General features: G+C 71.4%; 43 protein-coding genes and 10 pseudogenes (1 of these 53 only partly in view). 35 read left to right on the top strand and 18 right to left on the bottom strand.

Annotated features, from left to right (window positions below; genetic code table 11):
- Positions 1-203: 203 nt before the first annotated feature.
- The gene (locus KSF81_RS26475; protein ID WP_217381495.1) at positions 204-587 is read right to left on the bottom strand and encodes a cell envelope integrity EipB family protein; all 384 of its coding nucleotides are present in this window, start codon (positions 585-587) and stop codon (positions 204-206) included.
- 231 nt (positions 588-818) lie between these two features.
- Positions 819-2,630, bottom strand: a pseudogene (gene aspS / locus KSF81_RS26470) (aspartate--tRNA ligase).
- 185 nt (positions 2,631-2,815) lie between these two features.
- Here aspS and rnd point away from each other — a divergent pair.
- Positions 2,816-3,961, top strand: a pseudogene (rnd, locus tag KSF81_RS26465) (ribonuclease D).
- Positions 3,962-4,176: 215 nt separating this feature from the next.
- Here rnd and KSF81_RS26460 read toward each other — a convergent pair.
- From KSF81_RS26460 to KSF81_RS26435, 8 genes and pseudogenes are all read right to left on the bottom strand, one after another.
- A pseudogene (locus KSF81_RS26460) lies at positions 4,177-5,714 on the bottom strand (Ppx/GppA family phosphatase).
- Between the two features lie 5 nt (positions 5,715-5,719).
- A pseudogene (locus KSF81_RS26455) lies at positions 5,720-7,992 on the bottom strand (RNA degradosome polyphosphate kinase).
- Complete coding sequence (locus KSF81_RS26450; protein WP_217381494.1) at positions 7,934-8,716, bottom strand: chromosomal replication initiator DnaA; 783 nt, start codon at positions 8,714-8,716, stop codon at positions 7,934-7,936. Before KSF81_RS26450 ends, KSF81_RS26455 begins: the two are co-directional and overlap by 59 nt.
- A complete protein-coding gene (locus KSF81_RS30665; RefSeq protein ID WP_309139756.1) occupies positions 8,713-9,297 on the bottom strand; it encodes an AI-2E family transporter in 585 nt (194 codons plus the stop codon). Before KSF81_RS30665 ends, KSF81_RS26450 begins: the two co-directional genes overlap by 4 nt.
- 169 nt (positions 9,298-9,466) lie before the next feature.
- Positions 9,467-9,892: pseudogene (locus KSF81_RS30660) on the bottom strand (AI-2E family transporter); the annotation flags it as partial.
- Between the two features lie 16 nt (positions 9,893-9,908).
- Positions 9,909-10,454: a CDP-alcohol phosphatidyltransferase family protein gene (locus KSF81_RS30655; protein WP_309139429.1), complete on the bottom strand. Its 546-nt coding sequence runs from the start codon at positions 10,452-10,454 to the stop codon at positions 9,909-9,911.
- Positions 10,455-10,495: 41 nt separating this feature from the next.
- A complete protein-coding gene (locus KSF81_RS30650) occupies positions 10,496-10,726 on the bottom strand; it encodes a hypothetical protein (protein ID WP_254453765.1) in 231 nt (76 codons plus the stop codon).
- Entirely contained in the window at positions 10,719-11,270 is a 552-nt protein-coding gene (locus KSF81_RS26435; RefSeq protein WP_217381492.1) for a hypothetical protein, read from the bottom strand. The genes KSF81_RS30650 and KSF81_RS26435 overlap by 8 nt, the downstream gene beginning before the upstream one ends.
- 199 nt (positions 11,271-11,469) lie before the next feature.
- Here KSF81_RS26435 and purM point away from each other — a divergent pair, with 199 nt between their 5' ends.
- Genes purM through KSF81_RS26420 form a run of 3 tightly spaced genes read left to right on the top strand, consistent with a single transcriptional unit; the run spans position 11,470 to position 13,396 of the window.
- A complete protein-coding gene (gene purM / locus KSF81_RS26430) occupies positions 11,470-12,513 on the top strand; it encodes a phosphoribosylformylglycinamidine cyclo-ligase (protein ID WP_375293360.1) in 1,044 nt (347 codons plus the stop codon).
- A 60-nt stretch (positions 12,514-12,573) separates the two neighbouring features.
- Positions 12,574-13,227 carry a phosphoribosylglycinamide formyltransferase gene (gene purN / locus KSF81_RS26425; protein ID WP_217381491.1) on the top strand — a complete coding sequence of 218 codons (654 nt, stop codon included), beginning with the start codon at positions 12,574-12,576 and terminating at the stop codon, positions 13,225-13,227.
- Between the two features lie 10 nt (positions 13,228-13,237).
- The gene (locus tag KSF81_RS26420) at positions 13,238-13,396 is read left to right on the top strand and encodes a hypothetical protein (protein ID WP_217381490.1); all 159 of its coding nucleotides are present in this window, start codon (positions 13,238-13,240) and stop codon (positions 13,394-13,396) included.
- A 93-nt stretch (positions 13,397-13,489) separates the two neighbouring features.
- Here KSF81_RS26420 and KSF81_RS26415 read toward each other — a convergent pair.
- Positions 13,490-13,845: pseudogene (locus KSF81_RS26415) on the bottom strand (nucleoside-diphosphate kinase).
- Positions 13,846-14,130: 285 nt separating this feature from the next.
- Between KSF81_RS26415 and KSF81_RS26410 the strand changes: the two are divergent.
- The 7 genes and pseudogenes from KSF81_RS26410 to KSF81_RS32540 all read left to right on the top strand — a co-directional run bounded on the left by KSF81_RS26410 (position 14,131) and on the right by KSF81_RS32540 (position 19,149).
- Positions 14,131-14,544, top strand: a complete 414-nt coding sequence (locus tag KSF81_RS26410) for a hypothetical protein (RefSeq protein ID WP_217381489.1) — start codon at positions 14,131-14,133, stop codon at positions 14,542-14,544.
- 23 nt (positions 14,545-14,567) lie between these two features.
- Positions 14,568-14,864, top strand: a complete 297-nt coding sequence (locus tag KSF81_RS26405; RefSeq protein ID WP_217381488.1) for a hypothetical protein — start codon at positions 14,568-14,570, stop codon at positions 14,862-14,864.
- Complete coding sequence (locus KSF81_RS26400) at positions 14,833-15,156, top strand: hypothetical protein (protein ID WP_217381487.1); 324 nt, start codon at positions 14,833-14,835, stop codon at positions 15,154-15,156. The genes KSF81_RS26405 and KSF81_RS26400 overlap by 32 nt, the downstream gene beginning before the upstream one ends.
- Positions 15,157-15,274: 118 nt before the next feature.
- Positions 15,275-17,143: pseudogene (locus KSF81_RS26395) on the top strand (ABC-F family ATP-binding cassette domain-containing protein).
- A 143-nt stretch (positions 17,144-17,286) separates the two neighbouring features.
- Positions 17,287-17,613 carry a hypothetical protein gene (locus KSF81_RS26390; RefSeq protein WP_217377231.1) on the top strand — a complete coding sequence of 109 codons (327 nt, stop codon included), beginning with the start codon at positions 17,287-17,289 and terminating at the stop codon, positions 17,611-17,613.
- A gap of 455 nt (positions 17,614-18,068) precedes the next feature.
- Positions 18,069-18,569 (top strand): annotated as a pseudogene (locus tag KSF81_RS32545) (serine aminopeptidase domain-containing protein); the annotation flags it as partial.
- Between the two features lie 22 nt (positions 18,570-18,591).
- Entirely contained in the window at positions 18,592-19,149 is a 558-nt protein-coding gene (locus KSF81_RS32540; protein WP_217381486.1) for a serine aminopeptidase domain-containing protein, read from the top strand.
- A gap of 19 nt (positions 19,150-19,168) precedes the next feature.
- Here the strand turns inward: KSF81_RS32540 and KSF81_RS26380 are convergent, their stop codons facing one another.
- Positions 19,169-19,966 carry a class I SAM-dependent methyltransferase gene (locus KSF81_RS26380; RefSeq protein WP_217377229.1) on the bottom strand — a complete coding sequence of 266 codons (798 nt, stop codon included), beginning with the start codon at positions 19,964-19,966 and terminating at the stop codon, positions 19,169-19,171.
- A gap of 207 nt (positions 19,967-20,173) precedes the next feature.
- Here KSF81_RS26380 and KSF81_RS26375 point away from each other — a divergent pair, with 207 nt between their 5' ends.
- The 17 genes and pseudogenes from KSF81_RS26375 (at position 20,174) to KSF81_RS30625 (ending at position 32,673) form a co-directional block, all read left to right on the top strand.
- Positions 20,174-21,451, top strand: a complete 1,278-nt coding sequence (locus tag KSF81_RS26375) for a hypothetical protein (RefSeq protein ID WP_217381485.1) — start codon at positions 20,174-20,176, stop codon at positions 21,449-21,451.
- Positions 21,452-22,216 carry a glycosyltransferase family 2 protein gene (locus KSF81_RS26370; RefSeq protein ID WP_217381484.1) on the top strand — a complete coding sequence of 255 codons (765 nt, stop codon included), beginning with the start codon at positions 21,452-21,454 and terminating at the stop codon, positions 22,214-22,216. It begins immediately after the preceding gene.
- Between the two features lie 329 nt (positions 22,217-22,545).
- Positions 22,546-22,827: a phosphopantetheine-binding protein gene (locus tag KSF81_RS26365; protein WP_254453287.1), complete on the top strand. Its 282-nt coding sequence runs from the start codon at positions 22,546-22,548 to the stop codon at positions 22,825-22,827.
- Positions 22,824-23,207, top strand: coding sequence for a hypothetical protein (locus KSF81_RS26360; RefSeq protein WP_217381483.1), 384 nt, complete (start codon positions 22,824-22,826; stop codon positions 23,205-23,207). The genes KSF81_RS26365 and KSF81_RS26360 overlap by 4 nt, the downstream gene beginning before the upstream one ends.
- Positions 23,204-23,713: pseudogene (locus tag KSF81_RS32535) on the top strand (AMP-binding protein); the annotation flags it as partial. The gene KSF81_RS26360 and the pseudogene KSF81_RS32535, both read left to right, overlap by 4 nt.
- A 217-nt stretch (positions 23,714-23,930) precedes the next feature.
- Complete coding sequence (locus KSF81_RS32530) at positions 23,931-24,182, top strand: AMP-binding enzyme (RefSeq protein ID WP_375293380.1); 252 nt, start codon at positions 23,931-23,933, stop codon at positions 24,180-24,182.
- 295 nt (positions 24,183-24,477) lie between these two features.
- Positions 24,478-25,497 (top strand): acyltransferase, encoded by a 1,020-nt coding sequence (locus KSF81_RS26350; protein ID WP_217381481.1) that lies wholly within the window; start codon positions 24,478-24,480, stop codon positions 25,495-25,497.
- Complete coding sequence (locus KSF81_RS26345) at positions 25,497-25,982, top strand: LolA-related protein (RefSeq protein ID WP_217381480.1); 486 nt, start codon at positions 25,497-25,499, stop codon at positions 25,980-25,982. The genes KSF81_RS26350 and KSF81_RS26345 overlap by 1 nt, the downstream gene beginning before the upstream one ends.
- A gap of 490 nt (positions 25,983-26,472) precedes the next feature.
- Positions 26,473-28,284, top strand: coding sequence for an MMPL family transporter (locus KSF81_RS26340; protein ID WP_217381479.1), 1,812 nt, complete (start codon positions 26,473-26,475; stop codon positions 28,282-28,284).
- A gap of 36 nt (positions 28,285-28,320) precedes the next feature.
- On the top strand, positions 28,321-29,241 hold the full coding sequence (locus KSF81_RS26335) for a beta-ketoacyl synthase N-terminal-like domain-containing protein (protein ID WP_254453764.1): 921 nt from the start codon (positions 28,321-28,323) through the stop codon (positions 29,239-29,241).
- Positions 29,156-29,536 (top strand): hypothetical protein, encoded by a 381-nt coding sequence (locus KSF81_RS30645; RefSeq protein ID WP_254453763.1) that lies wholly within the window; start codon positions 29,156-29,158, stop codon positions 29,534-29,536. Before KSF81_RS26335 ends, KSF81_RS30645 begins: the two co-directional genes overlap by 86 nt.
- A 75-nt stretch (positions 29,537-29,611) precedes the next feature.
- On the top strand, positions 29,612-30,343 hold the full coding sequence (locus tag KSF81_RS26330; RefSeq protein WP_309139680.1) for a beta-ketoacyl synthase chain length factor: 732 nt from the start codon (positions 29,612-29,614) through the stop codon (positions 30,341-30,343).
- A gap of 114 nt (positions 30,344-30,457) precedes the next feature.
- The gene (locus tag KSF81_RS31220) at positions 30,458-30,775 is read left to right on the top strand and encodes a hypothetical protein (protein WP_217381477.1); all 318 of its coding nucleotides are present in this window, start codon (positions 30,458-30,460) and stop codon (positions 30,773-30,775) included.
- A pseudogene (locus tag KSF81_RS26320) lies at positions 30,772-31,290 on the top strand (SDR family oxidoreductase); the annotation flags it as partial. The gene KSF81_RS31220 and the pseudogene KSF81_RS26320, both read left to right, overlap by 4 nt.
- Before the next feature lie 7 nt (positions 31,291-31,297).
- Entirely contained in the window at positions 31,298-31,492 is a 195-nt protein-coding gene (locus tag KSF81_RS31695; protein ID WP_309139755.1) for an SDR family oxidoreductase, read from the top strand.
- Between the two features lie 183 nt (positions 31,493-31,675).
- The gene (locus tag KSF81_RS30630) at positions 31,676-32,113 is read left to right on the top strand and encodes a tripartite tricarboxylate transporter substrate binding protein (RefSeq protein WP_254453762.1); all 438 of its coding nucleotides are present in this window, start codon (positions 31,676-31,678) and stop codon (positions 32,111-32,113) included.
- Positions 32,077-32,673 carry a tripartite tricarboxylate transporter substrate binding protein gene (locus KSF81_RS30625; RefSeq protein ID WP_309139754.1) on the top strand — a complete coding sequence of 199 codons (597 nt, stop codon included), beginning with the start codon at positions 32,077-32,079 and terminating at the stop codon, positions 32,671-32,673. Before KSF81_RS30630 ends, KSF81_RS30625 begins: the two co-directional genes overlap by 37 nt.
- Before the next feature lie 152 nt (positions 32,674-32,825).
- Here KSF81_RS30625 and KSF81_RS26310 read toward each other — a convergent pair whose 3' ends face one another.
- Together KSF81_RS26310 and KSF81_RS26305 are read right to left on the bottom strand one after the other, a co-directional pair.
- Positions 32,826-33,026, bottom strand: coding sequence for a hypothetical protein (locus KSF81_RS26310; protein ID WP_217377219.1), 201 nt, complete (start codon positions 33,024-33,026; stop codon positions 32,826-32,828).
- A gap of 40 nt (positions 33,027-33,066) precedes the next feature.
- The gene (locus KSF81_RS26305) at positions 33,067-33,324 is read right to left on the bottom strand and encodes a hypothetical protein (protein WP_217377218.1); all 258 of its coding nucleotides are present in this window, start codon (positions 33,322-33,324) and stop codon (positions 33,067-33,069) included.
- A 96-nt stretch (positions 33,325-33,420) separates the two neighbouring features.
- On the opposite strand from KSF81_RS26305, the gene KSF81_RS32525 reads away from it, so the two are divergent.
- Positions 33,421-34,779: an NAD(P)/FAD-dependent oxidoreductase gene (locus tag KSF81_RS32525; protein WP_375293359.1), complete on the top strand. Its 1,359-nt coding sequence runs from the start codon at positions 33,421-33,423 to the stop codon at positions 34,777-34,779.
- 337 nt (positions 34,780-35,116) lie between these two features.
- Positions 35,117-36,001 (top strand): family 16 glycosylhydrolase, encoded by an 885-nt coding sequence (locus tag KSF81_RS26295; protein ID WP_217381476.1) that lies wholly within the window; start codon positions 35,117-35,119, stop codon positions 35,999-36,001.
- 267 nt (positions 36,002-36,268) lie between these two features.
- Here KSF81_RS26295 and KSF81_RS26290 read toward each other — a convergent pair whose 3' ends face one another.
- Positions 36,269-36,655 carry a hypothetical protein gene (locus KSF81_RS26290; RefSeq protein ID WP_217377215.1) on the bottom strand — a complete coding sequence of 129 codons (387 nt, stop codon included), beginning with the start codon at positions 36,653-36,655 and terminating at the stop codon, positions 36,269-36,271.
- A 60-nt stretch (positions 36,656-36,715) separates the two neighbouring features.
- Positions 36,716-37,705 (bottom strand): ketopantoate reductase family protein, encoded by a 990-nt coding sequence (locus tag KSF81_RS26285; protein WP_217381475.1) that lies wholly within the window; start codon positions 37,703-37,705, stop codon positions 36,716-36,718.
- A gap of 341 nt (positions 37,706-38,046) precedes the next feature.
- On the opposite strand from KSF81_RS26285, the gene KSF81_RS26280 reads away from it, so the two are divergent.
- The 5 genes from KSF81_RS26280 (at position 38,047) to KSF81_RS26260 (ending at position 42,758) form a co-directional block, all read left to right on the top strand.
- Positions 38,047-39,225, top strand: coding sequence for an MFS transporter (locus tag KSF81_RS26280; RefSeq protein WP_217381474.1), 1,179 nt, complete (start codon positions 38,047-38,049; stop codon positions 39,223-39,225).
- A 358-nt stretch (positions 39,226-39,583) separates the two neighbouring features.
- Positions 39,584-40,657 carry a ribonucleotide-diphosphate reductase subunit beta gene (locus KSF81_RS26275; RefSeq protein ID WP_375293291.1) on the top strand — a complete coding sequence of 358 codons (1,074 nt, stop codon included), beginning with the start codon at positions 39,584-39,586 and terminating at the stop codon, positions 40,655-40,657.
- Positions 40,658-40,952: 295 nt separating this feature from the next.
- A complete protein-coding gene (locus KSF81_RS26270) occupies positions 40,953-41,525 on the top strand; it encodes an SCO family protein (RefSeq protein WP_254453761.1) in 573 nt (190 codons plus the stop codon).
- A 97-nt stretch (positions 41,526-41,622) separates the two neighbouring features.
- Positions 41,623-41,904, top strand: a complete 282-nt coding sequence (locus KSF81_RS26265) for a hypothetical protein (RefSeq protein ID WP_217381496.1) — start codon at positions 41,623-41,625, stop codon at positions 41,902-41,904.
- Positions 41,905-41,993: 89 nt separating this feature from the next.
- Complete coding sequence (locus KSF81_RS26260; RefSeq protein WP_217381472.1) at positions 41,994-42,758, top strand: alpha/beta fold hydrolase; 765 nt, start codon at positions 41,994-41,996, stop codon at positions 42,756-42,758.
- A 5-nt stretch (positions 42,759-42,763) separates the two neighbouring features.
- On the opposite strand, the gene KSF81_RS26255 is transcribed toward KSF81_RS26260, so the two are convergent.
- On the bottom strand, positions 42,764-43,450 hold the full coding sequence (locus tag KSF81_RS26255) for a DNA-3-methyladenine glycosylase (RefSeq protein ID WP_217377211.1): 687 nt from the start codon (positions 43,448-43,450) through the stop codon (positions 42,764-42,766).
- A gap of 22 nt (positions 43,451-43,472) precedes the next feature.
- Positions 43,473-44,024, bottom strand: the 3' portion of a protein-coding gene (locus tag KSF81_RS26250; protein WP_217377210.1) for a tripartite tricarboxylate transporter substrate binding protein. It continues 417 nt past the right edge of the window; 552 of the gene's 969 nt are visible here — the last part of the coding sequence; its start codon lies beyond the right edge, outside the window — the gene reads right to left on this strand; it ends in the stop codon at positions 43,473-43,475.

The raw sequence follows: 44,024 nt of genomic DNA, 5'->3' as shown, positions 1-44,024 counted from the left end.
TGAACTCGCCGAAATCCATGTTCAGGCCATCCGCCACGCCGGCTCTCGAAGTGAAGCAGCCTCACCCCCCGATCCGGCGCGCTGGCGCCGCCGCCGCTGGTGTCCTTGCGGTCGAAGAAGGCGATCCGGCATCCGGGCGCTGCCGAGCGGCGATGCTGGCACGGGGAAGCGCTCACCCGGCTGCGCCGCCTGCCAGCCGGAGATCACCGTGGTGGTGTCCTGCGCCCCGTCCGGGCTGGTGCCGTCGAAAAGCGGCGCCACCAGCATGCAAGCGAACCCGCCCGCGCGGTGGCCAGGGTGCGGATGGCGGGCAGCACGGCAGGGGGGTGCCGGGCGGCAGTGCCTCCCTCCTTCGCGGCCGGGTCGGTATAGCGGACGCGGCCGCCCTCCGGCGTCACCTCCGCCTCGCCCGTCACGCTGGGAGACGCGCCTGCGAGCTTTGCGCTCGCGAGAAGCGGGATGCTGCGCCCGTCCTTCGTCTCCAGGTCGAGTAGTCGGAGGCGGTCTCCACCTGTCTCGTCGTGCCGGTGAATCAGGGTGAAGCGCTGCTCGGTGGCCCAGGCGTCGCAGGCATCCACCATCTTCATAGAGGCTCACCCTCGGCCCGGGCATGTCGGAATTGTCCCGCACCCGGTCGAGGGTCAGGTGATAGGCGGCGCGATGCGCGGCCATGGCCTCCGCCCCTGGTTCCGCCGCCTTCGCCTGGGCCGGGGCCAGGGCGGATAGCGATGCCGGCGGGCAGGGAGGCGGTGCCGAGCAGGGCGGCGAAGAGGTGGCGGCTTAGGGATCGGGGCCTCCTTCAGGAGCAAGCGCCCCACTTAGGGTGTCGCCCTGCCGCCGGCCAGCACCCTTGGCGGCGGCAGGTCCAGGCGAATATGCAGCTCGCGGAGCCGCGCCGGCTCCACCAAATAAGGGGCGCCCATCATCAGATCCTCGGCCTGTTACTTCATCGGGAAGAGGATCACCTCGCGGATATTCGGCTCATCGGCCAGCAGCCCCACGAAGCGTGGTCGATGCCGTGGGGGCAGAGCCGCCATGCGGCGGCGCGCCGTAGCGCAAGGCGTTCAGCATGCCGCCGGTGCTGCTTCTCCACCACTTCCCGGCCGAATAGCCGGCGATCTCGAAGGCGCGGATCATGATGTCCGGCCGGTGGTTGCGGATGGCGCCGGAGGAGAGCTCGATGCCGTTGCAGACGATGTCGTACTGGAAGGCCTTGATCTGCAACGGGTCCATGTTGTTCAGCGCTTTCAGCTCGCCCTGGGGCATGCTGAAGGGGTTGTGGCTGAAATCGATCTGGCCGGTTTCCTCGTTGCGCTCGTACATCGTAAAATCGGTGACCCAGCAGAAGCGGAAGGCGTCTCCCCCGATCAGGCCGAGCTCCTGGCCGAGCCGGCTGCGCACCTGGCCGGCGAATTTCGCCGCCGCCTCTGCCTCGTCGGTAGGCGGCGAAGAACACGGCGTCCCGTCCTCAGGCTGCAGGCGTCGCGATCGCGCAGGCGCGCCTCTCGCTCCAGGCTGCGGGCGATGGCCGCGGGCCTCGCCGGCCTCGAAGGTGATGTAGCCGAGGTCGCTGGCGCCGCTCTCCGCGTCCATTCATTGAGCTTGTCGAAGAAGCTGCTCCCCCGCCGGCGCCCGGCGCCGGGATGGCGCGACCACGCGCCTCGACGGCGCGGGCGAAAAGCTCCAAAGGCGCCGCCGCGGAACTGCTCGGTCACGTCGCGGATGCGGAGCGGGTTGCGCAGGTCCGGCTTATCGGAGCCGACCCCCAGCATCGCCTGGTCGAAGGGGATGCGGGGGAAGGGGGCAGGCGTCACTATGCGCTTCGTGCTGGATAGTCGCGGAGAATCTCGAAGACGCCGGCCAGCACCGGCTCGATCGCGGCGAAGACGTCCTCCTGGGTCACGAAGCTCATCTCGAAATCGAGCTGGTAGAACTCGCCGGGGGGAGCGGTCGGCGCGGCTCGCCTCGTCACGGAAGCCAGGGGGCGATCTGGAAGTAGCGGTCGGCCGCCCGCCACCATGGCCACGAACGGGCCGCGTAGTGGTGCCTGTGGCAGCGCATAGAAGGTGCCGGGATGCAGGCGGGAGGGCACCAGGTAGTCGCGCGCCCCTGGGCTCGACGCCGCCAGGATCGGCGTCTGGAATCTGGTGAAGCCCCACTCGATCATCCGCTGCCGGATGGAGGCGATCACCCCGGCGCGCAGCATGATGTTGCGTTGCTGCTTCTCCCGCCGGAGGTCGAGGAAGCGGTAGCGCAGCCTGAGGTCCTGGGACCGGCCTCGCCCGCCACCTGGATCGGCAGCACCCCGGCCTCGGACTGCACGTTCAGTTCCCGCACCCGCAGCCTGGACCTCGCCGGTCGGCAGGCGCGGGTTGATGGTGGCGCCCTCGCGCCGCACCACCTCGCCGGTCACGTGTGATGATGCTTTCCGGGCGGAGCCGGTCGGCCGCCTCGAAGACCGGGGAGCCCTGCGCCACCACGCATTGCGTCAGGCCGTAATGGTCGCGGAGGTCGATGAACAGCAGCCCCCCATGGTCGCGCTTGCGGTGCACCCAGCCGGACAGGCGGACGGTCGAGCCGGCATCGGAGGCGCGGAGCGCGCCGCAGGTATGGGTGCGATAGGCGTGCATTGGTCGGGGAACCTGGATGGCGGCCGGAAGTGCCGGCCGGAAATGGCAGCGCAGAGAGGGTCGCCCCGCGGCGGGAGTCAACCCCGGCCCCGCGGCCCGGCTTTTCCCCGCGCCTCCCGTAGTCTATGTGGTGAACCGCGGCCCATGAGCCGTCGCCTGCCTGCCCCGGACCCCGCCCCGGCCCCATCACCACCACCGCCGATCTCGCCGCCCTGTGTGCGAGCGGCTGCGGCATGAGACCTTCGCCAGGTACGATACCGAATCATGCGGGAGCGGACCTACTGGCCTGAGCTCTGCGTGGTGCAATCGGGTGGCGAGCAGGAGGTGGCGGTGGTGGATGCCCTCGCCCCCGATCTCGACCTCGCCCCGCTCGGCGCCCCTGCTGGCCGACCGCAAGGTGGTGAAGGTCTTCCACGCCGCGCGCCAGGACATCGAGATCTTCCTGCCGAAACCTGATGCCGTGCCGACGCCCCTCTTCGATACCCAGGTTGCCGCCATGGTGGCCGGCTTCGGCGACCAGGTGAGCTATGACCAGCTCTGCCGGGCCCTGGCCGGCGCGCAGATCGACAAGGCGCATCGCTTCTCGGACTGGGCGGCCCGGCCGCTCTCGCCCTCGCAGATCGCCTATGCGGCGGCGGATGTGACGCATCTCAGGAAGATCTACACCGCGCTCCGCAACCGGCTGGAGCGCGAGGGGCGGATGGAATGGGTGGCGCAGGAAATGGCGGTGCTCGACCAGCCCGCCACCTACCGCGTCGACCCCGAGACCGCCTGGGAAAGGCTGAAGGCCCGCACCGGCAACCGCCGCTTCCTCGGCCTCGCTGCGCGCCGTGGCCGCCTGGCGGGAGCGGGAGGCGCAGCGCATCAACATCCCCCGCCAGCGCCTGGTGAAGGACGAAACCCTGCTGGAGGTGGCCGCCACCGGGCCGGAGACCCCGGCCGACCTGGCGCGGGCGCGCGGCATCTCGGAGGGTTTCGCCAAGGGCCGCAGCGGCGCCGGGCTGCTCGCCGCGATCCAGGCCGCCAAGGCGCTGCCCGATCTGGACCTGCCCGAGGCGCCCCGCGACCGCGGCGGCCCCTCGCCCTCGCCGGCCCTGGTGGCGCTGCTCAAGGTGCTGCTGGCCGCCAAGAGCGAGGAGCATGAAGTGGCGCCAAAGCTGCTCGCCAGCAGCGACGACCTCGACCGCTTGGCCACCGAGGCGCATCCCGACCTGCCGGCGCTGCGCGGCTGGCGCCGCGAGGTCTTCGGCGAGTCGGCGCTGGCGCTCAAGGCCGGGCGGCTGGCGCTCGGCGTCGATGGCCGGCGGGTGAAGCTGATCGGGGCGGAATAGGGCGGCGGGCTACGGCGGATTAGAGCGTGATCGCTTGAGGTGCTCGCAGCGAAAAGCGTGAATCACGCGATCAAACAAAGGCCTGGAGCATGATGCGTGAACGAAGGTGAACGCATCATGCTCTAGCGTTCATTCCTGAACGCGAATCCGCCGTAGCTCCTTGTTTGCAGAGCAGATTCACGCTCCCGGACGTTCACATCCGTCCGCGATCCGCTCTATTCCGGAACCGCCTCCCGGTCCGCCACCTCCACCACCGCCTCCAGCCCGAGCGAGGCCGCCAGCGCCTCCACCCGGCGCAGCACGCTTTCGCCGGCGAAGACGCCGGTGCCCTCCGCTAGGCGCAGCACCAGCCTGTCGCCATGCCGGGCCAGCCTGGTGCCGGCCAGCAATCCTGGGGTGCCGCCGCAGAGCGTATAGGCGAGCCGCAGCGCCGCCCCCAGCGTCTCCGCCTGGCGCAGGGCCGCCGCATCCAGCAGCACCCGCGTCGGCGCCAGGAAGGCGGCACCCGGCTCGGCCTCGTAGCGGAGCGCGGCGCTGAGCGCGAGGAAGGCCCGCCCATGGTGGTCGAGCCCGATGCCGTTCCGCCTGAGCACCCTGAGGAAAGCCTGCTCCGCCCGGTATTCCGGGTGGTCGTGGCTGCCGATGTCGGAGATCCAGCAGGCGGCCTCGCGCAGGGTGCGGTCGGCCGCGCCCTCCTCCGGGAAGAGCGGGTCGGTCCAGGCCAGCAGCGCCGGCGGCAGCTCGGGGTCGCGGCCCCACTCCACCGCCATCCCCGCGCTGCCGTCAGCAGCGGATCGGCCTGCCGCACCGGGTCCGGCAGCAGCCTGCCATACCAGCCCTCCCGCAGCCCATTGGCCGAGAAGACCACGCGGCCGGCCCCGGTGGCGCGCAGCAGGCGGCGCATGACCACGGCGGCGAAGGGCAGGTCGCCCAGGCGCTTCTGCGGCGCGCCCGGCATCCGCTCCAGCATCCGGCGGGAGGCGGCCATCACCACCCCGGCCAGGTCCCGCGCCTCCTCCCGCCGCAGCACGTAGTGGTGGACGATGGCCAGCGGGTAGCCGGTCTGGGCGATATGCATCCGCGCCAGCGCCCGCCAGGCGCCGCCCACCAGATAGAGGTCGCGGCCGGCGCCCTCGGCCAGCCAGGGCTGGCGGCCAAGCTCCTGCTCGGCGATGCCGCGGGCGCGGGCGACGTCATTGCCGGCCCGCTCCGCCAGGCGGATGACACCGATGGGCAGGGAGGCGGCGCGCACCGCCCGCCCGGCCTCCAGCCGCACCACTTCCAGGGAACCGCCGCCGAGATCGCCCAGGATGCCATCGGCGCCGGGAATGCCCATCAGCACGCCGTCGGCGGAAAGCCGCGCCTCCTCGTCGCCGGTCAGGATGCGGATCGGCACGCCGGGCATCCGCGCCTGCAGCCCGGCCACGAATCCCGGGCCGTTGGCGGCGTCGCGCACCGCCGCGGTGGCCAGCACCTCCAGCGGCTCGGCGTGCATGGCGCGGGCCACGGCATGGTAGCGCGCCAGCACGGTGAGCGCCGGGCCGATCGCCTCCTCGTTCAGCCGGCCGGAAGCCTGCACCCCGCGGCCGAGGCCGAGCACCGCCTTTTCGTTGAAGATCGCCTGCGGGTTGCGGCCGCGCCCCTCGAAAACCACCAGGCGGACAGAATCTGAGCCGAGATCGACCACGCCGCAGCGCGGCGGCCGGACCCCGCCGCAGGCGGCGCCGGGCCAGAGGGAAGCAGGCGTGTCCAAGCCGTTCAGTCCTGCGCCACCCGGTTCTGCCGGGGCCGCCTGCCCACGGCTGGCGTGCGGGTCGGTGGGTTCAGCGCGCTGCCGCGGCCGGAGAGCGAGGGGTTGGTCATGAAATACTCATGCGCCGAGACCGGATGCAGCCCTGCCGGCAGCCGCCGCCAATGGCCATCCGCCTGCAATCCCCAGGACTGCGCCGTGTCCTTCAGGTTCACCACCATGATCTGGTCCAGGATCTGCGCATGTACCGTGGGATCCCTCCACCGGCACCAGGGTCTCAACGCGCCAATCCATGTTCCGCGCCATCCAGTCCGCCGAGGAAATGAAGACCCGGGCGCGGCGGCTGGGCAGCCGGTGGCCATTGCCGAAGGCGCAGATCCGCGAATGTTCCAGGAAGCGCCCGACAATGGACTTCACGCGAATGTTCTCGGACAGGCCAGGCATGCCGGGGCGGAGGCAGCAGATGCCGCGCACCACGCAGTCCACGCGCACCCCGGCCTGGCTGGCGCGGTAGAGCGCATCGATCAATTGCTCGTCCACCAGGTTGTTCATCTTCAGCCAGATGCCGGCCGGACGGCCTTCCCGCGCGAAGCGGATCTCCTGCTCGATCAGGCCGAGCAGCGCCGGGCGGATGGTCAGCGGCGCGAAGGCCAGGGCCTCCATCGTCTCCGGCCGGGCATAGCCGGTCATGTAGTTGGAACAGCCGCGCGGCGTCGCGGGTCAGGCCGGGATCGGCGGTGAAGAAGCTGAGGTCGGTATAGATGCGCGCGGTGATCGGGTGGTAGTTGCCGGTGCCGAAATGCGCGTAGCTGCGCATCGCCTGGCCCTCGCGCCGCACCACCAGGCTGACCTTGGCGTGGGTCTTCAGCTCGACGAAGCCGAAGACCACCTGCACGCCGGCGGCCTCCAGCTCGCGCGAGAGGGCGATGTTGCGCTCCTCGTCGAAGCGGGCCTTCAGCTCCACCATGGCGGTGACGGATTTGCCGGAATCGGCCGCCTCGATCAGGGCGCGGGCGATCGGGCTGTCGCGGCTGGTGCGGTAGAGCGTCTGCTTGATGGCGACCACATTCGGGTCGCGCGCCGCCTGGCGCAGGAACTGCACCACCACATCGAAGGATCTGTAGGGGTGGTGCACCACGATGTCCTTGGCGCGGATCGCCGCGAAGCAGTCCCCGCCATAATCCAGGATGCGTTCCGGGAAGCGCGGCGTATAGGGCGTGAAGAGCAGGTCCGGCCGGTCCTCCACGATCAGCTGCTTCAGGTCGGAAAGGCCGAGCAGCCCATCCACCACGAAGACGCCGGTGCGGTCGGCAGCCAGTTCCTCGGCGACGAAGCCCACCATGTCGGCCGGCGTGTCGGCGGTGACGGAGAGGCGGATGGCGCGGCCGCGGCGGCGGCGCTTCAGCGCGGTCTCATAGGACCGCACCAGATCCTCCGCCTCCTCCTCGAATCCCACGTCGGTGTCGCGGATCAGGCGGAACAACCCGCGCTCGGCCGGGATGAAGCCTGGAAAGAGGCGGCCGAGGCAGAGGACGATCAGGTCCTCCAGCAGCACGAAGCGGATGCTGCGGTCGGCGCCGGCCGCTCCGCCCGGGGCGGGCGAGGGCAGGCGGATGAAGCGGTCCACCTGCGGCGGCAGCGGCAGCAGCGCCCGCATGGTGCCGCCATCCTCCTCCCGCACCAGCTTCAGCGCCATGCAGAGCGCCAGGTTGGCGATGAAGGGGAAGGGATGCGCCGGGTCCACCGCCAGCGGCGTCAGCACCGGGAAGACCCGCTCCATGAACCAGTCCTGCAGCCAGGTCCGGTCGGCCTCCGACAATCCCACCGCGTCCAGGAGGCAGACGCCGGCCTCGCGCAGCAGGCGGCGCAGCGTGTGCCATTCCCGGTGCTGGTCCGCGATCAGGGACCGCGCCCGTTCATGGATGGCGGCCATCTGCTGCGAGGGCGTGCGGCCATCCGGCGAGGGGCTGGCGATGCCGGCGCGTTCCTGGCCGATCAGCCCGGCGACCCGCACCGAATAGAACTCGTCCAGGTTCGAGGAGGAGATGGCGACGAAGCGCAGCCGTTCCAGCAGCGGATGCCGCGGATTGGCCGCCTCCTCCAGCACCCGCGAATTGAAATCCAGCCAGGACAGCTCCCGGTTGATGAAGCGGTCCGGGGAATCCGGCGCGATGGCGGGAAGGGCGGGTGGCAGCGCTTCGGCGAGGGGACATGCAGGCAGCCTACAGCAGCCGCGGGGTCGAGGTGGAGCCGCCGTCTTGCTCGGGCGTCGAATCGTCATCCGTGGCGCCGAAGCCGGGCAGGTCGGCCAGGGCGGCGCGGGCCAGGCTGCGGGTCAGCCGGCCGCCGGTGGCCAGCGCCGCGCGGTCGAGCCGGGCGGCCGCCTCGGCCACCGCCGCGGCCTCGCGCGGCAGGCGCGGCAGCAGCCAGGCCTGCACCCCGGGATCGACCCGCAACTGCCGGTCGGTGAAATGCTTCTGCAGCAGCGCCGCCAGCAGCGAATCCGAGGGCGGCAGCACCGCCACCGCGGTCATGGCGCGCAGCCGGCTGCGGAGGTCGGGCAAGGCCACCGGCCAGCGCGCCGGCGCCTCCCGCCCCGCCAGCAGCACGGCCTGGCCGCCTTCGGCACAGAGGTTCAGCAGGTGCAGCAGCGCCTCCTCCTCCGCCGCGCAATCGGCATCGTCCACCGCGAGGCCGGGGCCGGGCGGCACCTCCGGCATGCCACGCAGCGCCGCCAGGCCGCGCAGCCGCGGGCCCTCCAGCACCGGCCACCCGCGCGCGGCGGCCAGGCCGCGCAGCATATGCGTCTTGCCGGTGGCGGCCGGGCCGAACAGGGCGAGGCGGCCGCCGGGCCAGTCCTGCGGCCGCCGCAGCCAGGCCAGCGCCGCCTGGTTCGATCTGTCCTCCAGCAGGTCGGCGGGGTCGTGGGAGGCGGCGAAGGGCAGGGGCAGGGCCAGTTGCCGGGCCGGTTGTCGGGCGGCTTGGCCGGGCTGCGCGGCGCTCATAGCCCGGTGCGCGGCGGGTCGAGGTAGAGCGGGCTTTCCAGGTAGCGCCGCAGCCAGTAGCGCGCCACCACGCCGATCGCCGCCGCCATCGGCACCGCCAGCAGCACGCCGAGGAAGCCGAAGGCGACACCGCCGGCGAACAGCGCGAAGATCACCCAGACCGCATGCAACTCCACCCGGTCGCCCAGCAGGCGCGGGTAGATGATGTAGCCCTCCACCACCTGGCCCAGCAGGAACACCGCCAGCACCAGCAGCACCCCGTTCCAGGTGCCGAATTGCGCCAGCGCCAGGGTCACGGCGGTCACCATCCCGGTGACCGAGCCGACATAGGGGATGAAGGACAGGATGCCCGCCAGCAGCCCGACGGTCAGCCCAAGCTCCAGCCCCACTGCCGAGAGCGCCGCCGCGTAATACACCGCGAGCAGCGCGCAGCAGATGAACTGCCCCCGCAGCCAGGCCGAGAGCACGCGGTCCGTGTCCCGCGCCAATTGCCGGAGCGTGGCGGCGGAGCGGCGCGGCAGCCAGGCATCCAGGCGGATCAGGATGCGCGGCCAGTCGCGCAGCAGGTAGAAGGCCACCACCGGCGTGACCGTGACCAGGGTGAAGACGTAGAACAGCGCGACGCCGCCACCGATCAGGCCGCGCCAGCGCGGTGCCGAGGAAGGAGATCACCGACCCGGCCTGCCCCACCGCCAGTTCCTGCAGCCCGGTATCCATGAAATCCGGCCCGAGGCGTTCCGCCAGCGCCGCCAGCGCCTCCCGCACGGCCTGGCCGATGCCGAGCACGTAGCCCGGCAGGCGCTGCAGCAGCACGGTGATCTGTGCCACCAGCAGCGGATAGAGCAGCAGCAGGCAGAGCAGCGCCACGGCCGCCAGCGCCAGGATCAGCAGCAGCGCCGAAAGTCCGCGCGGCACGCCGACCCGCGCCAGGTGGGTGGCCGGCGGGTCCAGGAAATAGGCGATGAAGGCGGCCAGGACGAAGGGCGTCAGGATCGCCGAGAAGAGCCAGAGGCTGAACAGCAGCACCAGCGCCACCCCGGCCGCCAGCCCGATCCGCTGCGCCCTGGTGGCGACGCGGGGGCCGACCGGCAGCGGGCGGCCGCGGCCGGGCGCTGGCGCCGGCTCGCCCGCGAGGGGGCGGGTCACGGCGGGCGCGGGGGGCGGCGCTTGCGGCATCAGCTTCACGTTGCGGTCAGGCCCTGGGCCGGCGCAGCGTGGAGACGACATAGGCGATGCCGGAGGCCGCGGTGGTGGTCGCCACCGCCCAGATCATGGCCAGCAGCAGCGCATCCGCCTGCAACCGGAAGCCGGCCAGGAACAGCGCCAGCGCCGCCAGCGCAAGCTGCACCAGGGTATTGAGCTTGGAGATCCAGAGCGGCCGGATCGCCGGCGGCTGCCCCAGCACCCAGAGCAGCAGCACGCCGCCCACGATCACCAGGTCGCGGAATACCACCAGGATTGCCAGCCAGTCCGGCAGCACGCCGATGCCGGCCAGCGCCACATAGACCGAGACCAGCAGCGCCTTGTCCGCCACCGGGTCGAGCAGCGCGCCGAGCGCTGAGCGGGCATTCAGCACCCGCGCTAGCCAGCCATCCACCGCATCCGAGAGTCCGGCGCCGACGAAGACGCCGAAGGCCAGGTCGAGCCGGTGGTGCAGGATCAGCCAGATGGCCGCCGGCACGGCGCAGAGCCGGGCCAGGGTGATGAGGTTGGGCAGGGTCACGAGCGCATTGCTCACGGCGCCGGCCGCCTCGCCGCCGCTTTCGGGGCGCGCGCGTCTCAGCCGCCTCCGGCAAGGCCCAGCCGCCAGGATCTGCCGAAGCCCGGCCCTGGCCCCGCCGCCGGCACCAGGGCGATGCCGAGCGCGGCCAGGTCCCCGGCCGCGATCGGCGGCGGCGCCCGCAGGCCGAGCCGGAGCCGCGCCGCATCCACCGCCAGTGCCTGGATCTCCACCGAGGCGACCGGCCCCGCGCCGCTCAGCCGCCGTCGCAATCCCAGCCATTCACCCATGGAACGATAGGTGGCGACGACCTCCAGCCAATTGGAGGCCGGGCTCGATGGCGCCGGCGCCGATACCGCCGACTCGCCGGGCGCCGCGGTCCCGGCCAGGCCCGGCACCCGCGACCCGAGTGCCGAGCGCACCCGGCCGGCGCTGAAATCTCACCGTGATGCGGCCGGTATAGCGGGTCGGGGAGGTGCGCTCCTGCTCGATGACGATGGAGGAGACGAGATTCTCGATCTGCCCGTCCGACAGGTTGATGGGCGGGGCCCCGGCCTCCGCCACCAGCCGGTCCCAGGCGATGCGGCGGCCGGCGGCCAGCGCCCGGTCGCGCGCCAGCACGCCGTTCTCGGCGGTGGCCTCGGCCGGGATGCCGCGCTGCGTCAGGTTGAGCAGGCCGGAGGGCGCCGGCATGGCGGCAGCCTCCGGCGCCGCCAGGTCCTGCGCGGCCGCCGGCTGCCAGGCGGGCAGGCCTGCGAGAAGGCCGGCAAGCAGCAGCGCCGCGGTTGCGAAGCGGCCGCGCGCGTGGTTGTTTCCGCCGCGGCCGGCCGGCATGGCCGGCCCGGAGCCCGTTCTGCAACCCAGCATCGGCTCTCCGTCTCTCCCGGATGTTCCGCCGGCCGATCTGGACCGCCGCGCCTCATGGCGCCAGGATCATCGGACGATATGTTGCCCTGTAGCCGATCGGAGGCCGCCCTGACCAGTTCCCCCCGAATCCTCCTCCCCGGGAAGCCTGACCTACCGTGATGCCGGGGTGGATATCGAGGCCGGCGACGCGCTGGTCGAAGCGATCAAGCCGCTGGCCCGCGCCACCTCCCGCCGCGGCAGCATGGGCGGGCTCGGCGGCTTCGGCGCGCTGTTTGACCTGAAGGCGGCCGGCTTCAAGGACCCAGTGCTGGTCTCCTCCACCGATGGCGTCGGCACCAAGCTGCGGGTGGCCATCGATGCCGGGCAGCACGACACGGTGGGCATCGACCTCGTCGCCATGTGCGTGAACGACCTGGTGGTGCAGGGCGCCGAGCCGTTGTTCTTCCTGGACTACTTCGCCACCGGCCGGTTGCGGCTGGAACAGGCCCGCGCGGTGATCTCCGGCATCGCCGAGGGTTGCCGCCAGGCCGGCTGCGCCCTGGTGGGCGGCGAAACCGCCGAGATGCCGGGCATGTATGCGGCCGAGGATTACGACCTCGCCGGATCTGCGGTGGGCGCGGCGGAACGCGACCGGCTGCTGTCGGGCAGCAACCTCGCGCCGGGGGATGTGCTGCTCGGCCTCGCCAGCGCGGGGGTGCATTCCAACGGCTTCTCCCTGGTGCGCCGCGTGCTGGAGGCGGCCGGACTGTCCCTGGCCGATCCCGCGCCCTTCGCGTCGGGCGAAAGGGGGGGCCAGACGCTCGGCCAGGCGCTGCTGGCGCCGACCCGGATCTACGTGAAGCCGCTGCTGGCCCTGCACAAGGCCGGGCTGCTGAAGGCCGCCGCGCATATCACCGGCGGCGGCCTGCCGGGCAACCTGCCGCGCGTGCTGCCGGCGGGGCTGGAGGCGGTGGTGGATGCCGCCACCTGGCCGGTGCCGCCGGTCTTCGCCTGGCTGGCCGCGGCGGGGAACATCGCCGCGGACGAGATGCTGCGGGTGTTCAATTGCGGCATCGGCATGGTGGCGGTGGTGCCGGCGGCGGCGGCCGAGGATGCCGCGGCCCGGTTGCGCCAGGCGGGCGAGACGGTGTTCCGCATCGGCGAGCTTGCCGCCGGCCAGGGCCCGGCCGGGCTACGGGTGGAGAATCTGCCCGAGGGCTGGCCCAGGTGATTGCCGGGCGGCCAGGCCGGACCCGCACCGCCATCCTGGATCTCCGGCCGCGGCTCCAACATGGCGGCGCTGCTGGCGGCGGCGGCCGATCCCGCCTATCCGGCGGAGATCGCGCTGGTGCTGGCCAATCGCGCCGATGCCGGCGGCTTGGCGCTCGCCGCCGCCGCCGGGGTGCCGACGGCAGTGGTGGAAAGCCGCCCCTTCCGCGGCGACCGCGAGGGGTTCGAGCGGGCGGTGCAAGCCGAGCTTCTCCACCATGACGTGGCACTGGTGGCGCTGGCCGGTTTCATGCGGGTGCTGACGCCGGGCTTCGTGGCGGCCTGGGAGGGCAGGCTGGTGAATATCCATCCCTCCCTGCTGCCGGCCTTCCCTGGCCTTGATACGCATGAGCGGGCGCTGGCGGCCGGGGTGCGGCTGCATGGCTGCACCGTGCACCTGGTCAGCGCCGGGGTGGATGAGGGGCCGATCCTGGCCCAGGCCGCGGTGCCGGTGCTGCCCGGCGACACGGCGGCGGCGCTGGCGGCGCGGGTGCTGGAGCAGGAACACCGGGTCTATCCGGCGGCGCTGGCCTGGCTGGCGGCCGGGCGGGTGCGGATCGCGGCCGGACGTGCCATGGTGGCGGGAGCGGTGGCGCCGGGGACGGCTTTGCTGAACCCCTTGCCGGGACCGCTCGCGCTTCTTACACCGACGCCCCGAGTGGCGGGACCAGAATAGGGAAAAGGCCGTGGCCGAGCATCAGGAGTCTTACGAACTCAGCGCCGTCGAGACGAAGGACATCCTGGCCGAGCGGGAACGCGGCTGGGAGGGTTTCACCCAGTTCCTTACCTGGTCCTTGCTGGTGACGGCGCTGGTGCTGATCGCGCTGCTGGTCTTCGTGGCCTGACGCGGCCGAGGGCTGCAGACCCGGGGGTCTGGGCCGGGCCATGAGCAATGCGGATCGGCCGCCGGGAAGCTTCCGGCGGCCGATCCAGCCTGCTCAGGCGACGATTTCGATGCCGGCGAAGAAGAAGGCGATCTCGGCCGCCGCATTCTCGGCGCTGTCCGAGCCATGCACGCTGTTCGCCTCGATGCTCTCCGCGACCCCTTGCGGATGGTGCCGGGGGCGGCATTGGCCGGGTTGGTGGCGCCCATGATCTCGCGGTTCTTGGCCACCGCGCCCTCGCCCTCCAGCACCTGCGCCACCACCGGGCCGCTGGTCATGAAGGCCACCAGGTCGTTGTAGAAGGGCCGCTCGCGGTGGACGGCGTAGAACTCGCCGGCCTGCTCGGCGGAGAGCTTCAGGCGCTTCTGCGCGATGATGCGCAGGCCCTTCTCCTCGAATTTGGCGTTGATCCTGCCGGTGAGGTTCCGGCGGGTGGCATCCGGCTTGATGATGGAAAGGGTGCGTTCGAGGGCCATGGGAGCGTTCCATACATAGTGTCGCGGCCGGATAAGCGGGCTGAGGACTGGATGCAAGCCCGCCTCCCGATTGGCTCTCTCTCAGTTCAGTGTCCGCCCGGCGTTGTTGCCTTATAAAAACGTTTACATTTTTGGCCATTTGAGGCATAAAGTTAGCAAGTATATGCTCGCGGAATCGCGATACTAAAGCTGAGTTTAAACGTAGTTAGGAAAAAACGGATGATAACGCCCGCTGGAGAGTTAAGTATATTCAGTTTTTCCGGCGCGATGATTTTAGATGAGGCAGCAGAAATATTCCGGATGGTAGGCAACTACAGGGGTCATAAGGTAGCGTTGCAACCTCCGGTTCGGATAGCCAAGCCGACTTGGAGACCTATCCCACAATTTGATTCGGAGAGCTTCGCTAATATTTTTGTCGGTTCGCCTCCGATGTCAGGACCATTTAAGATGGCGGCGCTGCCAAATCTTGTATTGGGCCAAGCCCCTAGTATAAAACTTGCTTTCGGCGATGAAGATGCTGGTCAGTTTAGTCGTTTCAAAGATACTTTAATCGTTGAATTCTACGGATCGCAGTCAACAGAAGTGAACTGCGAAAAATTTCCGTTTCTGCATTCACTGACTGGTTGCGCGTAAAATCAGGGCAGTGGTGGATAGGCGTGCCCGCTGAAGGCCTGACTGGCAATAAACATTTATTATTTCAAATGAGCGGAGATCAAAACGTAGAAAGTGCTCCAATCGCAACAGTAAGGCAAATTACACCTCCACAAACGGCGAAATCTATTTCGCCTGAAGTATGGAGCGAATCTTTCTTGCTGGCGTGCAAAGAGGAGTGGCCTGCCGAACACGAACTCACTTTTTGTGAAATTCAGCATCAATATAGCCTGAAAAAATTGGCCAACATGCATAATATTGATGTGTTCCATGTGGGAGAGGCAGAGAGACAAAATACTTAAAGCTAGAAACATCAGTATCAAAAGCCTGAATGTTGGCGAAACTAATCTATTGAAACACATAACGGCAGGATTTGAAAAGAAATTTGGAAGGAACCTTTCCAAAGAAAAGCATTCTCTTTACGAATTTATGAAAGCTTGTTGGGCAGCAAGAGGTCATGCCGCACATGGGAAAAATATAATCTGGATTTACCAGGGAAAGAAATCGAAAATTGAAGATTTGCCGCCCGAAGAATTTCATTTCATGTGCCGATCTATTATCGATTGGCTCGAAGGGGTATTTGCAAATCCATAAAATTGGCCCAATAGATATTAGGTCAATCCCAGAAACCCGTTCAGGTAGGTGCTCATCTTGATCGACTGGGCCAGCGGGCTTGCGAGTCGCGCAGCCTTTTCTGCCTTATAGGGCCACCATGACCGTTCTGGCGATCCGCGACCTCACCCTACGCATAGCCGGCCGCGCCCTGATGGAGGGCGCCGACCTGATGGTGGACCCCGGCCGCAAGATCGGGCTGGTCGGGCGCAACGGCGCCGGCAAGTCCACCCTGCTGCGCGCCATCACCGGCGATCTGCACCCGGATGGCGGCGAGATCCGCCTGGCCGCCCGCGCCCGCATGGGCCATGTGGCGCAGGAGGCGCCGGGCGGCCCCGAAAGCCTGCTGGAGACGGTGCTCGCCGCCGATACCGAACGCGCCGCCCTGCTGGCCGAGGCGGAATCCCACCCGCCGCCGCACCGCGTCGCCGAGATCCATGAGCGGCTGATCGCCATCCAGGCCGACAGCGCGCCGGCCCGCGCCGCCACCGTGCTGGCCGGGCTCGGCTTCGACGCGCAGGCGCAGGAGCGGCCCACAGCGGAATTCCTCCGGCGGCTGGCGGATGCGCGTGGCGCTGGCCCGGGTGCTGTTCCTGGAACCCGACTGCTGCTGCTGGACGAGCCGACCAACCACCTCGACCTCGAAGCCACGATCTGGCTGGAGGGCTGGCTCTCGCGCTTCTCCGGCGCCGCCATCGTGGTGAGCCACGACCGCGAATTGCTGGAGCGCTGCGTCGATGCCATCGTGCATCTCGATCGCGGCAAGCTCACCCTCTATCCCGGCGGCTTCGAGAATTCCGTGCGCGTGCGGGCCGAGCGCCAGGCGCAGCAGGTGGCGCAGAACGAGCGGCTGGGGGCCGAGCGCGCCCGCATCCAGTCCTTCGTGGACCGGTTCCGCGCCAAGGCCAGCAAGGCCCGCCAGGCGCAGTCGCGCGTGAAGGCGCTGGAGCGCATGCCGGCGATCGAGGCGGTGGTGGAGGACAGCGTCACCCGCTTCGCCTTCCCCGAACCCGCCGCCCTGGCGCCGCCGGTGCTCTCCCTCTCGCAGGCCAGCGCCGGCTATGACGGGCGCGCGGTGCTGCGCGACCTCGACCTCCGGCTGGACCAGGACGACCGCATCGCGCTGCTCGGCGCCAATGGCAATGGCAAGTCCACGCTGGCGAAGCTCTTCGCCGGGCGGCTGCCGCTGCTCTCCGGCGGGATGCACCGCGCGCCGAAGCTGAAGGTCGGCTATTTCGCGCAGCACCAGACGGATGAGCTGGACCCCGCCGGCACGCCGCTCTCCCACATGCAGGCGGCGCTGCCCCGCGCCACGGTGCAGCAGTGCCGCGCCCAGCTCGCGCGCTTCGGCCTGGACGTGGATCGCGCGACGACCTTGATCTCCGCCTGTTCGGGCGGCGAGAAGGCGCGGCTGCTGCTGGCGCTCTGCACGCGCGAGGCGCCGCAACTGCTCATCCTGGATGAGCCCACCAACCACCTCGACATCGATGCGCGGGAAGCCCTGGTGAAGGCGCTGGCCGAATATGGCGGCGCGGTGGTGCTGATCTCGCACGACCCGCATCTGGTGGAGCTGGTCGCGGACCGGCTCTGGGTGGTGGGGGAGGGGAGGGTGCGCCCCTTCGATGGCGACCTCGACGACTACCGCGCCCTGCTGGCCGACCGCACCCGCGGCGGCAACCGCGCCGAGGCGGCGCCGAGGCGGCGGGAGGAGCGGCGCGGCCGGGCGGTCTCCCGCACCGCGCCGGCGCCGCTGCGTGACCGGGCGAAGCAGTTGGAGGCGCAGCTTGCGAAGCTCCAGGCGGAGGCCACGACGATCGACGCCGCGCTGCTCGATCCCCGCCTCTATGCCAACAAGAATGCCGACCTGATCGCCCGCGCCACCGCCCGCCGCGCCGCCGTGACGAAGATCATGGAATCGCTGGAGACCGAGTGGCTTGAATTGCAGGAGCAGTTGGAGGCGGCGGCCTAGATCGGCACGCCCGCAGCGGCCAACCCATCCATCCGGCGGATCGGCGGCATCCACACCACGCATTGGGCGGCGGGTCGGGCGGGGAGCATCTTGCGTGGCAAGGGAAGGGCGCATCGCCCACCCAGGACACGAAAGAACATCCCATGCTTCGCAACATCCTCTTCGCTTCGATGATCGCTTTCGGTGCGGCCGGCGCCGCCGTGGCAGCGGAGGGCCCGCGCCTGGTCGGCGGCGGCACCAATGCCGAGGTCGAGTACAGCGGCGCCCCCGAGGGCGTGGTGGTCGGCGGCGGCACCGTGCTGCTGCATGGCGGCGGCGAGAACCGCAGCTTCACCTATGGCCAGGTGAACGCCCTGCCTGGCCGCATCGGCCAGGTGGTCGGCGGCGGCGAGAATACCGAGGTGGTCTACCAGCCCAGCCTGCCGGCGACCGGCCTGGCCCGCGCGTCGGACGACGCCTTCCGTGGCTAGTGCAACCCCGTCCCGATCGGAAATGCGCGTTTCCGGTCGGGACACCGGATCGGATCATGGGCCGGCCTGGATGCTCCGGCGTCCAGGCCGGCTGCTTGAAGCCGGTCACATGCTCCCGTTGGCGCGTATGTTGCATAGACGATGCCACTTGGCTCTCGACACCGATTTGGCTGCTGAGGCAATGTTGTCGCTCGCGTGATACCGAGGCTTGGGACCATGTTGCATGGACTTGGCGGGCGGGCTGATTGCGGGTCCGAATAATCCATGGCGCGCGGCCGCTGCCGAATGCCAGGGACCCCGGCAATCCTCCCCCTTTCGGCTGAGCGCGCCTGTCGCCAAGGGCTCTCCGCCATGCCTGACAAAACCAAGCCGTTTCCCGTTCCTGCCCGAATACTTGCTGCATTGACCGGTTCCGACGTCGGGTATTTGAGGGCATTGCCGGAGCTGCCAGGAGGATGCGAGTCCCCGGGAGGACATCCCGCCAGGAACCCGGTCCTTTCCAGGTCGGACCTGTGCCAGGGCAGCGAACCCCAATGAAAAAAGCCGGGTTGGTCCTCGCCCTGCTTTGCCTCGGCGTGCTTGGCCTGGCCGGGTGCACGCCCGTCACCATCGGTTCCGGGTTGCCCGCCGCCGCGCCGGCCATCGGGCGCGACGCCTTCATCATGTCGGATGGCGCCAGGCTGCCCTACCAGGCCTGGCTGCCCCAGGGCAGGCCGCGGGCGATCCTGCTCGGCCTGCACGGCTTCGGGGATTATTCCATCAACGCCTTCGACCTGCCGGCGCCGTTGTTCACCGCCCGTGGAATCGGGGTCTATGCCTATGACCAGCGGGGGTTCGGCGCTGCGCCCCATCGCGGGATCTGGCCCGGCGGCGCCACCCTGGCGGGTGATGCGGCGGCGGTCACGCGGCTGTTGCGGGCGCGCCATCCCGGTGTGCCCGTCTACCTCATGGGGGAAAGCATGGGGGGCTGCCGTCCTGATGGTGGCCGCCACCTCCGCGGACCCGCCGATGGTCGATGGCTATGTGCTGCTGGCGCCCGGGGTCAGGGGCCGTGCCAGCATGAGCCGGTTTTCCAGGGCTGCCCTCGAAGTGGCGGCCCGCGCGATCCCGGCGGTCGGCTTCCGCGGGTCGGCGCCCGGCTACGCCCCGACCGACAACGAGGAGGTGATGCAGCGCTGGTCGCGCGACCCATTGACGGTGAAGGAGTTCCGCGTCGATGTCGTCTACGGCTTGGTGAACCTCATGGATGATGCCGAGGCCGCCGCGCCCTACTTCAACGCGAATGCGCTGGTCCTCTATGGCGGGCAGGACCTGATCGTGCCGGAGCGTCCGATGCGGCAGTTCCTGCGGGCGCTGCCGGCGGCGGGGCCGCACCGCCTCGCCTTCTATCCGCATGGCCATCACCTGCTGCTCCGTGACCAGGAGCGCGCCCTGGTGGCCGCGGATATCGCCGCCTGGCTGGAGCGCCCTGACGCGCCGCTGCCCTCGCACGCGGATGCCGCGGCCAGGGATTGGCTGCGCGCATCGGTCGAATGAGCGGCGATATCCGGCCCGGCTACCCCGGCGGGCGCCGCGCGCTATAGGCGCGGAAGATGCCCAACTGGGTCTCGCAGGCGACCTGCACGAAGCCCGCCTGCGCCAGGCTCCGCTGGATCACCGCCGGCGGGACGCAGGCATCGATGGTATCCCAGTAGTATCGCATCAGCGTCTCGGCGCGGGTGCCGGCCCCGGCCAGGCGGCTCAGGGCGGGAACGACCCGGCCGAGATAGGACCGGACCGCGGCATAAGCGAGCCTGCTGTCGGGGCGCCCGATCTCCAGCAGCAGCAGGTTCCCGCCGGGCCGCAGCACGCGGTGGTATTCCGCGAAGGCGATGGCGAGGTCGGCCACGTGGCGCAGCGCGTAGCCCATGCTCACGAAGTCGAGGCTCGCATCGCCGAGCGGCAGCGCCTCGGCCCGCGCCTGGATGAGCGGGATGGCGAGGCTGCGCCTGGCCTCGGCCAGCATGCCCTCGCTCAGGTCCAGCCCGATGACGTCGCCGGGCCTGCCGGTGATGCGGACCGCCTCGCGCGCCACCAGCCCGGTGCCGACCGCGACATCCAGCAGCTTTGCGCCCGGCCGCAGCCCGGCCCGCTGCAACGCGCGCCTGCGGTACCAGGCCCCCGATCCCAGCGAGAAGGCGCGGTTGATCCTGTCGTAGGAGGCGGCGGTCTGGTTGAAGAGGTCGCGGACGAAGCCGTCCCGGTCCTGCGCGGCCGGGTGGTAGTCCAGCAGGGGCGGGTGCGGTGCGGACGGTCCGGCGCCATCCGCGGTCCCGTCCTGGCGAATCCTCGTGCTCTCCGCGCCATGCGCCATTGCCACCGCCGTATTGTCCCCCTGCCTCGCCCCGGCCTGCCGCGCGAACCTGGGCCAAACTATTCAGGAAGGCGATGCGAGACAACGCGGCATCGCCGCATCAGCGAAGGCCGGGCGCCCCCGCCTCCCTGGGCGGCATGCAACCCCTCCTGTAGATTGCGCCCCCGGTGGCTGGTATCCCCCCGCCGGGCCAGAAGGGAACCTGCGATGCGCCTTGCCCGTCACCTCACGCCATTGCTCGGCCTGTGGCTGACGGCCTGCAGCACGGTCGGCTTCGACCGGCCCGGCGGCATCGCCCAGGCAGCCTATACCGATCTCATTCCGTATTTCGCCGAATTCTGCGCCCTGTCGCAGATCAAGCAGAAGCGCGGCTTCGGCGCGGAGATCCGCGGCGAGATCGGCGGCCATGCCGTCTTCTACCTGCATGGTGCCTGCCGCGCGGCGGAGCAGGGCCAGACCACCCTCCGGCTCTGCGACGAGCCCGCGGCGGAGCCGGCCGATGGCGTCGGGCTCAGCATGAACGCGCATTTCCGCAATGCGAAATGGATCGCAACGCCCGGCCGCGACTTCTTCTTCCACGGCAACATGGCGGCCGGGGAACCGCTCACCCGGGCCGGCTATGCCGCTGTCCAGGCCGAGGCCAGGCGCCTCGGCATCTATGACGGCATCGCCTTCCACAAGGAGGTCTTCGACGACATGCCCGAAGGCATGGCGCGGGAGACGTGGAAATACGAGGTCTCGGTCGCCACCGACTATGCCATCAGCCTCGGCCGCGGCCGGTTCTGCGCCCGCGTGCCGGTCAACCGGGCGCAACTGGCGGTGATGGTCGGCTTCCTGAACGAACAGAACGCGCCCTACCGTGAGGGACGCGAGGAATCCCGCTGGAGCCTGTTCCAGGACAACTGCATCCACCTGGCGCACAACGCGCTCGCCGCGGCCGGCGTCTGGGCGGAATGGCCGACCGGCCGGCCCTTCCTGCTGGCGATGTTCGACTTCCCGGTGCCGCGCAACGAACTCGTCAACCTGATGCGGCGCACCGGCGACGCCTCCCTGCTGGACCCGGCGGCGCTGCATGCCGATCCGGCGGCGCGGCGGGCGCTGCTGCACTCTGGCCAATTGCCGCTGCGGCCCGGCGCGCTGATGGAACCGCGGCCGCCGCAGCGGCCGAACGAGGTCTATGACACCGAACTGAAGCTGATCTTCTACGACGACCCGACCTTCGGCCCCTATCAGGGCTGGTTCGACGAGATCCAGGACGACCCGCGCCGGCACGACCTCCGCGGCAACCTGGCCTGGGTGGCGGGGCGCTATCGCGAGGCATTGGTGGAGCGCAGGCCGCTCGCCTGGTGGCTGGCCCGGCGCCCCGCGCGGGACGACCCGGCGGGCTTCGGCGAGACCTACCGGCATCTCTATGCGTTGCTGGAGCAAGGCGCGGCGGCGGTCGAGGCGCGGCTGGCCGGCCTCGACGCCGCCGGGCGCCGCTGAATGCGGCCATCGCGCACGCATCTCGTGCTGATCCCCACCTACAATGCCGGCGCGCTGCTGCTGCGCACGGTGCGGGAGGCGCGTGCGGCCTGGGCGCCGGTCTGGGTGGTGGTGGACGGCAGCACGGACGGCTGGGACGCGGCGCTGGCGCCGATCGAGGCGGGCGACCCGGGCCTGCGGGTCTTCCGGCTGCCGCGCAATGCCGGCAAGGGCGCCGCGGTCCTGCATGCCTTGCGGGAGGCGGACCGGCTGGGCTTCACCCATGCTCTGGTGATGGATCCGGACGGCCAGCACCCGGCCGACCGCATCGGTGAACCCATGGCGGCCTCCGCCGCCGCGCCCGAGGCCATGGTGCTGGGGCAGCCGGTCTTCGGCGCCGATGCGCCGCTGGAGCGGGTGCTGGGCCGGCGGCTGTCCAATTGGTGGGCGGATCTGGAGACGCTCTGGGCGGGCATCGGCGATCCGCTGTTCGGCTTCCGCGTCTATCCGGTGCGCCCCCTGCTGGAGGAAATGACCCGCCATCGCTGGATGCGGCGCTTCGATTTCGATGCGGAAGCGGCGGTGCGGTTGTGCTGGCGCGGGGTGCAGCCGATGAAGCTGCCGGTCCCGGTGCGCTACCTCAGCCGGGCCGAGGGCGGCGTCTCGCATTTCCACTATGTCAGGGACAACCTCCTGCTGGCCTTCATGCATCTGCGCCTGGTGCTGGGCTTCCTGCCACGGTTGCCGCGGCTGCTGCGACGCCGCTTGGCCGGCCGGCCAGGGTGAGTCCTGCCTGAAGGGCGGGCACCCGCCGCCGGCCGTGGCGCCGCTCCGGCGCCCTGGCCGAGGGGAAATTACGCGTGGCGTGCCACCGGGCGGCAATGCGGACAACCAGCGGCAGCCGGGCGGGCACCCGGCGCCAAACCCTTGCCACGGTTGCGTTACTCGCGGCCCGGGGCGGTTCGCCGCAGCGGGCCGGATGCTTTACAGGCATTCCTCCTGCCCCTGTAATGTGCAGCATGGAGAGACCTGTGGCCGACCCGCATACTTCCTCGCCGGCACCATCCGGCAGCGCCGGTCAGCAGATGACCAATCAGCAGACGCCTGGTGAGCAGATGCCCGGTGAACAGACGGACGCAGAGCGCAAGCTCGCGGAACTCATCGTCGCCGCGCTGCAGCTTGAGATCGCGCCCACGGAGATCGAGCCGGAGGCCGCCTTGTTCGGCGATGGCCTCGGCCTGGACTCGATCGATGCGCTGGAACTCGCCTTGGCGATTTCCCGCGCCCATGGCATCGAGTTGCGGTCCGATGACCAGCAGAATCGCCGCATCTTCGCCTCCCTACGCAGCCTGTCCGCGCATATCGAGGCGTCCCGCGCTGCCGCCACGCCGCCTTGACCCGGCAATCCGGCTACCCGCTCGTCGAACGCCCACCGGGGGCCACGCTCTTCCGGCGCGACGGCCTGGCCATCTCCGCCGACGACCTGCTGCGTGACGCGGAAGCCCTGGCGGCCAGCCTGCCGCCGGGGCGCTACCTGCTGAACCTGTGCCGGGACCGCTACGCCTTCGCCATCGCCTTCCTCGCGGCGCTGCTGCGGGAACAGGTCTGCCTGCTGACCGGCGAACGCTCCGCCGCCGCGCTGGCGGGGCTCACCGCGGGCTTCCCCGGCTGCGTCGCAGCCGTCGACGATCCGGCGCAGGAATTGCCGCCAGGGCTGCCGCTGCATCTGGTGCGGCCGGGGAAGCCGGCACTGGCCCGGCCGCGGGCAATCCGGTGATCCCCGTTGGGCGGCTGGCGGCCATCGTCTTCACCTCCGGCAGCACGGGGGTACCGGTCGGCCACGAAAAGACCTGGGGCGCCCTGGCCGAGCGCAGCCGCGCCGCCGGCCTGCGGTTCGGCCTGGCGGAAGCCGCGCCGGCCACCGTCATCGGCACCGTGCCGCCGCAGCACATGTATGGTTTCGAGACCACGGTGCTGCTGCCGCTGCATGCCGCCGCCGCCGGCTGGTGCGGCCCGACCTTCTTCCCGGAGGATATGCGCGCCGCCCTGGCCGCGGTGCCCGAGCCGCGCCTGCTGGTGACCACGCCATTGCAGATGAGCACGCTGCTGCGGGCGGGGCCCGGCCTGCCGCGGCTGCGCGCCGTCATCTCGGCCACCGCGCCGCTCGATGCCGCGCTGGCCGCCGAGGCCGAGGCGCGCTGGCAGGCCCCGGTGCTGGAGATCTTCGGCGCCACCGAGGTGGGCTCCATCGCCAGCCGCCGCACCCTGGAGGGCGATGCCTGGGCCACCTATCCCGGTGTCGCGCTGGCGCCGGTGGCGGAGGGCGTCGGCATCACCGCGCCGCATGCGCCCGCGGTGCCGCTGGACGACCAGGTGGAGGCGCTTGGCCCGGACCGGTTCCGGCTGCTCGGCCGGCGGACGGATATCGTCAAGCTCGGCGGCCACCGCGCCTCGCTCGCCGGGCTGAACCGCATCCTGCTGGGGCTGGACGGGGTGGAGGATGGCGCCTTCGCCCTGCCGGAGGCCCTGGAACCCCTCGGCGACGGCGCGGCTGCTGGCGGTGGTGGTGGCGCCGCAGCGGAGTGCCGACAGCATCCTGCAGGAGTTGCGCGGCAGGATGGACCCTTTGTTCCTGCCGCGCCGCATCATCCGTGTCCCCGCCTTGCCCCGCAACGAATCGGGCAAGCTGCCGCGGCAGCGGCTATTGGACCTGCTGGCGCAGTCGGACGCCTGCGCCAGCGGAGCGGCCTGATGCGGCCGGCCGGGCAATCCAGCATCGCGATGGAGCATCCCTGCCTCCCCGGCCATTTCCCGGGAAACTCGGTGGTGCCGGGTGTCGTGCTGCTGGAGGAGATCCTCGCGCTGGTCCTGGCGGCGCATCCGGGGCGGGTGGTTATCGGGCTGCCGCAGGTGCGGTTCCTCGTGCCGGTCCTGCCGGGACAAGTGGTGGAGGTCGCGGCCGGCCCGGTGGCGGGCGGCATCGGCTTCACCGGCGCGGTGGCGGGACGCGAGGTGCTGCGCGGCAGGCTGGAGCTGGGTTCCCCGCCATGACCACGGCGGCCTGGACGAAGCAGGTGGAAGGCGGCAGCGCCCTGCCGCTCCGCGCCCTGTTGTGGCTGGTGCTGCGGCTGGGCGCCCCGCTCGGCGCGCTGGTCCTGCTGCCGCTGACCGCCTGGTACCTGGCCACCGCCGGCGCCGCGCGCGCCGCCTCCCGCGACTATCTCGGCCGGGTGCTGGGGCGGCCGGCGCGGCTGGCGGAGGTGGCGCGGCATTTCCACGGCTTCGCCTGCGCGGTGCTGGACCGGGTCTTCCTGCTCGCCGGCCGGCTGGACGGCTTCGATATCCGCATCGAGGGGCTGGAGCATGTCCTGGCGGTGCTGGCGCGCGGCCAGGGCTGCGTCCTGCTGGGCGCGCATCTCGGCAGCTTCGAGGTGCTGCGCAGCGTCGCCCGCCATTCGCCGGTGCCGGTGCGGGCGATGATGTATCGCCGCAATGCCGGTGCGCTGACCGCGCTGCTGGACCGGCTCTCGCCCGGGCTCCGCGAGAGCGTCATCGAGATCGGCGAGCCGGGCAGCATGCTGCGGGCGCGGGAGGCGGTGGAGCGCGGCGAGATCGTCGGCCTGCTGGCGGATCGTTCGCCCCGTGGCGAGAAGACGGTGGCGGTGCCCTTCCTCGGCAGCCCGGCGGGTTTCCCGGCCGGCCCCTTCATCCTGGCCGCCAGCATGGCCGCGCCGGTGGTGCTGTTCCAGGGCCTCCGCACCGGGCCGCGCCGCTACACCGTGCGCTTCGAGCCATTCGCCGAGCGCCTGGCGCTGCGCCGGGCGAGCCGGGCCGAGGATCTGCGCGGCTGGGTCGGCCGCTATGCCGCCGCGCTGGAGGCGGCCTGCCGGGCGCATCCCTTCAACTGGTTCAATTTCTTTCCTTTCTGGGAGCACGGCCAGCATGCCGGACCCGATGCGGCGCCGTCCGGTCCTGTCGCTTCCTCCTGTCCTGCCTGGCGGCGCCCTGGACCGCCCGGGCCCAGCCCGCGCCGGTTGAGGATGCCCCGCTCGACCTGGAGGCGCTGATGGCCCGCATGGCCGCGGTGCCCGAACGCCACGAGAGTTTCCGGGAGGAGCGGCGGCTCGCCGCGCTCAACTTCCCGCTGGTCATGACCGGCACGCTCCGCTACCGCCGCCCCGCGCATCTGGAGAAGCTGACGGAGACGCCGCAGCCGGAAAGCCTGGTGGTGGAGGGCGACCGGGTGGAACTGACCCTCGGCAACGAGCCGACCCAGATCCTCGACCTGGCGCGGGCGCCGGACTTGCGGGTGCTGGTGGATGCGGTGCGCGCGCCGCTCTCCGGCGACCTCGCCGCGCTCCGCCGCTCCTTCGCGGTGCGGGCCACCGGCACGCCGGATGCCTGGGTGCTGGAGCTGCAGCCGCTGGAGCCGCGCGCCGCCCGCTTCCTGCGCGCAGTGCGCCTGGCCGGCAGCGGCACCAATGTGCGGGAGACACTGCTGCTGCAGGCCAATGGCGACGTGCACCACATGCTGACCAGGCCGCTGCCCTGACCCCGGCAACCAGGCGTGCCTGGCCGGTGCTGGCGGCGCTGGCGGCGGCGGCGCTGCTGCTGGCGGCGGTGCTGCTGCTGGCGGTGCGGGTGCGCACCGACATGGCCGAGTTCCTGCCCCGGGGCGAGACCGAGGCCGCCCGGCTGGTGCTGCGGGAGGCCCGCGCCGGCGCCGCCACCGGCCTGATCCTGGTGGGCATCGAGGGCGCGCCCCCCGCCGATCTGGCACGGATCAGCCGCGCCATGGCCGAGGCCCTGCCCGCCACCGGCTTATTCTCCCTGGTCATCGGCGGCGAGGCCGCGCTGCCGGAAGCCGAGGGTGCGGCGCTGTTTGCCCGGCGCTACCTGCTCTCCCCGGCCAGCACCGCGGAGGCCTTCACCGAGCCTGCCCTGCGCGCGGACCTGGAGGCTCTGCTGCGGCAACTCGGTTCCTCCATGGCGCCGCTGGCGGTGCACCTGGCCTGGCCGATCCGCCGGGCGCCTTCCTCGCCATGCTGCGCGGCTGGGCCGGCTCCAGCAGCGTGCGGGTGGTGGAGGGCGCCTGGTTCGCCGCCGGGCAGGACCGCGCCCTGCTGCTGGCGCGCAGCCGGGCCGGCGGCATGGATATCCCGGCGCAGGAGGCGGCGACGGCGGCGATCCAGGCGGCTTTCTTGGCGGCCTCGCCCGGCCCGGCCCGGCTGCTGGTGGCGGGGCCGGCAGTCTTCGCCCGCGATGCGGCGCGGGCCATCCGGGGCGATGTGGAGCGGATCGCCCTGCTCTCCACCGGGCTGGTGGCGCTGCTGCTCTGGTGGCGATCCCGCTCGGCCCTGGTGCTCGCGGCCATCGCCGTGCCGGTGGTGCTGAGCATCGCCGCCGCGGCGCTGGTGGTGCAACTGGGCTATGGCGCGCTGCATGGCGTGGCGCTCGGCTTCGGCATCACCATGCTGGGCGTCTCGCTGGACTATCCCGTGCTGATGATCGGCCACCGCAAGGCCGGCGAGCCGGCCATGGCGACAAGGGCGCGGATCGGCCCGGCCTTCGTCCTGGCGGTCATCACCGCGACGCTCGGGCTGGCGGCCATGGTCTTCTCCGGCTTTCCCGGCCTTTCGCAGCTTGGGGTCTTCTCCGCGGCGGGGTTGGCGGCGGCGGCGCTGGCCACCTGGTGGCTGCTGCCGCGGCTGGTGGTGGCGGCGGAACTGGCACCGGTCTCCGCCGGCAACCCGGCCTGGCTGGCGCCGGTGGAGGGGCTCAGGCGCTGGCGCCTGCTGGGGCTGCTGCCGGTGCTGGCCGCCGCGCTGTACCTCGCTGCGCGGGGCGGCCCGGACTGGGAGGGCGACCTGCAAAGCCTGAGCCCGGTGCCGGCCGCCTCGCGGGCGCTGGATGCCGAGCTGCGGGCCCAGCTCGGCGCGCCGGAGGTGACTCAGTTGCTGGTCATCCAGGGGGCGGATGCGGAGGCCGTGCTGCGGCGGCAGGAGGAATTGTGGCCCGTGCTGGAGCGCCTGCGGGCGGCGGGCGCCCTGGCGGGGGCGGAGCTGGCGGCCCGGCTGCTGCCGAGCATCGCCACCCAGGAAGCCCGCCGCGCCGCCCTGCCGGCGCCCGGGGAACTGGCCCGGCGCCTGGCGGCGGCCGGCGCCGGGCTGCCCTTCCGCCCGGATGCCTTCGCGCCCTTCCTGCAAGCTGTCGCCGCCAGCCGGGACCTGCCGCCGCTCCGGCCGGAGAACCTGGCCGGCACGCCGCTCGGCGCCCGGCTGGAACCCCTGCTGTTCCAGCGCGAGGGCCGCTGGCACGGGCCGGTCGCCCTGCGGGGGGGTGCACGACGCGGCCGCGATCCGGGCGGCGCTCGATGGCCGGGAGGGCGTGGTCTATGTCGACATGCGCCAGGAGCTGGGCGGCATCCTCGCCCGCTATACCGCCCAGGCCTGGCATTGGCTCGGCTGGACCGGGTTGCTGGTGCTGGCGGTGCTGGCGGCGGGGCTGCGGGATGCCGGGCGGGTGGTGCGGGTGTTGGGCTCGGTCGTTGCGGCCCTGCTGGTGGCGGTGGCAGTGCTGACCCTTGCCGGCGCGCGGCTTTCCCTGCTGCACCTTGTCGCCTTGCAGCTTGTGGCCGGCATCGGCCTCGACTACGGACTCTTCTTCTCGCGCCCCCTGCTGGATGCGGAGGAAAGGGCCCGCACCTTGCGTACGCTGGTGACCTGCAACGCCATGACCCTGCTGACCTTCGGCCTGCTGGCGGCATGCCAGACCCCGCTGCTGCGCGATATCGGCTGGACCGTGGCGATCGGCGCGGTGCTCGCGATGGGCTTCGGCTTCCTCTTTGCCGGTGAGCGGCCCGCGCCGCGGGGCGCGGGGCAGCGCCGCTGATGGCCAGCCGCATGCGGCCGCTGGTGCTCTCGGCCAGCACCGCCGTCAGCGCGCTCGGCCAGGGCGCCGCGGCGCAGGGAGAGGCGCTCGCCGCCCGCCGGGGCGGGCTGCGGCCCAATGATTTCGAACCCGCGGTGGGCGGCTGGATCGGCCGCGTGGCGGGGGTCGAGGATGTCACCCTGCCGCCTGAACTCGCCGCTTATGATTGCCGCAACAACCGCTTGGCGGCGATGGCGCTGGCCGCCGACGGCTTCGCCGAGGCGGTGGCCGAGGCGCGGGAGGCCTATGGCGCCGGCCGGATCGCGCTGATCCTCGGCACCAGCACCTCCGGCATCACCGCGGCCGAGGAAGCCTACCGCCAGCGCGACCCGGAAAGCGGCACCCTGCCGGCGGGCTTCGACTATGGCCGCACCCAGGACCTCGCCTCCTTGGCCGGCTATGTGCGGGCGGCGCTGGGCCTGCGGGGGCCTTCGCTGGTGGTCTCCACCGCCTGCGCCTCCTCCGCCCGGGCCTTCATGGATGCCGCGCAACTCATCCAGACCGGGATCTGCGATGCCGCGGTGGTGGGCGGCGCGGACAGCCTCTGCCGCATGACGCTGCAGGGCTTCGCCGCCCTGGAACTGATCTCGCCCACCGCCTGCCGCCCCTGCGACGCGGCGCGCAGCGGCATCTCGATCGGCGAGGCGGCGGGCTTCGCCCTGCTGGAACGGGCCGAGGCGCCGCGCCGGGATGGCGGCGCCGGGCCGCGCCTGGCGCTGCTCGGGGCCGGGGCCAGCAGCGACGGCTACCACATGTCCTCGCCGCATCCGCGGGGGGGCGGGCGCCATCGCCGCCATGCGCCAGGCGCTGGCGAGCGCCAGCTTGGCCCCGGATGCGGTGGACTGGGTGCATCTGCACGGCACCGGCACCCGCGCCAATGACGCGATGGAGGACATGGCGGTCATGGCGGTCTGCGGCGCGGATACGCCATGCAGCTCCACCAAGGCCTATACCGGCCATACGCTGGGGGCCTGCGGCATCCTGGAGACGGTGCTGGCCGGGCAATGCCTGGAGCGCGGCTTCGTCGCCGGCTGCCTCGACGTGACCGAGCCGGACCCCGCCTTCCAATCCCGCGTGGCGACCGCGAACCTGGAGCGGCCGCTGCGGTACGTACTGAGCAATCCCTTCGGCTTCGGCGGCATCAATTGCAGCCTGGTGCTCGGCAGCCCGCCGTGACGGTGCTGGAAGCCAACATCATCGGCGTTTCCGTCTGGGGGGCCGGGGCTGGAGGGCTGGGCCGCCAGCCGGCCGGTGCTGGCCGGCGAGGCGCCCTATGAACCCCGCCCTTCGCCCGCCCCGCCGCCTGCCGTGCTGCCGCCGACCGAGCGGCGCCGCACCGGCCCGGTGGCCCGGCTGGCGCTGGTGGTGGCGCAGGAGGCCGCCGCCGCCTCCGGCCTGCCGCCGGCCAGCCTGCGCAGCGTCTTCGCCAGCAGCAACGGGGATGGCGTGGTGGTCGGCGGCATCCTCGATGCGCTGGCAACCATCCCGGCGGAAAGCCGGCCGGTCTCGCCGACGCAGTTCCACAATCCCGTGCACAATGCCGCGGCCGGCTACTGGTCCATCGCCAATGCCAGCGCGGAGCCGGCCACCTGCCTCGGCCTGCATGACGACACCTGGGCGGCGGGGCTCTTGAAGGCGATGGCCGAGGTGGTGGCGGATGCGGAGCCGGTGCTGCTCTGCGCCTATGACCACCCGCTGCCGGCGCCGCTGGATGCCAGGCGGCCGACGCTCGCGCCCTTCGGCCTCGGCCTGGTGCTGGCGCCGCCCGGCATCGGCAGGCCGCTCGCGCGGCTGGCGGTGCGCTACGAGGCCATGGCCGGCGCCGCGCCGCCGGTGCCGCGCATCGAGGGGCTGCGCCCGCTGGCCGCCGGCAATGCCGCGGCGCGCGCCCTGCCGCTGCTGGAGGCGCTGGCGCGCGGCGGCGCGGCGAGCCACTTTCTGCCCTATGGCGATGGCAGCCTGACGGTGACGCTGGCGCCATGAGCGGCCCCGCCGGGATCGCCGGGCTGGTGCCGCATGCCGGTGCCATGGTGCTGCTGGACCGGGTCGAGGCCTGGGATGCCGCCGGGATCACCTGCTTCGCCCGCTCCCATCTGGATGCCGCGAATCCGCTGCGGCGCGCGGGCCGGCTGGGGGGCGGTGGCGGGCATCGAATACGGCTTGCAGGCGGCGGCGCTGCATGGCGCGCTGGCGGCCGGCGAGGTGCCGCAGCCGGCCGGCTATCTCGCCAGCCTGCGTGGCGTGGCGCTGCTGGCGGAGCGGCTGGACGACCCGGCGCTGGGCGCGTTGCGCGTCGCGGCCCGGCTGGAACGGCAGGAGGAGGGCGGATTGATCTACGGCTTCGAGATCGGCTCGGAGGCCGGGCGGATGCTGCTCTCCGGCCGCGCGGCGATCGCCCTGCCACGCCTGGCATGAAGCGGGCGCTGGTCACCGGCGGTGCCAGCCCGCTCGGCGCCGCCATCTGCCGCAGGCTGGCGGCGGAGGGGCTGCATGTGGTGGTGCATGCCCATGCCGGCCTGGCCCGGGCCGAGGCCCTGGCGGCGGAATTGCAGGCCGCCGGCGGCAGCGCCGAGGCGCTGGGCTGCGACCTCACGGATCTCGCCGCCACCCGCGCCGCCATGCTGCACCTGGCTGAAGCGGGCGTGCCGCAGGTGGTGGTGCACAATGCCGGCACGCACCAGGACGTGCCGATGGCCGGCATGAGCGAGGACCAGTGGCGCGGCGTGCTGGATGTCTCGCTCGGCGGTTTCTACGCGGCGGTGCAGCCCCTGCTGCTGCCGATGCTGGCGACCCGCTGGGGCCGCATCATCGCCGTCTCCTCCGTCACCGCGCTGCTCGGCAACCGCGGCCAGGTGAATTACGGCGCCGCCAAGGCCGGGCTGATCGGCGCGGTGAAATCCCTGGCGCGGGAGGTGGCGAGCCGTGGGGTGACGGTGAATGCCGTGGCGCCCGGCGTCATCGCCTCCCCCTGCCGTGGACGCCGCCCTGGACCCGAAGCGCATCGCCGAGATCGTGCCGATGAAGCGCGCCGGAAGGCCGGAGGAGGTGGCGGCGCTGGTCGGCTTCCTGGCCTCCGCCGAGGCCGGCTACATCACCGGCCAGGTCATCTCCATCAATGGCGGTATGGCCTGAACGGCGCGCCCGGCGGATTTCGGCCGAAGCGGCGGGCGGAACAAACCTGCCCGGCAGGAAACCGCCCGGGCCCGTGACGGTTGGGGCCTGGTGGTGTATCGGCCCGGGTGACCGTGCCGGTGACGTGGCCGGCCCCCCGGCGCAGCCCGCGCCACGGGCAATACCTTTGCTTCAGAGGCCAAGATGATCCGCCGTCGTGCATTCCTGGGCGCAAGCGCGCTGACGCTTCCCACGCTCTCCGCCGCCCGGGCGCAGGCCCCCGCCTTCCCGACGCGGCCGGTGCGCATCGTCGTGCCCTATGCGCCGGGCGGGGCCGTGGACCTCACCGCCCGCTTCCTGGGGGAGCGGCTGCAGCCCCAGCTCGGGCAGAACATCCTGGTGGACAACCGCGGCGGCGCCGGCGGCAACCTCGGCGCCGATGTGGTGGCCAAGGCCGAGAAGGATGGCTACACGACGCTGCTCGGCTCGGCCTCGATCCTCTGCGCCAACAAATTCCTTGTTCCGCCGTTCGATGCCGTTCGATCCCATGCGCGACCTGGCGCCGGTGACGCGGGTGACCACCGGGACGGTGCTGCTGGTCGTCAATTCCGGACCGGCCCTGGAAAACCTTCGCGGAGCTGATCGCCGCGGCGAAGAAGGACCCGGGCAAGATCACCATGGGCTCCTCCGGCACCGGCACGGTGAGCCACCTGACGCTTGAATCCCTGAAGCGCGCGGCCGGCGTGGACATCACCCATGTCCCCTATCGCGGCGGCGGGCCGGCCTTCCAGGACCTGCTGGCGGGCAATATCGACATGATGTTCGACGTCATCCCTGCCGCGATGCCGAATGTGCGGGAGGGCCGGTTCCGCCCGCTGGCGGTCGGCAGCGCCGAGCGCGTCACCTATGTCCCGGAACTGCGCGACGTGCCCGGCATGCGGGAACTGCTGCCGAGGTCCAACATGGACATCCAGAGCTGGTACGGGATCAACGTGCCGACCGGCACGCCGGACGACCGCATCGCCATCCTGCACCGGGCCATCACCGAGGTGGTGCGCTCCGATGCCTTCCGGCAGCGCATGGAACCGATCGGCTTCGCGCCCATCGCGGACGAGACGCCCGCGGCCTATGGCGCCTATATGCGCGAGCAGGAGAAGGTGTGGCAGGGCATGGTCGAGGCATCGGGCGCCACGATGGAATGATGGCGGCCCGGCGGGCAGGGGGCGGCTTGCATGGCCCCGCTGCCTGCCAGAGTGGATCGCCGCAGGGCGGAACCGCCCGGAGGCGTGAATCTGCGCTGCAAACAACAGCCTGCAGCGGCGTGGCGAACCATCAATTGGCACGCCGTTGCAGGTCAGCCCCCGCGGCGCCCGATCAGCCGCGCCAGCACCATCAGCGCCACGCCGAGCGCGACGACCCCGTAGGTTTCCGGGTCCGACCGGACGGCCCCGATGATGGCGGCCGGAACCCAGAGCAGCGCGTCCCAGCCGAAGAGATGTGCGCCGAGCCCGAGCGCCACCAGCGCGGCACCGATGGTCCATAGCCACCTGGCCATTCCTGCATCCCTTCGGGCCCCGTCGCTTCGCCCCGCTGCCTCAACCGCTCCGCCGCGCCCGGTCACGCTCGATCGCATCCTCCACCAGGCGGCGGTCGCGCGCCGCTGCCTGCCGGTTCCGCACCACCACCACGGCCCAGAGGACCGCGAGGCCCCAGGTCAGCAGCCCCGGCACGAAAGGCAGGATCAGCAGCACCAGCCCCAGCGCCCAGAGCAGCGCGTTGAACAGCGCCTGGAAGGGGCGGCCCGCCAGCAGGATCGCCACGGGTGGCGCGAGGAAGGCCAGGAGATACAGCATGTCTCCAGAACCATCGGGCCACGGCCCGGTTGCGTCCAGCCAAGAAGTGCCGGTGGCGCTTGACGGCGTGGCCAAGGTCACGGAAGCATTCCGCCCATGTCCGATCCCAATTCCCCCGACGTCGCCATCATCGGCGGCGGGCCCGCCGGCTCCACCGCCGCGGCGATGCTGGCCATGGCGGGGCGCCGCGTCACCCTGCTCGAGAAGTCGGCGCATCCCCGCTTCCACATCGGCGAAAGCCTGCTGCCGCGCAACCTCGACATCCTGGAGCGCCTGGGCGTGCTGGAGGAGGTGCGCGGCATCGGCGTCCACAAGCCCGGCGCGGAATCCGTCTCCGACCGCACCGGCCGCAGCGCCGCCTTTCCCTTCGCCAAGGCGCTGAACCGGTCGCGCACCCATGCCTGGCAGGTGAAGCGCTCCGAGTTCGACACGCTACTCTTCGCCAATGCCCGCCGGCGCGGCGCGACCATGCTCGAGAATACCCGCGTCACCGATATCCGCTTCGGCGCGGTGGGGGAGCGCCCGACCGTGCTGGCACGCGATGCCGCGGGCGCGGTGCTGGAGCTCAGGCCGCGCTACCTGCTCGATGCCTCGGGCCGCGACACCTTCCTCGCCGGCCGGATGCGGGTGAAGGATTCCAACAAGTACAACAACACCGCCGCCACCTATGCGCATTTCCGGGGCGTCGAGCGGCGCGGCGGCGAGCTCGATGGCTATATCAGCATCCACCTGGCCGAGGATGGCTGGTTCTGGCTGATCCCGCTGCCGGGCGACATCATGAGCATCGGCTTCGTCGGCAACCAGTCGGCCTGGAAGGGTCGAAAGGGCAGCGCGGCCGAGCTGTTCCTGGCGCGCATCGCCGGCAGCCCCACGGTCGCCGCCCGCAGCCGGGGGGGCGGAGATCGTCTCCGAGGTCTACAGCACCGGCAATTACAGCTACCGCGCCCGCCAGGGGCATGGCGACGGCTACCTCATGATCGGCGACGCCTATGGCTTCGTCGACCCGATGTTCTCGACCGGGGTGCTCATGGCGATGACCTCCGGCGAACTCGGCGCCGCGGCGGCCGATGCCTGGCTCGACGACCCGGCGCGCGGCCGCAGGCTGGCGGCCAGGACCAACCGCGAGCTGGCCCGTTCCATGGAGCGGATCAGTTGGCTGATCTACCGCGTCAACGACCCGGTCATGCGGTCGCTGTTCATGGCGCCGCGCAATACGCTCTGGATGCGCGACGGCATCATCAACATGCTCGCGGGCAACCTGTATGGCGAGTTGCGCGCCATCGTGCCGGTCCTGGCCTTCAAGACGGTGTACCAGGTGCTTTCGGCCCTGCACCGGATGGGCCTCGGCCCGGCCATGCCCGAGGCGATGCCGGCCGCGCCGCTGGGCGCCGCAGCGGCGGAGTGACGCGCCCGCCAGGGCGCCGGAGCATTCGGCGACCCGATCTGGCGGGGTGAGTCCGGCAGACGCTTCCCGCGCAGTTCCTGCTGATGACGGTCGCGATCCGCAACCATCTGCAAGCCGCGTCCTGCCGACCGGCCCCATAACCGGCACGAAGGATCGCGGACACGGTGGCCAGGCGCAATACCGTGTCTCGAAGGCTGATTCCCGAGAGATTCCCAGGCCGTGATCTTCCGGCGTGGGACCACCGCAACACTCGCGAGCAGGTGCTGTGCCATGTGTTGCAAGCCTGCTTCGGTGCCGCGTCATCCTGCGCTACCAGCGGCTGTCACCGGAACTGTATGACGCAACATTGGTTCTGCGCTGGCGTGCATTGCTGCGAGGAGGAAGATTTTGGCGGACGACGTGGATTGGAATGCGCTTGCTGCGCAGGTGATGGCCAATTACGAGGCCACCGGAAGCTGGTACGTGGGTGACGCAACCCCGCCTGTCTCACAGCCCGACCCCGTGCCGGAACCGGAGCAGCCCCCGCCCGTAGCGGAGCAGCCGCCGCCGGCCCCGGAACCGGCTCCTGTGGACTGGAATGCGATCGCTGCGCAGGTACTGGCCAATTACGAGGCCACCGGAAGCTGGTACATGGGTGACGCAACCCCACCTGTCACACCGTCCGATCCCGCGCCGGAACCGGAGCAGCCTCCGGCCCCGGGCACACCTGTGGAAGCGCGGCCAGGCTACACCGTCGTGCTGAGCGATGATTTCAGCAACGGCTATGACCATTCGCATTGGGGCGACCCCTTCCCGTTGCCCTACCCGAATGGCCCGTCCTCGAACGGCGCCTATATCTGGAACCCCGGCGACGTCAACGTGCGCGACGGCGAGATGCAGGTGACGATGACGCACCAGGCGGACGGGACCTGGACCACCAGCGGGTTCAATTCGTTCAAGGCAGGTGTGGGGATCCACTACGGCACGGTGGACTTCGATGCCCGCGTCGAGAGCGCGCAGGGCACCACGGCGGCGTTCCTCATGTGGCCGATGACGGATACCTGGCCGCCCGAGATCGACATCCTGGAGACGCCCAAGGGCGACGCGATGCATGTGCTCCACTGGGGCAACAGCAGCGCCGATGCCGATGTCATCATGGGCGGGCCAGATCCGTCGGACTGGCACCACTACACGCTGACCTGGCTGCCCGACCTCGTGAAGATCGAGACCGATGGCCAGTTGGTGGCGCAGTGGGATTACAATCCCCTGATGTGCCGATGGGGTTCGGCATGATGGGCTTTGTCGGAAGCGGTTGGGACGGCTGGATGGGCGGGACGCCCGACGCCTCCACCCCACCGATCGTCACGGCACATCTGGACAATGTCGTCATGGCGCAGTGGAACGGCATCGCCTGAGAAGGACGCCGCGGCGCGCTACCTGCTCGCGCGCCGCGGCGGGCCCTGCGACCACGACGCCGGGCGGACCTTTGGAGTAATCCCAAGGGCCGCTGGCCTTGGCCATCGGGCGCGGCGTCCGCTGCGCCGCCGATCGATCAGGCCATCAGAAGGGCAGCCGCAGGGTGGCGCCCGGCGAGGGCAGCCGGAACCCCTGCGGCTGGCGGGTATCCGGCGAGGGATCGCCGCTGTGGAAGGTTTCCCCCTGGCCAAGCAGCGTGGGCGTTGGCACGCCGAGGGAGAGGCGCGGCTGCGGCAACCGGTCCTCCAGGGGCGGGCGGGCATTGGTGCTCGGCACCGGCGCCGGCTCCAGCCCTGGAATCCGGGAGGGCGGCGGCGGGCCATCGATCATCGGCGGCGCGGGCGGCGGGCCGGGCGCGGCCCGGGCGGGAGGCGCGGGCCGCTGCCGCCGCCGGCGTGGCCGTTCCGCCGCCACTGCCTCCCGCCCCACCAGCAACGCCGCCATGCCGAGCAGCCAGCCCCGGCGCGTCACGCCTGCGCATCCTTCCCGCATGCCCGCATGGCGACAATGACGCGGCAGCGGGCGGCGGGTTCAGCCGGGCGCGCTGCCCGTCGCGCCGGAGCTCCGTGCCAGCAGCCGCAGCAGCCCATGCACGCCGCGGAGCGTCGGCGCCGGCAGGCCGAGATGCCCGGCCAGTTCCACCAGCCCGCCCAGCAGCGGGCCGATCTCCATGGTCCGCCCCGCCTCGAGGTCCTGCAGCATGGAGGTGCGGAAGGCGCCGAGGCGGCGGGTCACAGCGATGCGCTCCTCCGGGTCCCGGGCGATGGGCAGGCCGATGCGGGCGCCGATCTCCGCCATCTCCCGCATCATCGCCAGCACCAGGCCGCGCGCGCCCCCGTCGTCGAGCAGCGCCACCGCATCGGCGCGGGCCAGGGCGCTCAGCGGGTTCATGTTGGAATTGCCCCAGAGCTTCAGCCAGATCTCGGCGCGGATATCCTGAACCACCTCGGCCGGCACGCCGCCCGCCCGGAACTCCGCCGCCAGCGCCGCCACCACCTCGCCTCTGGTCCCGGAGGGGTCGCCGAGCAGCAGCCGGTCCGCCTGCAGCACCCGCACCTGCCCCGGCGCCTCCACCCGGCTCGCCACATGCGCGACGCCGCCGATCACCCGCCCGGCCGGCAGCGTCCGGGCCAGCGTGCCACCGGGATCGACGCCCTCCAGCGTCAGCCCCTCCGCCGGCCCACCGAAGCCTTCGAAGAACCACCAGGGGATGCCGTTCTGCACCGCCAGGACCAGCGTCTCCGGCCTGAGCAGCCGCAGGATCAGCGGCAGGGCACCCGGCAGGTCGTGGCTCTTCAGGCCGAGCAGCAGGAGATCGGCGCCGGCCAGGGCGGCCGGATCATCGCTGGCGGGCAGGCGGAAGGCCCGGCGCCGCTCGCCCTGCAACAGCACCAGCCCGTGCCCGCGGAGCGCCGCCAGGCTCGCGCCGCGGGCCAGCAGCCCCACCTGATGCCCCGCCTCCGCCAGCCCGGCGGCGAGCCAGCCGCCCACCGCCCCGGCGCCCAGCACCGTGATCCGCATCGCGCCCCTCCTGTCCCGCGCCGATCCGCGCCGCCCTCCGGTGCCGATCAGCTCCTGGGGGTGGAGGATAGGGCATGTCCGGCCGGAAGCGGGTGGGATGACCGGCAGGGGACACACCCCGTTTGGTTTCGATCGGTGCTTGGTGCGCCGGGGACCGATGCTTAGGCTGGCCGCATGCGAATCAGCCGCCTTGCCCCGCCGCCTGCCTTCGCGGACCATGCCCCCCGGCTGGGCTTGGCCGGCGGGGATGCCGCGGCTGCGGCGCATTCCTCACCCTCGGCTTGGTGCCGGAGGCCGCTGGTGCCGGGCACTGCCATGGCCTGCCCCGGCTGCCGCTGACTATGCAGGGACAGAGCGGGCCGGGGCGGCGCCGGGTCGTCCTGGCACTGGGCACCACCCAGACCTTCGCCTGGGCTTCGAGCTACTACCTGCCGGCCATCCTGGCGGTGCCGATGGCGGCCGAGCTAGGCCTGTCGCGCAGTTGGATCTTCGCCGCCTTCTCCGGCGCGCTGCTGCTGACCGCGCTGCTCGGGCCGCTGGCGGGCCGCGCCATCGATGCACGCGGCGGGCGGGATGTGCTGTGCCTCTCCAACCTGATCCTGGCGGCCGGGCTGGTGCTGCTGGGGCTGGCGCAGGGGCCGCTGCTGCTCGGCGCCGGCTGGGCGGTGCTGGGGGTCGGCATGGCCTTCGGGCTCTATGACGCCGCCTTCGCCACCCTGGCCGGGCTCTATGGGCGGGAGGCGCGGGGGCCGATCACCGGCATCACGCTGATCGCCGGCTTCGCCAGCACGGTGGGCTGGCCGGCCTCGGCGGCGATGGAGGCCGAGATCGGCTGGCGTGGCGCCTGCCTGGCCTGGGCGGCGCTGCACCTGCTGGTGGCGCTGCCGCTGAACCGGCTGCTGGTGCCGCCCGCCCCGCCGCCGGCCCCGCCCGGCACGCCGGAGGTCGCGGCCGCGCCGGCGCAGCGCGGCGCCATGGCGCTGCTGGCCTTCATCTTCGCGGTGGTGGGGCTGGTCTCGACCGGCATGGCGGCGCATCTGCCGCGGCTTTTGCAGGAGGCCGGCGCCACGGCGGCCGGCGCGGTGGCCGCGGGGGCGCTGATCGGCCCGGCGCAGGTGGCGGCCAGGCTTGGTGAATCCGCCTTGCAGCGGCATCTGCGGCCGCTCTCGGCGGCGCGGCTCGCCACCCTGCTGCATCCGATTGGCGCGGCGCTGCTGCTGGCGCTGGGCGGGCCCGCCGCGGCCGCCTTCGCGGTGCTGCACGGGGCGGGCAACGGGATGCTGACCATTGCCCGCGGCACCCTGCCGCTCGCGCTGTTCGGGCCGGCGGGGTATGGGCTGCGGACCGGGCTGCTGGCCGCCCCGGCGCGGCTCGCCCAGGCCGCCGCGCCGCTGCTCTTCGGCGTGCTGCTGGATGCCTGGGGGGCGGGCATGCTGCTGGTCTCCGCCGGGCTCGGCCTCGCCTCGCTGGCGGCGCTGCTGGTGCTGCGGATGCCGCGCGCAGTGACGCCGGCGCGGTGAGCGGCCGGTTGCCGCCTGCTCCGGCATCGTCATGCTCCTCCGCTCCTGATCGGCTGCGCGGGGCCAGGATGCCGCCATTGCATGGCGTGGCCTGGACGGCACAGGGGCGCGGGATCCCGGGATGCCCCGGGGCAGGAATCGTTTTGCGGGCAACGGCCGCGTGATATGGGCGTTGCGGCATTGCACGGGACAAATTGTCGAGCAGGAGCCTGAAGGATGGAAGCCCGGGAGACGAGGTGGCGCGGCGCGGCAGGAAGGGCAGACAATTCGGCGTTTCGCGCCGGCGCGTATTTCCCTGAGGCTGCCGGCTGCTGAATCTGGCAAGCTGGCACCACGACTCGCAACTTCACAGCATTCAATGGCGGGCATCATGGCCGATGGCAATTACTCCCCCGAGGAACACCCCCTGCGCTTCGACCTGCTGACCGCCAACCCGGTCTACAAGCCCTTTCGCTACCCCTGGGCCTATGACGCCTGGCTGACGCAGCAGCGCGTGCATTGGCTGCCGGAGGAGGTGCCGCTCGCCGATGACGTGAAGGACTGGCAGAGGAACCTCAGCGCCGCCGAACGGAACCTGCTGACGCAGATCTTCCGCTTCTTCACCCAGGCGGATGTCGAGGTGAACAACTGCTACATGAAGCAGTATTCCCAGGTGTTCAAGCCGACCGAGGTGCTGATGATGCTCTCGGCTTTCTCGAACATCGAGACCATCCACATCGCCGCCTATTCCCACCTGCTGGACACGGTGGGAATGCCGGAGATGGAGTACTCGGCCTTCCTCAAATACAAGGAGATGAAGGACAAGTACGACTACATGCACGGCTTCACGGTGGACAGCAAACCGGAGATCGCCAAGACCCTGGCCGCCTTCGGCGCCTTCACCGAGGGGCTGCAGCTTTTCGCCTCCTTCGCCATCCTCATGAACTTCCCCCGCTTTAACAAGATGAAGGGGATGGGGCAGATCATCTCCTGGTCGGTGCGGGACGAGACGCTGCATTGCCTCTCCATGATCCGGCTGTTCCGCACCTTCGTGCAGGAGAACCCGGAGATCTGGACCGAGGAATTGCGCCGCGACATCTATCTCATCTGCGCCACCATCGTGAACCACGAGGACGCCTTCATCGACCTGGCCTTCGAACTGGGCGGCGTCCAGGGCCTCGATGCCGCGGATACCAAGCAGTACATCCGCTTCATCGCCGATCGGCGGCTGCAGCAGCTTGGCCTGCAACCGCTCTTCCACATCGAGAAGAACCCGCTGCCCTGGCTCGACGAGATGCTGAACGCGGTCGAGCACACCAATTTCTTCGAGAACCGCGCCACCGAATATTCCAAGGCCAGCACCTCGGGCACCTGGGAGGAGGCCTTCTCGGACAGCACCTTCTCCTCGCCGCAACCGGCCGGCGCGATCCTGGAAGCCACGCCGCGGCACTGAGCCGCGGGGGCGCCGGGGCCGCCATACCGGTTTCGGCGCACCGGAAAACAACGGCTTGGTGGCCTGCCTGTCCCTGAAATTCGCGGGCGAAGTTCAGGGGCAGGCCACTGGCGTCTGGCCGTGATCCGTCTTGCCCTGGCGGTTGCGGCCAGTCGCGGCTATCTAGCCTGCCATGCTCCGTACGATCCGCCTCTTCTCCCTTGTTCCTGGCCCTGCTGGTAGGCGGGGTCTGGGCCTATGCCTGGGTGACCCGTGCCCCGGGGGGAGGGGCTGGCGGAGGCTTTCGCGGGCCGGCTTGGCATGCTCTTCGGGGGGGCAGCAGGCGCCCATCCCCTCGGCCGGTGGCATCCAGCTTCCCCAGGGCACCTCGCTCGGCGGGCCCTTCAGCCTGACCGACCAGACCGGCCGGGCGGTGACGGAGCGCGACTTCGCCGGGGGCTGGATGCTGATCTATTTCGGCTATACCTACTGCCCGGATGTCTGCCCGACCGAACTCGGCACCATGGCCGCCGCGGTGGATGCCATGGGCGCCGCCGGCGAGAAGGTGGTGCCGGCCCTCATCACGATCGATCCGCAGCGGGATACGCCGGCGCAACTCGCCGATTACGTCGCCCGCTTCCATCCGCGCATGCTGGGGCTGACCGGCACGCCGGAGCAGGTGGCGGAAGTGGCGCGGCGCTACCGGGTCTATTTCGCACGGGTGCAGCGGGCGGAGATGACGGACTACCTGATGGACCATTCCAGCTTCATCTACCTGGTCGGACCCGATGCGCGGGTGCGGTCGCTGTTCCGGCCGGAGATGCGGCCGGAGGACATCGCCGCCGCGGTAGCGGCGCAAATGGGTGGGGCGGCGCGCAGGAACAGTTGACGCGACCGCATCGCATGGTCGACCAATGCGTTTGTGTTTCATATCTGCTGGCCCGTTCCGCAGCGCTGCGGCGGTCCAGGGCAGGGGGGCCGGCATGATGGACGAGGACACGGAACAGGACGGGCCGCGCGACGGGGCGCGCAGCGCCAATGCGCCGCGGCACAGCCGCCGCCTGTCCGACAAGATCCTGATCGCCTTCCACCACGCCTGCGACCAGGCGGATTACGAGGTGGCCGAGCAATTGCTCCGCATCCTGGAAATGATGCTGACGCGTCGCCCGACCTCGCCCGACACCAACCGGCGCCGGAACATGGAGAGCCTGGTCGCGGCGCATGAGCGGCTCTGGCACCTCCGCCACCCCGAGGCCAGCGACCGCTAGATCCTCCCTCCGCCAGCCGGGGGGCGGCTCTCGGGACGCATCGCGCCAGGGCCGCGGGCACCAGGGCCGGGCAGCAGCAGGAGGCGGGTATGGAACTCAGCGCGACCGAGGCCGGCGCAGGCGATCCCGTGCTGCTGCTGCATGGGCTCTTCGGCTCGGCCGGGAATTGGGGCGCGATCGGCAAGCGGCTGGCGGCGGGGCATCGGGTGATCGCGGCCGATCTCCGCAACCACGGGGCCTCACCCCACGCTGCCGCCATGGACTACCCGGCGATGGCGGCGGATGTGGCGGAGACGCTGGCGGCGCGGGGCGCCATGCCGGCCGCGGTGCTCGGCCACAGCATGGGCGGCAAGGTGGCCATGGCGCTGGCCCTGGCGCGCCCCGGCCTGGTCACGCGCCTGGTGGTGGCGGATATCGCCCCGGTCGCCTATCCGCCGTCGCTGCGCGGCTATGTCGAGGCCATGCAGGCGCTGCCGCTGCGCGCCGGCCTGACGCGGCGGGAGGCCGATGCGGCGCTGGTAGCGGCGGTGCCGGAGCCCGGCATCCGCGGCTTCCTGCTGCAGAATCTGCGCTTCGGGCAGGACCCGCCCGAATGGCGCCTCGGCCTGGCGGAGATCGCCGCCGCCATGCCGGTGATCGAGGGCTTCCCGGAATTCGGCACCCCCTATCCCGGCCCGACCCTGGTGCTGGCCGGCGAGCGTTCGCGCTACATCCGGCCGGAGCACCATGCCCGCATCCGAGCCCTCTTCCCCGATGCCCGCTTCGCCACCGTGCCCGGCGCCGGCCATTGGGTACATTCGGAGAATCCGGAGGGCTTCCTGGCGCTGATCGAGCCCTTCCTGGCAGGCGGCTGACGCCTTTATTGCGGCTTGAAGACGCTGCGCTTCGCCGCATCCGCGGCGCGCCAGAGATACCAGGCGGCGGCGCTGCGCCAGGGGCCCCAGGCCAGGCCGATCTCGGCCAGGGCCTTGGGCTTCGGCTGCTCATCCAGGCCGGCGGCGACGCGCCAGCCCTCGCGCACGCCGAAATCATCCACCGGCAGCACATCGGGGCGGCCGAGCGTGAAGATCAGCAGCATCTCCACCGTCCAGCGGCCGACGCCGCGGATCGCCACCAGCCGCTCGATCAGCGCCGCATCCGAGAGGCCAGCGCAGCCCTCCCGCGTCGGCACCAACCCGCCGGCCGCCTTCTCGGCGATGTCGCGGATGGCGGCCACCTTGCTGCCGGAGAAGCCGCAGGTGCGCATCGCCTCCGGCGGCAGGGCCAGCACCAAGCCGGGCGGCGGGAAGGCATGGCCCGGAAACAGCGCGAGGAAGCGGCCGAGAATGGCTTCCGCCGCGCGACCATGCACCTGCTGATGCGCGATGGCGCGCACCAGCGCCTCATAGGGTTCGCGCGGTACTGGCTCCAGCGTGCAGGGGCCGATCTGGCGGATGACGCGCTTCAGCACCGGGTCGCGCCGCAGGTGCCGCAGCGCGCCGGCCCATTCGGCCCGGGGCTTGCCCGGGGCCGCGAGGGCGGCGGCACCGCCGACGAGTTCGACCATCAGCGGCTCCGACGCAGGGACATCAATCCACCGAAAGCTTCGCGTCGCGGGCCAATTGGGTCCAGCGCGCGTGCTCCCGCTCCAGCCATTGCGGCAGTTCCGCCGTGGGCACGACCAGGGGATCGACGAAGGCGCCGCGCAGCCGCTGCTGGGTGGTCTCGTCCATCGCCTGGTTGAAGGCGGACTGCAGCCGCGCCAGCACCTCGGGCGGCGTGCGGCGATGGACGAAAAGGGCGTTCCAGACCGGCAGGTCGTAGCCGGCGATCCCCGCCTCCTGCAAGGTCGGCACATCGGGCAGGGCGGAGGCGCGGCGGCCGGTGGTGACGGCCAGCGCCCGGAAGGCGCCCGCCCGGATCTGCGTGGTGGAGGTGGCGGTGGTGTCGAAGAGGAAGTCGAATTCTCCCGCGAGCAATGCCGCCACCGCCGGCGAGGAGCCGCGATAGGGCACGTGCACCGCCTCGAACCCCGCCGCTTTCATGAACATCACCGCCGAGAGATGCGAGGAACTGCCATTGCCGACCGAGCCATAGATCAGATTGCCGCGCTTGCCCCTCGCCACCAGCTCGGCCACGGA

This window comes from Siccirubricoccus sp. G192 (assembly GCF_019084075.1).
GTDB lineage: Bacteria > Pseudomonadota > Alphaproteobacteria > Acetobacterales > Acetobacteraceae > G192.
Note: the sequence above shows the minus strand (reverse complement) of the source record. Positions and strands in the feature narration are given on the sequence as shown.

Coding starts and splice junctions, on each gene's coding strand:
- KSF81_RS26435 (WP_217381492.1), bottom strand. CDS start 11,270: ATGCCGGCCGGCCGCGGCGGAAACAACCACGCGCGCGGCCGCTTCGCA.
- KSF81_RS30650 (WP_254453765.1), bottom strand. CDS start 10,726: ATGGGTGAATGGCTGGGATTGCGACGGCGGCTGAGCGGCGCGGGGCCG.
- KSF81_RS26345 (WP_217381480.1), top strand. CDS start 25,497: ATGGCCCGCATGGCCGCGGTGCCCGAACGCCACGAGAGTTTCCGGGAG.
- KSF81_RS32525 (WP_375293359.1), top strand. CDS start 33,421: ATGTCCGATCCCAATTCCCCCGACGTCGCCATCATCGGCGGCGGGCCC.
- KSF81_RS26310 (WP_217377219.1), bottom strand. CDS start 33,026: ATGGCCAGGTGGCTATGGACCATCGGTGCCGCGCTGGTGGCGCTCGGG.
- KSF81_RS30645 (WP_254453763.1), top strand. CDS start 29,156: ATGCGCCAGGCGCTGGCGAGCGCCAGCTTGGCCCCGGATGCGGTGGAC.
- KSF81_RS26280 (WP_217381474.1), top strand. CDS start 38,047: ATGCAGGGACAGAGCGGGCCGGGGCGGCGCCGGGTCGTCCTGGCACTG.
- KSF81_RS26400 (WP_217381487.1), top strand. CDS start 14,833: ATGTGGGAGAGGCAGAGAGACAAAATACTTAAAGCTAGAAACATCAGT.
- KSF81_RS26285 (WP_217381475.1), bottom strand. CDS start 37,705: ATGCGGATCACGGTGCTGGGCGCCGGGGCGGTGGGCGGCTGGCTCGCC.
- KSF81_RS26265 (WP_217381496.1), top strand. CDS start 41,623: ATGGACGAGGACACGGAACAGGACGGGCCGCGCGACGGGGCGCGCAGC.
- purN (WP_217381491.1), top strand. CDS start 12,574: ATGGCGGCGCTGCTGGCGGCGGCGGCCGATCCCGCCTATCCGGCGGAG.
- KSF81_RS26410 (WP_217381489.1), top strand. CDS start 14,131: ATGATAACGCCCGCTGGAGAGTTAAGTATATTCAGTTTTTCCGGCGCG.
- KSF81_RS26370 (WP_217381484.1), top strand. CDS start 21,452: ATGCGGCCATCGCGCACGCATCTCGTGCTGATCCCCACCTACAATGCC.
- KSF81_RS31695 (WP_309139755.1), top strand. CDS start 31,298: ATGCCGTGGCGCCCGGCGTCATCGCCTCCCCCTGCCGTGGACGCCGCC.
- KSF81_RS26335 (WP_254453764.1), top strand. CDS start 28,321: ATGGCCAGCCGCATGCGGCCGCTGGTGCTCTCGGCCAGCACCGCCGTC.
- KSF81_RS31220 (WP_217381477.1), top strand. CDS start 30,458: ATGCCGCGAATCCGCTGCGGCGCGCGGGCCGGCTGGGGGGCGGTGGCG.
- KSF81_RS30630 (WP_254453762.1), top strand. CDS start 31,676: ATGATCCGCCGTCGTGCATTCCTGGGCGCAAGCGCGCTGACGCTTCCC.
- KSF81_RS26260 (WP_217381472.1), top strand. CDS start 41,994: ATGGAACTCAGCGCGACCGAGGCCGGCGCAGGCGATCCCGTGCTGCTG.
- KSF81_RS26365 (WP_254453287.1), top strand. CDS start 22,546: ATGCCCGGTGAACAGACGGACGCAGAGCGCAAGCTCGCGGAACTCATC.
- KSF81_RS26375 (WP_217381485.1), top strand. CDS start 20,174: ATGCGCCTTGCCCGTCACCTCACGCCATTGCTCGGCCTGTGGCTGACG.
- KSF81_RS32530 (WP_375293380.1), top strand. CDS start 23,931: ATGGCGCCTTCGCCCTGCCGGAGGCCCTGGAACCCCTCGGCGACGGCG.
- KSF81_RS26275 (WP_375293291.1), top strand. CDS start 39,584: ATGGCGGGCATCATGGCCGATGGCAATTACTCCCCCGAGGAACACCCC.
- KSF81_RS26305 (WP_217377218.1), bottom strand. CDS start 33,324: ATGCTGTATCTCCTGGCCTTCCTCGCGCCACCCGTGGCGATCCTGCTG.
- KSF81_RS26475 (WP_217381495.1), bottom strand. CDS start 587: ATGAAGATGGTGGATGCCTGCGACGCCTGGGCCACCGAGCAGCGCTTC.
- KSF81_RS26380 (WP_217377229.1), bottom strand. CDS start 19,966: ATGGCGCATGGCGCGGAGAGCACGAGGATTCGCCAGGACGGGACCGCG.
- KSF81_RS26450 (WP_217381494.1), bottom strand. CDS start 8,716: ATGAGCGCCGCGCAGCCCGGCCAAGCCGCCCGACAACCGGCCCGGCAA.
- KSF81_RS26390 (WP_217377231.1), top strand. CDS start 17,287: ATGCTTCGCAACATCCTCTTCGCTTCGATGATCGCTTTCGGTGCGGCC.
- KSF81_RS26350 (WP_217381481.1), top strand. CDS start 24,478: ATGACCACGGCGGCCTGGACGAAGCAGGTGGAAGGCGGCAGCGCCCTG.
- KSF81_RS32540 (WP_217381486.1), top strand. CDS start 18,592: ATGGTGGCCGCCACCTCCGCGGACCCGCCGATGGTCGATGGCTATGTG.
- KSF81_RS26340 (WP_217381479.1), top strand. CDS start 26,473: ATGCTGCGCGGCTGGGCCGGCTCCAGCAGCGTGCGGGTGGTGGAGGGC.
- KSF81_RS26255 (WP_217377211.1), bottom strand. CDS start 43,450: ATGGTCGAACTCGTCGGCGGTGCCGCCGCCCTCGCGGCCCCGGGCAAG.